The sequence below is a fragment of the Streptomyces sp. NPDC041814 genome, from assembly GCF_055590565.1.
This window is the reverse complement of the sequence record NZ_JBVJAM010000006.1, coordinates 1-57044: the sequence shown is the minus strand read 5'-3', so window position 1 is coordinate 57044 and position 57044 is coordinate 1. Positions and strand designations below refer to the sequence as shown.

Annotated in this window: 52 protein-coding genes (1 of these 52 running past the window's edge); 25 read left to right on the top strand and 27 right to left on the bottom strand. The window is 71.9% G+C overall.

Translation table 11 applies throughout. The features are described from left to right. From ACZ6C6_RS16850 to ACZ6C6_RS16820, 7 genes are all read left to right on the top strand, one after another. Positions 1-175: the final stretch of a GntR family transcriptional regulator gene (locus ACZ6C6_RS16850; RefSeq protein WP_469203448.1), read on the top strand. It extends 596 nt beyond the left edge of the window; only the last 175 of its 771 coding nucleotides appear in the window; the start codon falls outside the window, past its left edge; it ends in the stop codon at positions 173-175. A 42-nt stretch (positions 176-217) separates the two neighbouring features. Continuing rightward, on the top strand, positions 218-445 hold the full coding sequence (locus ACZ6C6_RS16845) for a 4Fe-4S dicluster domain-containing protein (protein ID WP_018101329.1): 228 nt from the start codon (positions 218-220) through the stop codon (positions 443-445). Between the two features lie 15 nt (positions 446-460). Continuing rightward, positions 461-1828: an ABC transporter substrate-binding protein gene (locus ACZ6C6_RS16840; protein ID WP_469203446.1), complete on the top strand. Its 1368-nt coding sequence runs from the start codon at positions 461-463 to the stop codon at positions 1826-1828. Continuing rightward, positions 1825-2685 (top strand): ABC transporter permease, encoded by an 861-nt coding sequence (locus tag ACZ6C6_RS16835; RefSeq protein ID WP_469203444.1) that lies wholly within the window; start codon positions 1825-1827, stop codon positions 2683-2685. Before ACZ6C6_RS16840 ends, ACZ6C6_RS16835 begins: the two co-directional genes overlap by 4 nt. Next, positions 2682-3428 (top strand): ABC transporter ATP-binding protein, encoded by a 747-nt coding sequence (locus ACZ6C6_RS16830; RefSeq protein WP_469203442.1) that lies wholly within the window; start codon positions 2682-2684, stop codon positions 3426-3428. Before ACZ6C6_RS16835 ends, ACZ6C6_RS16830 begins: the two co-directional genes overlap by 4 nt. 11 nt (positions 3429-3439) lie before the next feature. After that, positions 3440-6160: a fumarate reductase/succinate dehydrogenase flavoprotein subunit gene (locus ACZ6C6_RS16825; RefSeq protein WP_469203441.1), complete on the top strand. Its 2721-nt coding sequence runs from the start codon at positions 3440-3442 to the stop codon at positions 6158-6160. An 85-nt stretch (positions 6161-6245) separates the two neighbouring features. Further along, the gene (locus tag ACZ6C6_RS16820; protein ID WP_469203438.1) at positions 6246-6854 is read left to right on the top strand and encodes a Uma2 family endonuclease; all 609 of its coding nucleotides are present in this window, start codon (positions 6246-6248) and stop codon (positions 6852-6854) included. Between the two features lie 21 nt (positions 6855-6875). Here ACZ6C6_RS16820 and recQ read toward each other — a convergent pair whose 3' ends face one another. The 15 genes from recQ to ACZ6C6_RS16745 form a co-directional block, all read right to left on the bottom strand. Beyond that, on the bottom strand, positions 6876-8921 hold the full coding sequence (recQ, locus tag ACZ6C6_RS16815) for a DNA helicase RecQ (RefSeq protein WP_469203436.1): 2046 nt from the start codon (positions 8919-8921) through the stop codon (positions 6876-6878). A gap of 142 nt (positions 8922-9063) precedes the next feature. Next, positions 9064-10728, bottom strand: a complete 1665-nt coding sequence (nuoN, locus tag ACZ6C6_RS16810) for an NADH-quinone oxidoreductase subunit NuoN (RefSeq protein ID WP_469203434.1) — start codon at positions 10726-10728, stop codon at positions 9064-9066. Further along, a complete protein-coding gene (locus ACZ6C6_RS16805; RefSeq protein WP_469203432.1) occupies positions 10725-12296 on the bottom strand; it encodes an NADH-quinone oxidoreductase subunit M in 1572 nt (523 codons plus the stop codon). The genes nuoN and ACZ6C6_RS16805 overlap by 4 nt, the downstream gene beginning before the upstream one ends. Positions 12297-12300: 4 nt before the next feature. Then, positions 12301-14247: an NADH-quinone oxidoreductase subunit L gene (nuoL, locus tag ACZ6C6_RS16800; protein WP_469203430.1), complete on the bottom strand. Its 1947-nt coding sequence runs from the start codon at positions 14245-14247 to the stop codon at positions 12301-12303. Positions 14248-14261: 14 nt separating this feature from the next. Next, positions 14262-14561, bottom strand: a complete 300-nt coding sequence (nuoK, locus tag ACZ6C6_RS16795) for an NADH-quinone oxidoreductase subunit NuoK (protein WP_018101339.1) — start codon at positions 14559-14561, stop codon at positions 14262-14264. After that, on the bottom strand, positions 14558-15385 hold the full coding sequence (locus ACZ6C6_RS16790; protein ID WP_469203428.1) for an NADH-quinone oxidoreductase subunit J: 828 nt from the start codon (positions 15383-15385) through the stop codon (positions 14558-14560). Before ACZ6C6_RS16790 ends, nuoK begins: the two co-directional genes overlap by 4 nt. Next, positions 15382-16080, bottom strand: coding sequence for an NADH-quinone oxidoreductase subunit NuoI (gene nuoI, locus ACZ6C6_RS16785; protein ID WP_469203427.1), 699 nt, complete (start codon positions 16078-16080; stop codon positions 15382-15384). The genes ACZ6C6_RS16790 and nuoI overlap by 4 nt, the downstream gene beginning before the upstream one ends. Continuing rightward, positions 16073-17476: an NADH-quinone oxidoreductase subunit NuoH gene (nuoH, locus tag ACZ6C6_RS16780; RefSeq protein ID WP_469203425.1), complete on the bottom strand. Its 1404-nt coding sequence runs from the start codon at positions 17474-17476 to the stop codon at positions 16073-16075. The genes nuoI and nuoH overlap by 8 nt, the downstream gene beginning before the upstream one ends. Further along, complete coding sequence (locus ACZ6C6_RS16775) at positions 17473-19980, bottom strand: NADH-quinone oxidoreductase subunit G (protein WP_469203423.1); 2508 nt, start codon at positions 19978-19980, stop codon at positions 17473-17475. Before ACZ6C6_RS16775 ends, nuoH begins: the two co-directional genes overlap by 4 nt. Beyond that, complete coding sequence (gene nuoF, locus ACZ6C6_RS16770) at positions 19977-21344, bottom strand: NADH-quinone oxidoreductase subunit NuoF (RefSeq protein ID WP_469203421.1); 1368 nt, start codon at positions 21342-21344, stop codon at positions 19977-19979. Before nuoF ends, ACZ6C6_RS16775 begins: the two co-directional genes overlap by 4 nt. Then, positions 21341-22156 carry an NADH-quinone oxidoreductase subunit NuoE gene (gene nuoE, locus ACZ6C6_RS16765; protein ID WP_469204001.1) on the bottom strand — a complete coding sequence of 272 codons (816 nt, stop codon included), beginning with the start codon at positions 22154-22156 and terminating at the stop codon, positions 21341-21343. The genes nuoF and nuoE overlap by 4 nt, the downstream gene beginning before the upstream one ends. 29 nt (positions 22157-22185) lie before the next feature. Continuing rightward, a complete protein-coding gene (locus ACZ6C6_RS16760) occupies positions 22186-23508 on the bottom strand; it encodes an NADH-quinone oxidoreductase subunit D (RefSeq protein ID WP_469203419.1) in 1323 nt (440 codons plus the stop codon). Next, the gene (locus tag ACZ6C6_RS16755; protein WP_469203417.1) at positions 23508-24218 is read right to left on the bottom strand and encodes an NADH-quinone oxidoreductase subunit C; all 711 of its coding nucleotides are present in this window, start codon (positions 24216-24218) and stop codon (positions 23508-23510) included. The genes ACZ6C6_RS16760 and ACZ6C6_RS16755 overlap by 1 nt, the downstream gene beginning before the upstream one ends. Beyond that, complete coding sequence (locus ACZ6C6_RS16750; protein WP_073964532.1) at positions 24215-24769, bottom strand: NuoB/complex I 20 kDa subunit family protein; 555 nt, start codon at positions 24767-24769, stop codon at positions 24215-24217. Before ACZ6C6_RS16750 ends, ACZ6C6_RS16755 begins: the two co-directional genes overlap by 4 nt. A gap of 18 nt (positions 24770-24787) precedes the next feature. After that, the gene (locus ACZ6C6_RS16745) at positions 24788-25147 is read right to left on the bottom strand and encodes an NADH-quinone oxidoreductase subunit A (protein WP_003992243.1); all 360 of its coding nucleotides are present in this window, start codon (positions 25145-25147) and stop codon (positions 24788-24790) included. Between the two features lie 768 nt (positions 25148-25915). On the opposite strand from ACZ6C6_RS16745, the gene ACZ6C6_RS16740 reads away from it, so the two are divergent. Continuing rightward, positions 25916-26749, top strand: a complete 834-nt coding sequence (locus ACZ6C6_RS16740; RefSeq protein ID WP_469203414.1) for a C40 family peptidase — start codon at positions 25916-25918, stop codon at positions 26747-26749. A 108-nt stretch (positions 26750-26857) separates the two neighbouring features. On the opposite strand, the gene ACZ6C6_RS16735 is transcribed toward ACZ6C6_RS16740, so the two are convergent. Further along, on the bottom strand, positions 26858-28141 hold the full coding sequence (locus tag ACZ6C6_RS16735) for a geranylgeranyl reductase family protein (RefSeq protein ID WP_469203410.1): 1284 nt from the start codon (positions 28139-28141) through the stop codon (positions 26858-26860). A gap of 97 nt (positions 28142-28238) precedes the next feature. Between ACZ6C6_RS16735 and ACZ6C6_RS16730 the strand changes: the two genes are divergently transcribed. After that, positions 28239-28757 (top strand): GNAT family N-acetyltransferase, encoded by a 519-nt coding sequence (locus ACZ6C6_RS16730; RefSeq protein ID WP_469203407.1) that lies wholly within the window; start codon positions 28239-28241, stop codon positions 28755-28757. A gap of 4 nt (positions 28758-28761) precedes the next feature. On the opposite strand, the gene ACZ6C6_RS16725 is transcribed toward ACZ6C6_RS16730, so the two are convergent. Both ACZ6C6_RS16725 and ACZ6C6_RS16720 read right to left on the bottom strand, forming a co-directional pair. After that, positions 28762-31161: a zinc ribbon domain-containing protein gene (locus tag ACZ6C6_RS16725; protein WP_469203405.1), complete on the bottom strand. Its 2400-nt coding sequence runs from the start codon at positions 31159-31161 to the stop codon at positions 28762-28764. Positions 31162-31332: 171 nt separating this feature from the next. Further along, positions 31333-32025: a demethylmenaquinone methyltransferase gene (locus ACZ6C6_RS16720; RefSeq protein WP_469203403.1), complete on the bottom strand. Its 693-nt coding sequence runs from the start codon at positions 32023-32025 to the stop codon at positions 31333-31335. A 145-nt stretch (positions 32026-32170) separates the two neighbouring features. On the opposite strand from ACZ6C6_RS16720, the gene ACZ6C6_RS16715 reads away from it, so the two are divergent. From ACZ6C6_RS16715 to ACZ6C6_RS16700, 4 genes are all read left to right on the top strand, one after another. Next, positions 32171-32680 (top strand): SigE family RNA polymerase sigma factor, encoded by a 510-nt coding sequence (locus tag ACZ6C6_RS16715; protein ID WP_469203401.1) that lies wholly within the window; start codon positions 32171-32173, stop codon positions 32678-32680. Between the two features lie 11 nt (positions 32681-32691). Beyond that, positions 32692-33579 (top strand): hypothetical protein, encoded by an 888-nt coding sequence (locus tag ACZ6C6_RS16710; RefSeq protein WP_469203399.1) that lies wholly within the window; start codon positions 32692-32694, stop codon positions 33577-33579. A 112-nt stretch (positions 33580-33691) separates the two neighbouring features. After that, on the top strand, positions 33692-34426 hold the full coding sequence (locus ACZ6C6_RS16705; protein ID WP_469203999.1) for a DUF3152 domain-containing protein: 735 nt from the start codon (positions 33692-33694) through the stop codon (positions 34424-34426). 166 nt (positions 34427-34592) lie between these two features. Then, positions 34593-35213, top strand: coding sequence for a DUF3152 domain-containing protein (locus ACZ6C6_RS16700; protein WP_469203397.1), 621 nt, complete (start codon positions 34593-34595; stop codon positions 35211-35213). A 2-nt stretch (positions 35214-35215) separates the two neighbouring features. Here the strand turns inward: ACZ6C6_RS16700 and ACZ6C6_RS16695 are convergent, their stop codons facing one another. The 4 genes from ACZ6C6_RS16695 to ACZ6C6_RS16680 all read right to left on the bottom strand — a co-directional run bounded on the left by ACZ6C6_RS16695 (position 35216) and on the right by ACZ6C6_RS16680 (position 40027). Next, entirely contained in the window at positions 35216-35860 is a 645-nt protein-coding gene (locus tag ACZ6C6_RS16695) for an imidazolonepropionase-like domain-containing protein (RefSeq protein ID WP_469203395.1), read from the bottom strand. Positions 35861-35867: 7 nt separating this feature from the next. Then, on the bottom strand, positions 35868-37067 hold the full coding sequence (mqnC, locus tag ACZ6C6_RS16690; protein ID WP_018101360.1) for a cyclic dehypoxanthinyl futalosine synthase: 1200 nt from the start codon (positions 37065-37067) through the stop codon (positions 35868-35870). Between the two features lie 72 nt (positions 37068-37139). Beyond that, positions 37140-38906 carry a serine/threonine-protein kinase gene (locus tag ACZ6C6_RS16685; protein ID WP_469203393.1) on the bottom strand — a complete coding sequence of 589 codons (1767 nt, stop codon included), beginning with the start codon at positions 38904-38906 and terminating at the stop codon, positions 37140-37142. Positions 38907-39148: 242 nt separating this feature from the next. After that, complete coding sequence (locus ACZ6C6_RS16680; RefSeq protein WP_469203392.1) at positions 39149-40027, bottom strand: menaquinone biosynthetic enzyme MqnA/MqnD family protein; 879 nt, start codon at positions 40025-40027, stop codon at positions 39149-39151. Between the two features lie 284 nt (positions 40028-40311). Here ACZ6C6_RS16680 and ACZ6C6_RS16675 point away from each other — a divergent pair, with 284 nt between their 5' ends. The 3 genes from ACZ6C6_RS16675 to ACZ6C6_RS16665 all read left to right on the top strand — a co-directional run bounded on the left by ACZ6C6_RS16675 (position 40312) and on the right by ACZ6C6_RS16665 (position 44138). Further along, positions 40312-40515 carry a cold-shock protein gene (locus ACZ6C6_RS16675; protein WP_003967102.1) on the top strand — a complete coding sequence of 68 codons (204 nt, stop codon included), beginning with the start codon at positions 40312-40314 and terminating at the stop codon, positions 40513-40515. A 275-nt stretch (positions 40516-40790) separates the two neighbouring features. Then, entirely contained in the window at positions 40791-43757 is a 2967-nt protein-coding gene (gene afsR / locus ACZ6C6_RS16670; RefSeq protein ID WP_469203389.1) for an SARP-family global regulator AfsR, read from the top strand. A gap of 207 nt (positions 43758-43964) precedes the next feature. After that, the gene (locus tag ACZ6C6_RS16665) at positions 43965-44138 is read left to right on the top strand and encodes a hypothetical protein (RefSeq protein WP_469203387.1); all 174 of its coding nucleotides are present in this window, start codon (positions 43965-43967) and stop codon (positions 44136-44138) included. Positions 44139-44208: 70 nt separating this feature from the next. Here ACZ6C6_RS16665 and ACZ6C6_RS16660 read toward each other — a convergent pair whose 3' ends face one another. Further along, entirely contained in the window at positions 44209-44763 is a 555-nt protein-coding gene (locus ACZ6C6_RS16660; RefSeq protein ID WP_469203385.1) for a hypothetical protein, read from the bottom strand. 194 nt (positions 44764-44957) lie between these two features. On the opposite strand from ACZ6C6_RS16660, the gene ACZ6C6_RS16655 reads away from it, so the two are divergent. Continuing rightward, positions 44958-45221 carry a hypothetical protein gene (locus ACZ6C6_RS16655; protein WP_469203383.1) on the top strand — a complete coding sequence of 88 codons (264 nt, stop codon included), beginning with the start codon at positions 44958-44960 and terminating at the stop codon, positions 45219-45221. 58 nt (positions 45222-45279) lie between these two features. Here ACZ6C6_RS16655 and ACZ6C6_RS16650 read toward each other — a convergent pair whose 3' ends face one another. Further along, complete coding sequence (locus tag ACZ6C6_RS16650) at positions 45280-47607, bottom strand: outer membrane protein assembly factor BamB family protein (RefSeq protein ID WP_469203381.1); 2328 nt, start codon at positions 47605-47607, stop codon at positions 45280-45282. 174 nt (positions 47608-47781) lie between these two features. After that, positions 47782-48582: a VOC family protein gene (locus ACZ6C6_RS16645; protein ID WP_469203380.1), complete on the bottom strand. Its 801-nt coding sequence runs from the start codon at positions 48580-48582 to the stop codon at positions 47782-47784. A gap of 260 nt (positions 48583-48842) precedes the next feature. On the opposite strand from ACZ6C6_RS16645, the gene ACZ6C6_RS16640 reads away from it, so the two are divergent. Then, positions 48843-49490 carry a TetR family transcriptional regulator gene (locus ACZ6C6_RS16640; protein WP_328901663.1) on the top strand — a complete coding sequence of 216 codons (648 nt, stop codon included), beginning with the start codon at positions 48843-48845 and terminating at the stop codon, positions 49488-49490. Between the two features lie 195 nt (positions 49491-49685). On the opposite strand, the gene ACZ6C6_RS16635 is transcribed toward ACZ6C6_RS16640, so the two are convergent. Then, complete coding sequence (locus ACZ6C6_RS16635) at positions 49686-49889, bottom strand: ferredoxin (RefSeq protein ID WP_469203377.1); 204 nt, start codon at positions 49887-49889, stop codon at positions 49686-49688. Between the two features lie 14 nt (positions 49890-49903). Next, positions 49904-51109 carry a cytochrome P450 gene (locus ACZ6C6_RS16630; protein WP_469203375.1) on the bottom strand — a complete coding sequence of 402 codons (1206 nt, stop codon included), beginning with the start codon at positions 51107-51109 and terminating at the stop codon, positions 49904-49906. Between the two features lie 172 nt (positions 51110-51281). On the opposite strand from ACZ6C6_RS16630, the gene htpX reads away from it, so the two are divergent. From htpX to ACZ6C6_RS16595, 7 genes are all read left to right on the top strand, one after another. Next, a complete protein-coding gene (gene htpX / locus ACZ6C6_RS16625) occupies positions 51282-52193 on the top strand; it encodes a zinc metalloprotease HtpX (RefSeq protein ID WP_469203374.1) in 912 nt (303 codons plus the stop codon). Positions 52194-52234: 41 nt separating this feature from the next. Continuing rightward, complete coding sequence (gene pspAB / locus ACZ6C6_RS16620) at positions 52235-52819, top strand: PspA-associated protein PspAB (RefSeq protein WP_469203372.1); 585 nt, start codon at positions 52235-52237, stop codon at positions 52817-52819. A gap of 108 nt (positions 52820-52927) precedes the next feature. Then, positions 52928-53365 carry a hypothetical protein gene (locus ACZ6C6_RS16615; RefSeq protein ID WP_469203370.1) on the top strand — a complete coding sequence of 146 codons (438 nt, stop codon included), beginning with the start codon at positions 52928-52930 and terminating at the stop codon, positions 53363-53365. Between the two features lie 59 nt (positions 53366-53424). Beyond that, complete coding sequence (locus ACZ6C6_RS16610; protein ID WP_469203368.1) at positions 53425-53778, top strand: hypothetical protein; 354 nt, start codon at positions 53425-53427, stop codon at positions 53776-53778. Continuing rightward, the gene (fxsT, locus tag ACZ6C6_RS16605; RefSeq protein ID WP_469203367.1) at positions 53762-56194 is read left to right on the top strand and encodes an FxSxx-COOH system tetratricopeptide repeat protein; all 2433 of its coding nucleotides are present in this window, start codon (positions 53762-53764) and stop codon (positions 56192-56194) included. Before ACZ6C6_RS16610 ends, fxsT begins: the two co-directional genes overlap by 17 nt. Positions 56195-56204: 10 nt before the next feature. Continuing rightward, on the top strand, positions 56205-56624 hold the full coding sequence (locus ACZ6C6_RS16600; protein WP_469203365.1) for a GNAT family N-acetyltransferase: 420 nt from the start codon (positions 56205-56207) through the stop codon (positions 56622-56624). Between the two features lie 40 nt (positions 56625-56664). Further along, positions 56665-57044, top strand: a 380-nt coding sequence (locus ACZ6C6_RS16595; protein WP_469203363.1) for a helix-turn-helix domain-containing protein, incomplete at its 3' end; no start/stop codon positions are given.

Below are 57044 nucleotides of genomic sequence, written 5' to 3'. Positions count from 1 at the left end.
GGCCGTCAACGCCGACGCGCACTCCGCCGCCGTCCTGGAGGTCCCGCGCGGATCCGCCGTCCTGATGCTGGAGCGGCTGACCCGGCTCGCCGACGGCCGGCCCGTGGACCTGGAGTTCATCCGCTTCCGCGGCGACCGCATCAGCATGAGCGGCTGTCTGCACCGGGCCTGTTGAGCCCTGCCCGCCTCTTTCGAAACCCTTCCCTGGAGCCCCGCCATGCCTCTGGCGCCCCAGCGGGCCGACGTGCCCGTGACCATCGACGAGTCCAAGTGCATCGACGGATGCACCCTGTGCGTCGACATGTGCCCGCTCGACTCCCTGGCCATCCACCAGGACAGCGGCAAGGCGTACATGCACGTGGACGAGTGCTGGTACTGCGGCCCGTGCGCCGCCCGCTGCCCCACCGGGGCGGTCACCGTCAACATGCCCTATCTCCTGCGCTGAAAGGTCCCGACTCCCATGCGACGCACAGCACCCGGCGCCCTGGCCGGTGCCGCGCTGCTCCTCACGCTCACCACGGGCTGCGGCGGCGGGGCGAGCGCGGACGACAGCGGTACGGTCACGGTGACCGTCGGCTACCAGTCCAGGACCATCAACACCGTCACCGCCGGCACCCTGCTGCGATCCCTCGGCTATTTCGAGGACGAGCTGCGCAAGCGCGGCGAGCGGGACGGTGTCACGTACAAGGTGGAGTGGCAGGACTACGCCACCGGCGCCCCGATCACCGCCCAGATGACCGCCGGAAAGATCGACATCGGCTCGATGGGTGACTTCCCGCTGCTGATCAACGCGGCCCGGGGCGTCCAGCTGAAGCGCCCCACCCGGCTCGTCTCGGTCACCGGCTACAACCTGTCGGGCGGCCTCAACACCGTGGTCACCGGGCCGGAGTCGCGGCTCCGCACGCTCACCGACCTGCGTGGCAAGAAGGTCTCCACGAGCGTCGGATCGGCCGCCGACGGCACCCTCGTACGCGCCCTGCAACAGGCCGGGCTCGACCCCGAGAAGGACATCCGCAAGCTCAACCAGCAACCCGCCGTGGGAGCTTCGGCGCTCCAGGCGGGCAGCGCGGACGCGTTGTCGCAGTTCGTGGCCTGGCCGGGGCTGCTCGCCTTCCAGGGCCGGGCCAAGGCGCTGTACGACGGCGCCGAGCTGAACCTGCCGACCTTCCACGGCGTCACCGTCCGCGAGGACTTCGCCGAGAAGCGGTCCGCCGTGGTGGAGGACTTCCTGCGCGCCCAGGGCCGGGCGACGGACTATCTCCACGAGCACCCCGTCGCCGCCTCGGAGTCCGTCGCGAAGGCCACCGGGCTCCCGGCGGAGGTCGTCCACCTCTACAACGGCTCCCAGGGCATCGCCACCTTCGACACCACGCTGAAGCCCGCGCTCGTCGCCGCTCTGAAGAAGGACGTCCCGGTGCTGGCCTCGGCGAAACTCGTCGGTGACGTGGACGTGGACGCCTTCGTGGACGACCGGTACGTCAAGCGGGTGTACGGCTCCGGCTATGCGAAGGCCCTCGCCGCGGAGCCGCCCGCCCGGCGCGGCGGAGAGGTGTGGCTGAAGGGCAAGGACGCCACCACGGCCTTCGCCACCTCCGCCGAGGTGCTGCGGTACGTGGCCGCCCACCGGGACGCGGTCCGGGTGGCGTACGTCCCCGACGCGAAGACCGGCACGCTGTGGTTCGCGGACCGCGCGGTCTGGGTCGCGGACGGCCCGGAGCTGCGGCCCTACGTCACCGAGTCGGCGGCCCGCGCCGCTGTGGCGGCGCACCCCGGCGCCCGGACCGTGCCGTACGCCACCGCGCTGAAACGCGCCGGGTCCGCGTCATGACCGGGCGCTGGTCCGCCGTGCGGCGGGTGCTCTCGCTGGTCGCGGTGGTCGGGCTGTGGCAGGCGCTGACCGCGTACGACATCAATCTGTGGCTGCGCTTCGAGCAGTTCCCGACGGTGACCGAGGTCGGCCGCGCGTTCGCGGACCGGGTCTCCGGTGACGTGTACTGGCAGGACCTGACCGACAGCCTGACCCGGATCGTCACCGGCTTCGCGCTGGCCGCCGTCCTCGGGGTCACCGTCGGCACGGCCGTGGCCCGCTCCCGGATCGCCGCCGATCTGCTGGGCCCGGTCCTCGAAGTGCTGCGCCCCGTCCCGGCCATCGCGCTGGTCCCGGTCGCGATCCTGCTCTTCCCGAGCAACGAGCAGGGCATCGTCTTCATCACGTGCACGGCCGCGTTCTTCCCGGTCCTGGTCTCCACCCGGCACGCGGTGCGGGCGCTGACCCCGGTGTGGGAGGAGGCCGTCCTGACCATGGGCGGCGGACGACGGCGCGTGCTGTGGTCCGTGGTGCTGCCCGGCGCGCTCCCCGGCATCCTCGGCGGCCTGTCCGTCGGGATCGGGGTGTCGTGGATCTGCGTGATCTCCGCCGAGATGATCTCCGGCGAGTACGGGGTGGGCTACCGGACCTGGCAGGACTACACGGTCGTGGACTACCCCGGGGTCTTCGTCGGCATGGCCACCATCGGCCTGCTCGGCTGGCTCACCTCCACCGCGGTGGAGCTGCTGGGGCGCCGGCTGACCCGCTGGCTGCCGCGCGCGGAGAGCCGCCCGGCCTCCCCCGCGCGCCGCCGCCCCGCCACGGCGTCGACCGCCGCCCCCTCGATCCGCACGGCACAGGAACGGGTGCGCTCATGACGGCTGACACGACTCAAGGGTTGCGGCTCGCGTTGCGCGGCGCCACGCTCGGCCGGGCCGGGGCGCCCGTCCTCGACGGCATCGACCTCGATGTCGTGCCCGGCGAGATCCTGGCCGTCGTCGGCCCGTCCGGCTGCGGCAAGTCCACGCTGCTGCGGACCCTGGCCGGGCTGCTCCCCCCGCTCGGCGGCGAGGTCACGGAGGACGGCGCGCCCGTCACCGGGCCCCGCGCCGAACGGGCCCTCGTCTTCCAGGACGACGCGCTGCTGCCCTGGCGCACGGTCCGGGCCAACGTCGAACTGCCCCTGGCCATCCGGGGCGTGGGACGCACCGAACGGCGGGCCCGGGCCGGGGAGTGGCTGGCCCGGGTCGGGCTGGCCGAGCACGCGGGGAAGCTGCCGCACCGCGTCTCCGGCGGGCAGCGCCAGCGCGTGCAGCTGGCCCGGGCGCTCGCGGCGGGGCCCCGGGCGGTCCTGATGGACGAGCCATTCGGGGCGCTGGACGCCCAGACCAGGGCCGGTATGCAGCAGCTCCTGGTCGATGTGCTCCGGGGCAGCGGCGCCACGGTGGTGTTCGTGACGCACGACGTGGACGAGGCACTGTTCCTCGGCGACCGGGTGGCCCTGCTGCCGGGCGGCCGGGTGCTGCCGGTGCCACGCCCGCGCGAACGGGCCGCCCACACCGATCCGGCGACGGTCGCGCTGCGCCGCGAGGTCCTGGAATCCCTCACCCCTCTCTCCTGAAAGGCACCCCCGTGCAGATCCCCGCCCTCGCGGACGCCGAGGAACTCTCCTGCGACGTGCTGGTGGTCGGCGGCGGTACGGCCGGCACGATGGCGGCCCTCACCGCCGCCGAGCACGGCGCCTCCGTCCTCCTCCTGGAGAAGGCGCACGTGCGCCATTCCGGCGCGCTCGCCATGGGCATGGACGGCGTCAACAACGCGGTGATCCCGGGCCGCGCCGAACCCGACGACTACGTCGCGGAGATCACCCGCGCCAACGACGGCATCGTGGACCAGTCGACTGTCCGGCAGACCGCAGTCCGGGGCTTCGGCATGGTCCGGCGCCTGGAGTCGTACGGGGTGAAGTTCGAGAAGGACGAGCACGGCGAGTACGCGGTCCGGCAGGTCCACCGCTCCGGCTCGTACGTCCTGCCGATGCCCGAAGGCAAGGACGTCAAGAAGGTCCTCTACCGGCAGCTGCGGCGGCGCGAGATGCGGGAGCGCATCCGCATCGAGAACCGGGTCATGCCCGTGCGCGTGCTCACCGGCGACGACGGCCGCGCGATCGGCGCGGCCGGATTCAACACCCGCACCGGGCAGTTCGTCACCGTCCGCGCGGGCGCCGTGATCCTCGCGACGGGCGCCTGCGGCCGCCTCGGCCTGCCGGCCTCCGGCTACCTCTACGGTACGTACGAGAATCCGACCAACGCGGGCGACGGCTACGCCATGGCGTACCACGCGGGCGCCGAGCTGACCGGCATCGAGTGCTTCCAGATCAACCCGCTGATCAAGGACTACAACGGCCCGGCCTGCGCGTACGTCGCCAATCCGTTCGGCGGCTACCAGGTCAACCGGCACGGCGAGCGGTTCGTGGACTCCGACTACTGGTCGGGGCAGATGATGGCGGAGTTCGCGGCGGAGGTCGCCTCCGACCGGGGTCCGGTCTACCTCAAGCTCAGCCATCTGCCGGAGGAGTCCGTCAGCGCGCTGGAGACGATCCTGCACTCCACGGAACGCCCCACGCGCGGCACGTTCCACGCGGGGCGCGGTCACGACTACCGCACCCACGACATCGAGATGCACATCTCCGAGATCGGCCTCTGCGGCGGCCACTCGGCGTCCGGCGTCCGCGTCGACGACCACGCCCGCACCACGGTCGACCGGCTCTACGCGGCCGGTGACCTGGCGTGCGTGCCGCACAACTACATGATCGGCGCGTTCGTTTTCGGCGACCTGGCGGGCGAGGACGCGGCCCGTTTCACGGCGTACGAGGGCGAGTTGCCGGCCGACCAGCTGCGGGACGCACACGAGCTGATCTACCGCCCGCTGCGCAATCCGGACGGACCGCCGCAGCCCCAGGTCGAGTACAAGCTGCGCCGCTTCGTGAACGATTACGTGGCTCCGCCGAAGTCCGGGGCCCGGCTGTCGATCGCCCTGGAATCCTTCGAGCGGATGCGGACGGACCTCGCGGAGATGGGCGCGAAGACCCCGCACGAGCTGATGCGGTGCGCGGAGGTGTCGTTCATCCGCGACTGCGCGGAGATGGCCGCGCGCTCCTCGCTCGCCCGCACGGAGTCCCGCTGGGGGCTCTACCACGAGCGCACGGACCACCCGGAGCGGGACGACGCGGACTGGTTCCACCACCTGGACGTGCACAAGTCGGCTTCCGGGGCGATGGAGTTCACGGCGCGCCCGGTGGCGCCGTACCTGGTCCCGGTGGAGGGCTTCGCCCCGGCCGGGGGGCCGAGCCGGCGGATCGGCGCAGTGGAGCCGGTGGGGGTGGGGACGGCGGGGGCACGGGAGGCGGCACCGGTGTCGGTGTCGGTACGGATGGCGGCGCCCGGTGCTTCCGAAGCCGCCGTCTCCACCTCTCCACGCATCCTGGAACTGCTGGCCCTGAGCGAGGGCGAACCGGAGCTGGCGTCGCTCGCCCCGTACCTGGACGACCCGGACCCCGCCGTCCGCCGGGCCGCCGTCGCCGCGCTCACGGAGTCCACCCCGCCGGGCGCGGGCCCCGTGCTGGCCACGGCCCTGGGCGACCCGTCCGCCGCCGTGCGCACGGCCGTCGCGGCGTCCCTGCGCGAACTGGTCGAGGTCCTGCCACCGTCCCCGGCGCTGCGCACCCCGCTGGTCGCCGGGCTCTCCTCGGCCGACGCGGTGGTCCGCGCCGCCGCACTGGACACGTTGCGGGCGCTGAAGCTGGGCGACGCGGAGCTGTACGCGGGCACGCTGGGCGACCCGGACCTCGACGTGCGCGTGGAGACCGTACGGGCACTGGTCTCGGTGGACGCGGTGGACGGGCTGTCCCGCGCGGCGGACGACCCGGCCCGCGAGGTCCGGGTCGCGGTGGCGAAGGGCCTGGCCGCCGTCCGCTCCCCCGCCCCGGCCCCGCTCGCCCCGCTGCTCGACGACCCGGACGCGCTGGTCCGCGCGGCGGCCCTGGGCGCGCTGGCGGAGACGGGCTGCCCGGAGCCGTACGCCGCCCGCGCGGTCGCCGCCCTGACGGACCCGGCCTGGCAGGTCCGCGCGGGCGCGGCGAAGGGGCTGGCCTCGGCGGGCCCGGCCCGTGCGGTGGGCCCCCTGACCGGTGCGCTGGCGGACCCGAACGCGGACGTCCGCAAGGCGGCGGTCCTGGCGCTGCTGCGTCACGGGGACGCGCCGGGGGCACGGGAGGCGCTGGCCGGGGCGGTTTCGGACCCGGACGCGGATGTGCGGGCTTACGCGGGGCGGAGGGTGGCGGTCAAGGGCGCGTGAGTCGTTCACACGTCCAGGGGAACCGCTTCTGGTTCCCGGCGGATACGCTGAAAGCTCCCGCGAGACTCCGTCCATGGGAGCACTGATGAGCATCGAACCCGAGGCCCCCGAGCCGCGGTGGGCGGTCCCGCCCGAGGGCGGCTGGACCGCCGATGACCTGGACACACTCCCGAATCTGCCTCCGCATACGGAGCTGATCGACGGGAGCCTTGTTTTCGTGAGTCCGCAGAGCCTGTTCCATTCTCGGGCGGTTGACTTCTTCAACTGGCAGTTGCAGTCGCTGGCACCGCCCGACCTGGAAGTCGTGCGTGAGTTCACGATCGACATCGACCGCTACAACCGGCCCGAGCCCGACGTGATCGTGGTGGACGGCGATATCGTCCAGGACCCGAGTCAGACCCGTTTCCCCGCCGAATCCGTCCGGCTGGCCATCGAGGTCGTGTCGCCGGAGTCACGGTCGCGGGACCGGGAGACCAAGCCGATGAAGTACGCCCGGGTGAAGATCCCGCACTTCTGGCGGGTGGAGAACCACGACGGCCGTGCCGTGGTCTATGTCTTCGAGCTGGAACCCGCAACCGGCGCCTATACCTCCACCGGCATCTTCCACGACCGGATGAAGGTGTCCGTACCCTTCCCGGTCGATCTGGACCTCACCGCGATCAGCCCGCGGCGCCGGACGGCGGACCCGCAGTAGGTCCGCCGCGCCCGGACGCGCTCACTCGTACTCGGGGGGCTCCTCGTCCCAGCCGAATTCGGCGTCGTCGTGGGCGGCGGGGGCCGGGGTGGGCTTGGCGGCTGTGACCGGGGCCGGGGCCGGGGTCGGGGTCGGGGCGGCCGGGGGTTCCGCAACCGCCGGGGCGGCCGTTTCGAGGCCGGCCAGGACCTCCAGGACGCCCTCCCCGTACGTCGCGAGCTTCTTCTCGCCCAAGCCGCTGATGCCGCCCAGCTCCCCCAGCGTCGTCGGGCGGAGCGTGGCGATCTCGCGGAGGGTGGCGTCGTGGAAGATCACGTAGGCCGGGAGGCCCAGCTCCTTGGCCTGGGCGGCCCGCCAGGCGCGCAGGGCCTCGAAGACGGGGACGGCCGTCTCGGGGAGGTCGGCGGGGGCCGCCTTCGGCTTGCGCTCGCCCCGGGCCGAGGACGCCCGGGAGGCCGTCGGCTTCTTCGGCTCCTTGCGGAGCTGGACCTCCCGCTCGCGGCCCAGGACCTCGCCGCTCGTCTCCGTGAGGACCAGCGTGCCGTACTCGCCCTCGACGGCCAGCAGGCCCTGGGCCAGGAGCTGGCGGACCACTCCGCGCCACTCCGCCTCGCTCAGGTCCTCGCCGATGCCGAAGACCGACAGCTGGTCGTGGTCGAACTGGATGACCTTGGCCGTGCGGCGGCCGAGCAGGATGTCGATGATCTGGCCCGCGCCGAACTTCTGGCCGCGCTCCCGCTTCAGCCGCACCACCGCGGACAGCAGCTTCTGGGCGGACACCGTGCCGTCCCAGGTCTCCGGCGGGGTGAGGCAGGTGTCGCAGTTGCCGCAGGCCGTGGCCGTGGGCTCCTGGCCGAAGTACGTGAGGAGCTGGGCGCGGCGGCACTGGGCCGTCTCGCACAGGGCGAGCATCGAGTCCAGGTGCGAGGCGGCCCGGCGGCGGAAGGCCTCGTCGCCCTCGCCGCCCTGGATCAGCTTGCGCTGCTGGACGACGTCCTGGAGGCCGTACGCCATCCACGCCGTGGACGGGGCGCCGTCGCGGCCGGCCCGGCCGGTCTCCTGGTAGTAGCCCTCGACGGACTTCGGGAGGTCCAGGTGGGCGACGAAGCGGACGTCCGGCTTGTCGATGCCCATGCCGAAGGCGATCGTCGCGACGACGACCAGGCCCTCCTCGCGCAGGAAGCGGGACTGGTGGGCCGCGCGCGTCCCGGCGTCGAGCCCCGCGTGGTAGGGGACGGCCTCGATGCCGTTGCGGCAGAGGAATTCGGCGGTCTTCTCCGTGGACGCGCGGGACAGGCAGTAGACGATGCCCGCGTCCCCGGCGTGCTCCTCCTTGAGGAAGGCGAGCAGCTGCTTCTTCGGGTCCGCCTTGCCGACGATCCGGTACTGGATGTTGGGCCGGTCGAAACTGGCCACGAAGTGCTTGGCGTCGGGCATGCCGAGCCGCTGGGTGATCTCGCGGTGCGTGGCGTCCGTCGCCGTGGCCGTCAGGGCGATGCGCGGCACGTCCGGCCAGCGCTCGCCGAGCACGGACAGGGCGAGGTAGTCGGGGCGGAAGTCGTGGCCCCACTGGGCGACGCAGTGCGCCTCGTCGATCGCGAAGACGGAGACCTCGCCCCGGGCCAGCAGGGCCAGCGTGGAGTCCAGCCGCAGCCGCTCCGGGGCCAGATACAGGAGGTCCAGCTCGCCCGCGACGAACTGGGCCTCCATCGAGCGGCGCTCGTCGAAGTCCTGCGTGGAGTTGATGAAGCCGGCCCGCACGCCGAGCGCCCGCAACGCGTCGACCTGGTCCTGCATGAGGGCGATCAGCGGGGAGATCACGACGCCGGTGCCCCGCCGGACCAGGGCCGGGATCTGGTAGCAGAGGGACTTGCCGCCACCGGTGGGCATGAGCACGACGGCGTCCCCGCCGGCCACCACGTGGTCGACGATCGCCTCCTGCTCGCCGCGGAACGTCTCGTAACCGAAGACGCGGTGCAGGGTGCGCCGCGCCTCGCTCTCGTCCGTGGCGGCGGTCCCGCCCGTGCTCACATCCGTGGTCATGCCCGTCACGCCCGTCCCGTTCATCGCTCTGTCCCCCGATACCGGTCCCGCTGCGTCCCAGCGCTCTCCCCTGCCACGATAGGCGCCGCCTGTGACAACGCCGGACGGGCTTGACTTCCCGAGGGAAGGCCAAGCCCGTCCGGCGTTGCCGTACAACCGCTTCCGGCTACCTCACGAACGTCCCCGCCTGGCCGGCCAGGTCCAGGAAGTACTGCGGGGCCACACCCAGGACCACGGTCACGGCCACGCCGATCGCGATGGTGGTCATCGTCAGCGGGGACGGGACGGCGACCGTGGGGCCGTCCGCCTTCGGCTCGCTGAAGAACATCAGCACGATGACCCGGATGTAGAAGAACGCGGCGATCGCCGAGGAGATCACACCGACCACGACCAGGCCGCCCGCGCCGCCGTCCGCCGCCGCCTTGAACACCGCGAACTTCCCGGAGAAGCCCGAGGTCAGCGGGATACCGGCGAAGGCCAGCAGGAACACCGCGAAGACCGCGGCGACCAGGGGAGAGCGACGGCCGAGCCCGGCCCACTTCGACAGGTGCGTCGCCTCGCCGCCCGCGTCCCGCACGAGCGTGACGACGGCGAACGCGCCGACCGTCACGAAGGAGTACGTGCCGAGGTAGAAGAGGACGGACGAGATGCCGTCGGGGGTGGCCGCGATCACACCGGCCAGGATGAACCCGGCGTGCGCGATCGAGGAGTACGCCAGCAGCCGCTTGATGTCGGTCTGCGTGATCGCGACGACCGCGCCGCCCACCATCGTGACGATCGCGACGCCCCACATGACCGGCCGCAGGTCCCAGGTGAGCCCGGGCAGCACCACGTACAGCAGGCGCAGCAGCGCGCCGAACGCGGCGACCTTCGTGGCGGCGGCCATGAAGCCGGTGACCGGGGTCGGGGCGCCCTGGTAGACGTCCGGGGTCCACATGTGGAACGGGACGGCGCCGACCTTGAAGAGCAGACCGGTCAGGATCATCGCGCCGCCGATGAGCAGCAGCGCGTCGTTGCCCATGGTGTCGGCGAGCGCCGGGTCGATCTTCTGGATCGTGCCGTCGACCACGGTCGCGATCTGCGCGTACGAGACGGAGCCCGCGTATCCGTAGAGCAGGGCGATCCCGAACAGCAGGAACGCCGAGGAGAACGCGCCGAGCAGGAAGTACTTCACGGCCGACTCCTGCGACATCAGCCGCTTGCGGCGGGCGACGGCGCACAGGAGGTAGAGCGGGAGGGAGAAGACCTCCAGGGCCACGAACAGCGTCAGCAGGTCGTTGGCCGCCGGGAAGACCAGCATGCCGGCCACCGAGAAGAGGACGAGCGGGAAGACCTCGGTGGTGGTGAACCCGGCCTTGACCGCGGCCTTCTCGCTGTCGCTGCCGGGCACGGACGCGGCCTGCGCGGCGAAGGAGTCGACCCTGTTCCCGTGGGACTCGGGGTCGAGCCTCCGCTCGGCGAACGTGAAGACCGCGACCAGGGACGTCAGCAGGATGACGCCCTGGAGGAACAGGGACGGTCCGTCGACCGCGATGGCCCCCATCGCGGCGATGTGCGCCTTGGTCGTCCCGTAACCGCCCGCCGCGAGGCCGACCACCGCGGCGAACGCGGCGACCAGCGCGACGACGGTCAGGAAGACCTGCGTGTGGTACCGGGCCCGGCGCGGCACGAATGCCTCGACCAGGACACCGACGACGGCGACGCCGATCACGATCAGGACCGGGGTCAGCTGGGTGTACTCGATGACCGGGGCCGTGAACTTCTCGTCCGGTGCGGCGGTTGTCACCCCGCCCGCCGTCGTCCACAGGCTGTGGACAGCTGTTGCGCTCACTTGGCGGCCTCCACCTCGGGCTGGGGGTCCTTCTTCTGTACGTCCGACATGGTGTGCCGCACCGCCGGGTTGACGATGTCCGTCAGCGGCTTCGGGTAGACACCCAGGAAGAGCAGCAGCGCGATCAGCGGGACGACCACCACGAGCTCACGGACCTTGAGGTCCGCCATGCCCTGCACCTCGGCCTTGACCGGACCGGTCATGGTGCGCTGGTAGAGGACGAGGACGTAGATCGCGGCGAGCACGATGCCGGTGGTGGCGATGATGCCGACCGCCGGATACGCGGCGAAGGCGCCGACCAGGACCAGGAACTCGCTGACGAACGGGGCGAGCCCCGGCAGCGACAGCGTGGCCAGGCCGCCGATCAGGAAGGTGCCGGCCAGGACCGGGGCCACCTTCTGCACCCCGCCGTAGTCGGCGATGAGGCGCGAGCCGCGCCGGCTGATCAGGAAGCCCGCCACCAGCATCAGCGCGGCCGTCGAGATGCCGTGGTTGACCATGTACAGCGTCGCGCCCGACTGGCCCTGGCTGGTCATCGCGAAGATGCCCAGGATGATGAAGCCGAAGTGCGAGATGGACGCGTAGGCGATCAGCCGCTTGATGTCGCGCTGGCCGACCGCGAGCAGCGCTCCGTACACGATGCTGATCAGCGCCAGGACCAGGATCACCGGCGTCGCCCACTTGCTGGCCTCCGGGAAGAGCTGGAGGCAGAAGCGGAGCATCGCGAACGTGCCGACCTTGTCGACCACGGCGGTGATCAGCACGGCGACCGGCGCGGTCGCCTCGCCCATGGCGTTGGGCAGCCAGGTGTGCAGCGGCCACAGCGGGGCCTTCACCGCGAAGGCGAAGAAGAACCCGAGGAACAGCCACCGCTCCGTGCCGGTCGCCATGGAGAACGTGCCGTTGGCCCGGGCCTCGGCGATCTCGGAGAGCGAGAACGAGCCCGCGACCACGTACAGGCCGATCACCGCGGCCAGCATGATGAGGCCGCCGACCAGGTTGTAGAGGAGGAACTTCACGGCGGCGTACGAGCGCTGCGCCGCCGCGTTCTCGTCGCTGCCGGTGTGCGCCCGGTCCCCGAAACCGCCGATGAGGAAGTACATCGGGATGAGCATGGCTTCGAACAGGATGTAGAAGAGGAAGACGTCGGTGGCCTCGAAGGAGAGGATCACCATCGCTTCGACCATCAGGATCAGGGCGAAGAAGCCCTGGGTGGGACGCCACCGGGAGGAGCTGGTCTCCAGCGGGTCGGCGTCGTGCCAGCCGGCCAGGATGACGAACGGGATCAGCAGGGCGGTGAGCGCCATGAGCGCCACGCCGATGCCGTCGACGCCCAGTTCGTAGCGGACGCCGAAGTCCTTGATCCAGGCGTGCGATTCGGTGAGCTGGAAGCGGTCGCCGCCGGGCTCGAAGCGGGCGAGCGCGATGCCCGCCAGGACGAGCGTGGCCAGCGAGACGACCAGCGCCAGCCATTTGGCGGCGGTGCGCCGGGCGGCCGGGACGGCGGCCGTGGCCACCGCGCCGATCGCCGGGAGCGCCGCCGTCGCTGTCAGGAGGGGAAAGGACATGTGATCAGACCGCCCTCATCAGCAGGGTCGCGGCGATGAGAACCGCCGTACCGCCGAACATCGAGACCGCGTAGGAGCGGGCGTAGCCGTTCTGCAGCTTGCGCAGCCGGCCGGAGAGCCCGCCCATGGAAGCGGCCGTGCCGTTGACGACGCCGTCGACCAGGGTGTGGTCGACGTAGACCAGGGAGCGGGTCAGGTGCTCGCCGCCGCGGACCAGGACCACGTGGTTGAAGTCGTCCTGGAGGAGATCGCGGCGCGCGGCCCGGGTGACCAGCGAGCCGCGCGGGGCGGCCACCGGCACCGGCTTGCGGCCGTACATCGCCCAGGCGATGGCGACCCCGATGACGAGCGCCACCATGGTGGCCGCGGTGACGGTGGACGCGCCGATCGGGGCGTCTCCGTGGTCGTGGCCGGTGACGGGCTCCAGCCAGTGCAGGAAGCGGTCGCCGATCGAGAAGAAGCCACCGGCGAAGACCGAGCCGAAGGCCAGCACGATCATCGGGATCGTCATGGATTTCGGGGACTCGTGCGGGTGGGGCTCCGCGTGCTCGCCGCGCGTCTCGGCGGCGGGCTCGACGTCCGGCGCGTCCGGCGACGGCGTCGCCGTGCGGCGCCAGCGCTCCTCGCCGAAGAAGGTCATCAGCATCACGCGCGTCATGTAGAACGCGGTGATCGCGGCGCCGAGCAGGGCCACCGAGCCGAGGATCCAGCCCTCGGTGCCGCCCTTGGCGAACGCCGCCTCGATGATCTTGTCCTTGGAGAAGAAGCCGGAGAGGCCGGGGAAGCCGATGATGGCGAGATAGCCGAGGCCGAAGGTGATGAAGGTGACCGGCATGTACTTCCGCAGGCCGCCGAACTTCCGCATGTCCACCTCGTCGTTCATGCCGTGCATGACCGACCCGGCGCCGAGGAAGAGCCCGGCCTTGAAGAAGCCGTGCGTCACCAGGTGCATGATCGCGAAGACGTAGCCGATGGGGCCGAGCCCGGCGGCCAGGATCATGTAGCCGATCTGCGACATCGTGGAGCCGGCGAGGGCCTTCTTGATGTCGTCCTTCGCGCAACCGACGATCGCACCGAACAGCAGCGTGACCGCGCCGACCACCACGACGACCATCTGGGCGTCCGGCGCGGCGTTGAAGATCGCACCGGAGCGGACGATCAGGTAGACACCGGCGGTGACCATGGTCGCGGCGTGGATGAGGGCGGATACCGGGGTCGGGCCCTCCATCGCGTCGCCGAGCCAGGACTGCAACGGCACCTGGGCGGACTTGCCGCAGGCGGCGAGCAGCAGCATCAGGCCGATCGCCGTCAGCTTGCCCTCGCTCGTCTCGCCGGTCGCCTCCAGGACGGGGCCGTACGCGAACGTGCCGAAGGTGGTGAACATCAGCATGATCGCGATCGACAGGCCCATGTCGCCGACGCGGTTGACCAGGAACGCCTTCTTCGCGGCGGTCGCCGCGCTGGGCTTGTGCTGCCAGAAGCCGATGAGCAGGTACGAGGCGAGGCCGACGCCCTCCCAGCCGACGTACAGCAGCAGGTAGTTGTCGGCGATGACCAGGATCAGCATCGCCGCCAGGAACAGGTTCAGGTAGCCGAAGAAGCGGCGCCGGCGCTCGTCGTGCTCCATGTAGCCGATCGAGTAGATGTGGATCAGCGTGCCCACACCGGTGATCAGCAGGACGAAGGTCATCGACAGCTGGTCGAGCTGGAAGGCCACATCGGCCTGGAAGCCCTCGACCGGGATCCAGCTGAACAGCTTCTGGTGCAGCGCCCGGTCCTCGGCGCCCTTCCCCAGCATGTCGGTGAAGAGCACCACGGCCACGACGAACGAGGCGGCGGCGAGCAGGGTGCCGAGCCAGTGCCCGGCGTGGTCGAGGCGGCGGCCGCCGCACAGCAGCACCGCCGCTCCGAGCAGGGGCGCCGCGACGAGCAGCGCAATCAGGTTCTCCACAGTGCAAACGCCCCTTACAGCTTCATCAGGCTGGCGTCATCGACCGAGGCCGAGTGGCGGGAACGGAACAGCGACACGATGATCGCGAGCCCGACCACGACCTCCGCGGCGGCGACGACCATCGTGAAGAAGGCGATGATCTGGCCGTCGAGATTGCCGTGCATCCGGGAGAAGGTCACGAACGCGAGGTTGCAGGCGTTGAGCATCAGCTCGACGCACATGAACACCACGATCGCGTTCCGCCGGATCAGGACCCCGGCCGCGCCGATGGTGAACAGCAGGGCGGCGAGATAGAGGTAGTTGACCGGATTCACTTGGCGACCTCCTCTTCTTCGGTGTCCCGGCCCAGCCGCTCACCGGAGCGCTGCTCCAGTGCCTTGAGGCCGGCCAGTGATTCCTGGGACACGTCACGCATCTGGCCGCGCTTGCGCAGCGTGCTCATGACGGTCAGCTCGGACGGGGTGCCGTCGGGGAGCAGGCCCGCGATGTCCACCGCGTTGTGCCGGGCGTAGACGCCGGGGGCGGGCAGCGGCGGGAGGTGGTTGCTCCGCACGCGGTCCTCGGACATCTCCCGCTGGGTCTTCGCCCGTTCGGTGCGCTCGCGGTGCGTGAGCACCATCGCGCCGACCGTCGCGGTGATCAGCAGGGCGCCGGTGATCTCGAAGGCGAAGACGTACTTGGTGAAGATGAGGCTGGCGAGCCCCTCCACGTTTCCGCCGTGCGCGGTGTTGGCGGTGCCCAGGCCGTTGAAGCTCTTGAGCGAGGCGTTGCCGATACCGGCGATCAGCAGGACGCCGAAGCCGATGCCGCATCCGGCGGCCAGCCAGCGCTGGCCCTTGATGGTCTCCTTCAGCGAGTCCGCCGCCGTGACGCCGACGAGCATGACCACGAAGAGGAACAGCATCATGATCGCGCCGGTGTAGACGACGATCTGGACGATGCCGAGGAAGTACGCGCCGTTGGCGAGGTAGAACACCGCGAGGATGATCATCGTCCCGGCGAGGCTCAGCGCGCTGTGCACGGCCTTCTTCATGAGCACGGTGGACAGGGCGCCGATCACGGCGACCGTGCCGAGCACCCAGAACTGGAACGCCTCGCCGGTCGAGGTCTGCGAGGCCGCTGCGGCCAGGCCGGTCATGCGTCCACCTCCTGAGCCGCGCCGTTGCTCCGGTCCTCGTCGGACGGCTTCTCGCCCTTGGAGACGGCGAGCTGGCGCTCCGTACCGGGGGCGGCCTCGGTCACCAGACCCCGGTAGTAGTCCTGTTCGTCCATGCCGGGGAAGATCGCGTGCGGGCTGTCGACCATGCCTTCCTCCAGGCCCGCGAGCAGCTCGTCCTTGGTGTAGATGAGGCTTTCGCGGGTGGTGTTGGCGAGCTCGAACTCGTTGGTCATCGTGAGCGCCCGGGTCGGGCACGCCTCGATGCACAGTCCGCAGAGGATGCAGCGCGCGTAGTTGATCTGGTATACGCGGCCGTAGCGCTCGCCCGGGGAGTAGCGCTCCTCGGGGGTGTTGTCCGCGCCCTCCACGTAGATCGCGTCGGCGGGACAGGCCCAGGCGCACAGCTCGCAGCCGACGCACTTCTCCAGCCCGTCCGGATGGCGGTTGAGCTGGTGGCGGCCGTGGAAGCGGGGCGCCGTCACCTTCGGCGTCTCCGGATACTGCTCGGTGAGCCGCTTCTTGAACATGGCCTTGAAGGTCACGCCGAAGCCGGCCACCGGGTTGAGGAACTTGTCCTCCGAGTTCGGGGAGGGCTGCGAGGACGCCGTCGACCCCGTCGGCCCGGTGGACTTCGCCGGCCTCTTGGACCCCGGCAGATCTGGCAGTTCAGGCACCGTCGGCCTCCTTTCCGTCACTCGGATTTCCGTCACTCTGAGTATCCACGCCGCCACTGACAACGAGCTCCCGCTCGCGGCGCGGCCTGCGCCTCGGCACGGGCGGCAGGGTCTGCCCGGGCAGCGGTGGCACCGGGAATCCGCCCGCCATCGGGTCGAACGCCGGCTCGGGGCCGGCCTGTTCGGCGGCGGCCTTCTCCTTCTTGTCGCGGAAGATGTCGGCGACGAAGGAGATCAGCAGCACCGCGATCACGGCACCGGCCACGTAGAGCAGGATCCTGGAGAAGTCGTAGCCCTCGTTGCGCAGCGCCCGTACGGTCGCGACCAGCATCAGCCAGACGACGGAGACCGGGATCAGGACCTTCCAGCCGAGCTTCATCAGCTGGTCGTAGCGGACGCGGGGCAGCGTGCCGCGCAGCCAGATGAAGAAGAACAGCAGCAGCTGGACCTTGAGGACGAACCAGAGCATCGGCCACCAGCCGTGGTTCGCACCCTCCCAGAAGGTGCTGATCGGCCACGGGGCCCGCCAGCCGCCCAGGAACAGGGTCGTGGAGACGGCGGAGACGGTGACCATGTTGACGTACTCGGCCAGCATGAACATCGCGAACTTGATGGACGAGTACTCGGTGTTGAAACCGCCGACGAGGTCGCCCTCGGACTCCGGCATGTCGAACGGGGCCCGGTTGGTCTCGCCGACCATCGTGACGATGTAGATGATGAAGGAGACCGGCAGCAGGATGATGAACCAGCGGTCCTGCTGCGCCTCCACGATCTTCGATGTCGACATCGACCCGGAGTAGAGGAACACCGAGGCGAACGCGGCGCCCATCGCGATCTCGTACGAGATCATCTGCGCGCAGGACCGGAGCCCGCCGAGCAGCGGGTACGTCGACCCGGACGACCAGCCGGCCAGCACGATGCCGTAGATGCCGACCGAGGCGACCGCGAGGATGTACAGCATCGCGATCGGCAGGTCGGTGAGCTGCATCGCCGTACGGTGCCCGAAGATCGAGACCTCGTTGTCCGAGGGCCCGAACGGGATCACCGCGATGGCCATGAACGCGGGGATCGCGGCGACGATCGGGGCGAGGACGTAGACGACCTTGTCCGCGCGCTTGACGATGACGTCTTCCTTCAGCATCAGCTTGATGCCGTCGGCGAGCGACTGGAGCATGCCCCAGGGGCCGTGCCGGTTGGGGCCGATGCGCAGCTGCATCCAGGCGACGACCTTGCGCTCCCACACGATGGAGAAGAGCACGGTCACCATCAGGAACGCGAAGCAGAAGACGGCCTTGATGACGACGAGCCACCAGGGGTCGTTGCCGAACATCGACAGGTCCTCGGCGGCGAGCACCGCACCGTGCGGTGCCGCGGCCAGTTGAGCGAAGGCGGTCACGCCCGCACCTCCGGTGTGACGTCGGGAGTACCGGCAGCGGCGGGGCCGATCCGGACCAGGCCGCCGGGGCGGGCCCCGGTCGTGGCCGGCACGCCCCGCCCGGCCGAGTTCAGCGGCACCCAGACCACGCGGTCCGGCATGTCGGTGACCCGGAGCGGGAGTTCGACGCTGCCGGCCGGGCCGGACACCGCCAGCAGGTCGCCGTCCTTGACCCCGCTCTCCGCGGCCGTGGCGGCCGACAGCCGGGCCACCGCCTCGTGCCGGGTCCCGGCGAGCGCGGTGTCGCCCTCCTGGAGGCGGCCCAGGTCGAGCAGCATGCGGTGGCCGGCGAGGATCGCCTCGCCGTCGCCGGGCCGGGGCAGCGGCTGGGCGGAGACGCGGGGGTCGTCCGCGTACCCGCCCTGCCAGCCGCCGAGGCGGTCCAGCTCGCGGCGGGCGGCCTTCAGGTCCGGCAGCGCGAAGTGCACGTCCATGGCGTCGGCCAGCATGTGCAGGACGCGGGCGTCGCCCGGGGCGAGGTTCCGCGTCATCTGGTCGGGCTTCAGCGCGGCCTCGAACATCCGCGCCCGGCCCTCCCAGTTGAGGAAGGTCCCGGACTTCTCGGCGACCGCGGCCACCGGGAACACCACGTCGGCGCGGTCGGTGACCTCGCTCGGGCGGAGCTCGAAGGAGACCAGGAAGCCGACCCGGTCCAGGGCCTCCAGGGCCCGCGCCGGGTCCGGCAGGTCCTCGGTGCCCACCCCGGCGACGACCAGCGCGCCCAGCTCACCGGAGGCCGCGGCCTCGATGATCTGGCCGGTGTCGCGGCCGAAGCGGGACGGGAGTTCGGCGACGCCCCACACGGCGGCGACCTCGTCCCGGGCGCGCGGGTCGGTGGCCGGGCGGCCGCCGGGCAGCAGCGACGGGAGCGCGCCCGCCTCCACCGCGCCGCGTTCGCCCGCCCGGCGCGGGATCCACACCAGCCGGGCCCCGGTCGCGGTCGCGGCCCGGACCGCGGCGGTCAGCCCGCCGGGCACCCCGGCCAGCCGCTCGCCGACCACGATCAGCGCGCCCTCACCGCGCAGCGCCTCGGCCGCGGCGGCGCCTTCGCCCTCCAGGCCGACACCGCCCGCGATGGCGTCCAGCCACTCGGTCTCGGTGCCGGGCGCGGCGGGAAGCAGTACGCCGCCCGCCTTCGCCAGGCCCCGGGTGGCGTGCGAGGCGACGGAGAAGGTGCGCTGGCCGCTCTTGCGGTGGGCCTTGCGCAGCCGCAGGAAGACCCCGGGGGCCTCCTCCTCCGACTCGAACCCGACCAGCAGCACGGTCGGCGCCTTCTCCAGCGCGGTGTACGTGACCCCGCTGCCGTCCAGGTCCTTGCCGCGCCCGGCGACGCGCGAGGCCAGGAAGTCGGCCTCCTCGTCGCTGTGGACCCGGGCCCGGAAGTCGATGTCGTTGGTGTCCAGGGCGATCCGCGCGAACTTGCTGTACGCGTACGCGTCCTCGACGGTCAGCCGGCCGCCGGTGAGGACGCCGGTCCGGCCGCGCGCGGCGGACAGCCCCTCGGCCGCCGCCGCCAGGGCCTCGGGCCAGCTCGCCGGTTCCAGCTCACCGGACTCGCCCCGGACGAGCGGGGTGGTGAGCCGGTCGCGCTGCTGGGCGTAGCGGAAGCCGAAGCGGCCCTTGTCGCACAGCCATTCCTCGTTGACCTCGGGGTCGTTGGCCGCGAGGCGGCGCATGACCTTGCCGCGCCGGTGGTCGGTGCGGGTGGCGCAGCCGCCGGCGCAGTGCTCGCACACGGAGGGCGTCGACACCAGGTCGAAGGGGCGGGAGCGGAATCGGTACGCCGCCGAGGTCAGCGCCCCGACCGGGCAGATCTGGATGGTGTTCCCGGAGAAGTACGACTGGAACGGGTCGCCCTCGCCGATGCCGACCTGCTGGAGCGCGCCGCGCTCGATCAGCTCGATCATCGGGTCGCCCGCGACCTGGTTGGAGAAGCGGGTGCAGCGCGCGCAGAGCACGCAGCGCTCACGGTCCAGCAGCACCTGGGTGGAGATCGGGACGGGCTTCTCGTACGTCCGCTTCCTGCCGTCGAACCGGGAGTCCGGGTCGCCGTGCGACATCGCCTGGTTCTGGAGCGGGCACTCGCCGCCCTTGTCGCAGACCGGGCAGTCCAGCGGGTGGTTGATGAGCAGCAGCTCCATCACACCGCGCTGCGCCTTGTCGGCGACGGGCGAGGTGATCTGCGACTTGACGACCATGCCGTCGGTACAGGTGATGGTGCAGGACGCCATCGGCTTGCGCTGGCCCTCGACCTCGACGATGCACTGGCGGCAGGCGCCGGCCGGGTCGAGGAGGGGGTGGTCGCAGAACCGGGGGATCTCGATGCCGAGGAGTTCGGCGGCGCGGATGACCAGGGTGCCCTTGGGCACGCTGATCTCGATGCCGTCGATGGTCAGCGTGACCAGGTCCTCGGGCGGGATCGCCGCTTCGCCGCCCCCGGAGGGCGCACTCGTGGTGACTGTCATGCGTTCACCCCCTGGTGAGCGTTCTTGTCGTCGGCCCAGAGGGTCGACTTGGCGGGATCGAAGGGGCAGCCCTTGCCGGTGATGTGCTGCTCGTACTCCTCGCGGAAGTACTTCAGCGAGGAGAAGATCGGCGAGGCGGCGCCGTCGCCGAGGGCGCAGAACGACTTGCCGTTGATGTTGTCGGCGATGTCGTTGAGCTTGTCGAGGTCGGACATCCGGCCCTTGCCGGCCTCGATGTCCCGGAGCAGCTGGACGAGCCAGTAGGTGCCCTCGCGGCAGGGGGTGCACTTGCCGCAGGACTCGTGCGCGTAGAACTCGGTCCAGCGGGTGACGGCCCGCACCACGCAGGTCGTCTCGTCGAAGCACTGGAGCGCCTTGGTGCCGAGCATGGACCCGGCCGCGCCGACGCCCTCGTAGTCGAGGGGCACGTCGAGGTGTTCGTCGGTGAACATCGGCGTGGAGGAGCCGCCGGGGGTCCAGAACTTGAGGCGGTGGCCGGGGCGCATGCCGCCGCTCATGTCGAGGAGCTGGCGCAGCGTGATGCCGAGCGGCGCCTCGTACTGGCCGGGGCCCGCGACATGGCCGCTGAGCGAGTAGAGCGTGAAGCCCGGGGACTTCTCGCTGCCCATCGACTTGAACCAGTCCTTGCCCTTGTTCAGGATCGCGGGAACCGAGGCGATGGACTCGACGTTGTTCACCACAGTGGGGCAGGCGTACAGACCGGCGACCGCGGGGAAGGGGGGTCGCAGCCGGGGCTGGCCGCGCCGTCCTTCGAGAGAGTCGAGCAGCGCGGTTTCCTCACCACAGATGTACGCACCGGCGCCCGCGTGCACCGTGAGTTCCAGATCGAGCCCCGAGCCCAGGATGTTCGTCCCCAGGTAGCCCGCCTCGTACGCCTCCCGGACGGCCTCGTGCAACCGTCGCAGCACGGGGACGACCTCACCGCGCAAGTAGATGAACGCGTGCGACGACCGGATCGCGTAACAGGCGATCACGATGCCCTCGATGAGGCTGTGCGGGTTGGCGAAGAGGAGCGGGATGTCCTTGCAGGTCCCCGGCTCCGACTCGTCGGCGTTGACGACGAGATAGTGAGGCTTGCCGTCGCCCTGCGGGATGAACTGCCACTTCATCCCGGTGGGGAAGCCGGCGCCGCCGCGTCCGCGCAGACCGGAGTCCTTGACGTACGCGATGAGGTCGTCCGGGGACATGGTGAGGGCCTTGCGCAGTCCCTCGTAGCCCTCGTGGCGGCGGTAGGTGTCCAGGGTCCAGGACTCCGGCTGGTCCCAGAACGCGGACAGGACGGGCGCGAGCAGCTTCTCGGGGCTGGTCCCGTTCTGATCGATCTCGGTGGCCAACGTCATCACTCCCCCTCCTCGGCCGCGGGTCCTGCCGGGTGGTCCGGGTCGGATGCCGAGGTCTGCTGCGGCGCGTCATGCGAGCTGAGGTGCTCGGCGCCCTTCTGCGGCTGGTCGCTGGGCGCCTCGCCGCGCGGGCTGATGACGCGGGCCTGCGGTGCGGCCTCGCCCTTGGCCAGCTTGAGGCCGATGAGCGAGGCGTGGCCGGCGCCGCCGGTGGCCGCGACGGCGCCGGGGCGCTCGTCGGGGAAGCCGGCGAGGATGCGCGCGGTCTCCTTGTACGTGCACAGGGGCGCGCCGCGGGTGGGCTCGACGGTGCGGCCGGCGATGAGGTCGTCCACCAGCTGGGTGGCGCTCTCCGGCGTCTGGTTGTCGAAGAACTCCCAGTTGACCATCACGACGGGCGCGAAGTCGCAGGCGGCGTTGCACTCGATGTGTTCGAGGGTGACCTTGCCGTCCTCGGTCGTCTCGTCGTTGCCGACGCCGAGATGCTCCTTGAGCCGGTCGAAGATCGCGTCGCCGCCCATCACCGCGCAGAGCGTGTTGGTGCAGACGCCGACCTGGTAGTCGCCGCTGGGCCTGCGCCGGTACATCGTGTAGAAGGTGGCGACCGCGGTGACCTCGGCGGTGGTGAGGTCGAGCATCTCGGCGCAGAAGGCCATGCCCGTACGCGAGACGTACCCCTCCTCGGACTGCACGAGGTGCAGCAGCGGCAGCAGCGCGGAGCGGCTGCCGGGGTAGCGGGCGATCACCTCCTTCGCATCCGCTTCGAGCCTGGCGCGCACCTCGGCCGGGTAGGCGGGGGCGGGGAGCTGCGGCATCCCCAGACTGACTTCCTGACGTGCTTCGGTCACCGGTCGACGCCTCCCATCACGGGGTCGATGGATGCGACGGCGACGATGACGTCGGCGACCTGGCCGCCCTCGCACATCGCCGCCATGGCCTGGAGGTTGGTGAAGGACGGGTCCCGGAAGTGGACCCGGTAGGGGCGGGTCCCGCCGTCCGAGACGACGTGCACGCCGAGCTCGCCCTTGGGCGACTCGACGGCGGTGTACGCCTGTCCGACGGGGACCCGGAAGCCCTCGGTCACCAGCTTGAAGTGGTGGATCAGGGCCTCCATGGAGGTGCCCATGATCTTCTTGATGTGGTCCAGCGAGTTGCCCAGGCCGTCCGGGCCGAGCGCGAGCTGCGCGGGCCAGGCGATCTTCTTGTCGGCGACCATGACCGGTCCGGGTTCGAGCCGGTCGATGCACTGCTCGATGATCCGCAGCGACTGGCGCATCTCCTCCAGGCGGATGAGGAAGCGGCCGTAGGCGTCGCAGCTGTCGGCGGTGGGGACCTCGAAGTCGTAGGTCTCGTAGCCGCAGTACGGGTCGGTCTTGCGCAGGTCGTGCGGGAGGCCCGCCGAGCGCAGGATCGGGCCGGTGGCTCCGAGGGCCATGCAGCCGGTGAGGTCGAGGTAGCCGACGTCCCGCATGCGGGCCTTGAAGATGGGGTTGCCGGTGGCGAGCGCGTCGTACTCCGGCAGGTTCTTCTTCATGGTCTTCACGAACTCGCGCAGCTGGTCGACCGCGCCCGGGGGCAGGTCCTGGGCGAGGCCGCCGGGGCGGATGAACGCGTGGTTCATGCGGAGCCCGGTGATCAGCTCGAAGAGGTCGAGCACCAGCTCCCGGTCGCGGAAGCCGTAGATCATGATCGTGGTGGCGCCGAGCTCCATGCCGCCGGTGGCGATGCACACCAGGTGCGAGGAGAGCCGGTTGAGCTCCATCAGGAGCACGCGCAGGACGGTGGCCCGGTCGGGGATCTGGTCCTCGATGCCGAGCAGCTTCTCGACGCCGAGGCAGTAGGCCGTCTCGTTGAAGAACGGCGTCAGGTAGTCCATGCGCGTGACGAAGGTGGTGCCCTGCGTCCAGCTGCGGAATTCGAGGTTCTTCTCGATTCCGGTGTGGAGGTAGCCGATGCCGCAGCGGGCCTCGGTGACGGTCTCGCCGTCGATCTCCAGGATGAGCCGGAGCACGCCGTGCGTGGACGGGTGCTGCGGGCCCATGTTGACGATGATGCGCTCGTCGTCGGAGGCGGCGGCGTTCTCGACGATCTCGTCCCAGTCGCCGCCGGTGACCGTATATACGGTCCCCTCGGTGGTGGCGCGGGGCGTCGCGTGGGGAGTGGTCATCAGGAGTACGACCTCCGCTGGTCCGGAGCCGGGATCTGGGCGCCCTTGTACTCGACGGCGATGCCGCCGAGCGGGTAGTCCTTGCGCTGCGGGAAGCCCTGCCAGTCGTCCGGCATCATGATCCGGGTGAGGGCGGGGTGCCCGTCGAAGACGAGCCCGAAGAAGTCGTACGCCTCGCGCTCGTGCCAGTCGTTGGTCGGGTAGACCGGGACCAGCGAGGGCAGGTGCCGGTCGTCGTCCGGCGTGGAGACCTCAAGGCGGATCAGCCGGCCGTGCGTGATCGAGCGCAGGTGGTAGACCGCGTGCAGCTCGCGGCCCTTGTCGCCGGGGAAGTGGACGCCGCTGACGCCGGTGCACAGCTCGAAGCGGAGCGCCGGGTCGTCGCGCAGGGTCCTGGCGACGGTGACCAGGTGCTCGCGGGCGATGTGGAAGGTGAGCTCGTTCCGGTCGACCACCGTCTTCTCGATGGCGTTCTCCGGGAGGAGGTCCTGCTCCTCCAGGGCGCCTTCGAGCTCGTCGGCGACTTCGTCGAACCAGCCGCCGTAGGGGCGGGAGGAGGCGCCGGGGAGGGCGACCGTACGGACGAGGCCGCCGTAGCCGGAGGTGTCGCCGCCGTTGTTGGCGCCGAACATGCCCTTCCGTACGCCGATGACCTCGCCGTGCTCGTCGCGCGGGGCCGGGACGGCGGAGCCGTTGTGCTCGTCGCTCATCGCAGGAGCCCCTTCATCTCGATGAGGGGCAGGGCGTTGAGCGCCGCTTCCTCCGCCTCGCGCGCGGCTTCCTCGGCGTTGACCCCGAGCTTGGAGCCCTGGATCTTCTGGTGCAGCTTGAGGATCGCGTCCATCAGCATCTCGGGCCGCGGCGGGCAGCCCGGCAAATAAATATCAACCGGGACAATGTGATCGACACCCTGAACAATGGCGTAATTGTTGAACATTCCGCCCGACGATGCGCAAACCCCCATGGAGATGACCCACTTGGGGTTCGGCATCTGGTCGTAGACCTGCCGCAGGACGGGCGCCATCTTCTGGCTCACCCGCCCGGCCACGATCATCAGGTCCGCCTGCCGCGGCGAACCGCGGAAGACCTCCATGCCGAAACGGGCCAGGTCGTAACGGCCCGCCCCGGTGGTCATCATCTCGATGGCGCAACAGGCGAGGCCGAAGGTCGCCGGGAAGACGGAGGACTTCCGCACCCAGCCGGCCGCCTGCTCGACGGTGGTCAGAACGAAGCCGCTCGGCAGCTTCTCTTCGAGTCCCATGGTGTGCCCCTCAGCCCCTCAGTCCCATTCCAGACCGCCGCGCCGCCACACATACGCGTAGGCGACGAAGACGGTGAGCACGAAGAGCAGCATCTCCACGAGCCCGAAGATCCCCAGGGCGTCGAAGGTGACCGCCCAGGGATAGAGGAAGACGATCTCGATGTCGAAGACGATGAAGAGCATCGCCGTCAGGTAGTACTTGATGGGAAAGCGGCCGCCTCCGGCCGGCGTGGGTGTCGGTTCGATACCGCACTCGTACGCTTCGAGCTTTGCCCGGTTGTACCGCTTGGGGCCGATAAGCGTGGCCATGACCACGGAGAAGATCGCAAACCCTGCCCCGAGGGCGCCGAGCACGAGGATGGGCGCGTAGGCATTCACGCTCCTCGCTCCTTCCAGTCGTCCTTGACCGTTGGACCGCATCGGGCGAACCGGCTCCCCGCCTCACCAAGATCGTGCACATGTGAGGCAGTTCACAAGCCCGACTGCCCCGCATCCTATGCCCGCCGTCCTGTGATCTGCGACACGGGGGTCACCAACGTCTTTGTGATCTCCGCCACCTGACGAACGATCATGAAGTCGGATGAGCGGTGATCTTCGTACACGAAGCGGCCGAGTGATCACGAGAGGTGACATCTACTGCCGTTCTCGCTGGTCAAAGGGGTGCCGCACTATCAAGCCCCGGCGCTGCGCGCAAAATTGGCGATGGACGCGATGGGGTGATAAAGGGATCTGCCCCACTCTGGGGGCCGCGAGGGCCGGATGACCGAATGGGGTGACCGGAAGCGGGTCCGGGCCGGGGTCACTCGCGCGAGGGTTCACACGGAACGAAGTGGACGCGGAAACCGTCGCTTTCCGCGCCGGACCCTCGTATGCCCGTCACAGCAAGACCATACTGTGAGCTGCGTCACTCCACATCAGCCGTTACAGAAGCGGGCTTGGCCAACAGTGTGAACGAGTGGTAAGCGAGGGGCAATTCGGGCGTATTACAGAAAACCCATGATCACAGCCATGATCGCGACTGCCCGATTTGCCCGTTACGGCGTCAATAAGGGCCGCCAGAAAGCGGATTCACAGATTCCGGACGTAACTGTGTCGCAACACACGTTTCTTGATGGGACCCCGGGCGCCCTGATAGCGCTAGTACCCATGTCCCACACCGCTCTCATACCCAGCCACCGGAAGCCCCGCCGGAACGCCTCGACGACGGCGCTGCGTGCCGGAGTTGCCGGTGGCGTCCTCAGCACCATCGCGGTCGCGGGTGCCGCGGGCCCGGCCCAGGCCGAACCGGTGACCCAGACGATCGAGATGCCCACCATCACGGCGGGACTCTCCACCACCGTCGCCGCCTCCGCCGAGGCGACGCAGCAGGTCGCCCTGGACCTGGAGACGCAGGCGCAGGAGGACGCGGCGGCCAGCAGCGCCGCCAAGGACGCCAAGAAGGCCAAGGCCGAGGCCGTCCGCAAGGCCGAGGCCAAGAAGAAGGCCGAGGCGGCCGCCAAGGCCAAGGCGGAGGCCGCCGAGCGCGCCTCCCGCGACGCCGCGCGCACCACGCTCCAGAAGACCACCGGCTCCTCGTCGTCCGGCTCCACCAGCGCCGCCACGACCTCGTACTCCTCCAACGCCACCGGCTCCGCGGCCTCCGTCGTCGCGTTCGCCCAGGCGCAGGTCGGCGACGCGTACGTGTCCGGCGGCACCGGCCCCAACTCGTGGGACTGCTCGGGCCTGGTCCAGGCCGCGTTCCGCACCGTGGGCGTCGACCTGCCGCGCGTCTCGCAGAGCCAGTCCACCGCCGGCACCCAGGTCTCGCTGAGCAACCTCCAGCCCGGCGACATCCTGTACTGGGGCAGCGCGGGCAGCGCGTACCACGTCGGGATCTACGTGGGCGGCGGCCAGTTCGTCGGTGCGCAGAACTCCTCCACCGGTGTGGTGCAGCGCCCGCTGGACTACGACATGCCGACCGGCGCGGTCCGCGTCCTCTAGGACCCCATCGCGTTCACGGATTCACAAGCGTGATCCGCACGTCAAGCACACGACGGAGCCGTCACTCCCCCGCTCGGGAGTGACGGCTCCGTCGTTTGTGAACGGGCGCTACGAGCGCGGCGCCACCTTCGCCAGGCCGTTGATGATGCGGTCCATCGCGTCGCCGCCCGCCGGGTCGGTGAGGTTGGCGAGCATCTTCAGCGTGAACTTCATCAGCAGCGGGTGCGTCAGGCCGCGCTGGGTCGCGACCTTCATGACCTTCGGGTTGCCGATCAGCTTCACGAAGGCGCGGCCCATCGTGTAGTAGCCGCCGTAGGTCTCCTTGAGCACCTTCGGGTAGTTGTTCAGCGCCAGTTCCCGCTGCGCGGGGGTCGCTCGGGCGTGCGCCTGCACGATGACGTCGGCCGCGATCTGGCCCGACTCCATGGCGTACGCGATGCCCTCGCCGTTGAACGGGTTGACCATGCCGCCCGCGTCACCGACGAGCAGCAGGCCCTTGGTGTAGTGCGGCTGGCGGTTGAAGGCCATCGGCAGGGCGGCGCCCCGGATGGGCATCGTCATGTTCTCCGGGGTGTAGCCCCAGTCCTCCGGCATGGAGGCGCACCACGCCTTCAGGACCTCGCGCCAGTCCAGCTCCTTGAAGGCGGACGAGGAGTTGAGGATGCCGAGGCCGACGTTGGAGGTGCCGTCGCCCATGCCGAAGATCCAGCCGTAGCCGGGCAGCAGCTTCTCCTGGGGCCCGCGCCGGTCCCACAGCTCCAGCCAGGACTCCAGGTAGTCGTCGTCGTGCCGGGGCGAGGTGAAGTAGGTCCGCACGGCGACGCCCATCGGGCGGTCCTCGCGGCGGTGCAGGCCCATCGCGAGGGAGAGCCGGGTCGAGTTGCCGTCGGCGGCGACGACGAGCGGGGCGTGGAAGGTGACCGGGGTCTTCTCCTCGCCGAGCTTCGCGTGCACCCCGGTGATCCGGCCGGTGCGCTCATCGGTGATCGGGGCGCCGACGTTGCACCGCTCGTACAGCCGGGCGCCGGCCTTCTGCGCGTTCCGGGCCAGCTGCTCGTCGAAGTCGTCGCGCTTCCGGACGAGTCCGTAGTCCGGGTAGGAGGCCAGATCCGGCCAGTCCAGCTGGAGCCGGACGCCGCCGCCGATGATGCGGAGGCCCTTGTTCCGCAGCCAGCCCGCCTCTTCGGAGATGTCGATGCCCATGGCCACGAGCTGCTTGGTGGCGCGCGGGGTGAGGCCGTCGCCGCAGACCTTCTCGCGCGGGAACGCGGTCTTCTCCAGGAGGAGGACGTCGAGTCCGGCCTTGGCCAGGTAGTACGCGGTCGTGGAGCCGGCAGGGCCCGCACCGACGACGATGACGTCCGCGCTGTGTTCGGACAGGGGTTCGGCCACGGTCGGTTCTCCCGAAGACTCGAATTCGCGTGCCGCGCGGCACAGGTCCAAGGCAGTCTATGGGTGCCTGCCGACCAACCCTCCGAAGGGCTGCCTCATGTCAATCGCGCCTGCCGCTCCGCCCGTCGTACAGCTGCGTGTCCCGACCGACGAGGACGCCGTCGCCTGGCACCGGGCCTTCGACGACCCGGAGGTGATGCGGTTCTTCGGCGGGCGGTCCGAGGAGCTGTCCATGTACGAGGAGTGGACCGCGCGTCAGCGCAGACACGACGCCGAACTCGGCTACTGCCTGTGGACCGTGCTCGACGGGGAGGGGCGGGTCATCGGCTTCACGGGCGCGCAGCCGTGGGGGCCGACCGCCTACGGACCGGTGGGCGAGACCGAGATCGGCTGGCGGCTGGCCCGGCCGGCCTGGGGGCTGGGTTACGCGACGGCCGCCGCGCGCCTCACACTGGACCGGCTGCGCGCGGCGGGGGTGGAGCGGGTGGTGGCGGCGGTCGACGTGCTCAACGAGCGGTCCGCGGCGGTGGCCCTGCGCCTCGGCATGGCACCGGCCGAGACCTTCACGACGCCGCGGCCGGGCCAGGAGGTGCGGGTCTTCCGGCTGGAGCTGTGAGCCGTCAGTCGACGTCGTTGAGCATCCAGGTGGACAGGGCGGTGTCGAAGACCTCGCGGGCACCGGCCCAGTCCACGTCCCGCTCGGTGACGTAGATGGCGTATTCGGTGCCGTCCTCGGCGATGTAGCTCTGGTCGATCGCGTGGACCGGCCGACCGCTCTTGTCCTCGTAGGTGTACTCCCACCGGGCGCCCGGACGGCCCTGGAAGGTGTTGGCCGACAGCTGGACCTGCTGGTAGTTCCGCTGGTTGGCGGTGGCGGTCTTCTCCAGGGCCTTGAAGTTCTCGTACGAGGTGTAGGGGGCGTCCGCGATGACCCCGACCTTCAGCAGGCGGGTGTCGCCCGGGGACGCGGCGTAGGTGACCTGGTGGTTCTCCTCGCCCTGGCGCTCCCAGTCGTCCGGCAGGGCGAGCGCGAAGCCCGCGGTGTCGGCGACGACGCTGTAGCCGTCCGGGAGGACGGGCTCCGCCGGGTCGGTGGAGGCGGTCGCCTCCACGGCGGGGGTCTCGGAGGGCGCCTCGCTCGTCCGGTCCTGGGCGGGCGTCGCCCGGTCGCTCTTCCCGCGCTTGCCGTTCTCCGAGGTGCCCGGGTCCTCGTGGCGGTCCATCAGGGCGAGGGCGCCCGCGGTGACCCCGCCGCCGAGGACGAGCGCGGCGGTGAGCGTGGCCCCCCAGACGAGGACGGCCCGCCGGCGCCGGGGCGGGGGCGGCTGCGCGGCGGCCGGGGCGGGGACGTACGGGGCGTGCAGGGTGCTGGTGGGCGGCTCGGCGTCGGGCGCGCCGGTCCCGGCGGCCGCGGACTGCGCGGGCGGGGTGTGCGGGCCCTGGCCCGGCTTCGGGGTGTACGGGCCGGGCGCCGGGCCCTGGCCGGGTACGGGCGTGTAGGGGCCCGGGGCCGGGGTGTAGGGGCCCGGGATGTGCGGGCCCTGGTTCGGCGGGCCGTACGGGCTCGGCGGGGCGGGGTACGCCGGGGAGCCGCCGCCCGGGCCACCGCCGCCCGTCATCCGCGCGAGGTACGGCGCGACGAGCACCGCGCCGCCGACCCACAGCAGCCCGAACAGCAGCGCGTCGGCGACGCTGGGCGAGACGTCCAGGGTGCCCGAGCCGCCGATGTCGGCGACGTTGCCGGAGAACTCGGCGGACAGGCCGCTCATCGCGGTCAGCGCGAGGAAGCCGAGCAGGAACAGGCCGCCGGAGGTGACCTGTTCGCGCCGGTCGGCGGAGCGGCGCCCGGCGAGCAGCCCGACGATGAGCGCGCAGACGAGTCCGGCGGCGAGCGCACCGACGAGCGCCCAGTCGTTGGCCGCGTCGCTCAGCTCACCGAGGCCGAACGAGCCGTGGTCCATACCGGAGCCGATGATGTCCGCCTGCCCCCGCGCGTCGTACTCGACGGAGCCGCCCCAGCTCACCGAGAGCACCATCAGCGCGATGTTGGGCAGCAGCGGCAGGGCCATCAGCAGGGCGGTGCCGTTGACGTCGTCCAGGGTGGCGTACGTGATGTAGCCGATCAGGCCGCAGAGCAGGAGGACGGCACCGAGCGCGCGGACGGCGGTCCCGGCGGCGCGTACGAAGCTCTGCGCGCCCGGCCGCTGGGCCAGCCACGCGGCCGCGACGTCGCGTTGCAGGACGGCGCAGGTGGTGACGAGCGCGATGCCGAGGGCGCCGAGGGCCGCCAGGACCGGTGAGGAGTGGAGCGAGTAGCCCTCGATCTCGGGCTGGGCGTAGAGCCCGAGGACCAGGACCGCGGCTGCGGCCACGACGCTGATCCGGACCGCCGCGTCGAGGCCGCCGCCCTGCCTGCGGACGGCCCGGGCGCCGAGGACGAGGGCGCCGATCCACAGCACGGTGACGGTGAGCGGGATCAGCGAGAGCGTCGTCTGGCTCTGCCCGCCCGGATCGAAGTCGCTGTACGTGTCCCCGTACGGCGAAGCGCCCCCGTATCCGCCGCCGCCCGGCAGGACGGCCTGGACCTCGAAGCCGCCGCCGAATGCCTGGAGCAGCATCGCGAGCGCGATCCGGAGCCGGTCGCTCCACCCGACGACGACGTCGTCCCCCTGTCCGTAGTCGGGGATGGCGAGCGCCACGGCGAGCCCGATGATCAGCCCGGTCGGCCAGACGGCCGCCTTCAGCGAGCCCGCCCAGTCCCCGCGCATCACCCGCCCGAAGAAGATCCCGGCGGGCGAGGGCCCGGTCGGCACCGGCGCGTATCCGGGCGGCGGCGCGGCGGGCCGCGTCATGTAGGCGGGCACCGCGGGCGGTTCGACGCCCGGCGCCCCGGTGGGCGGCGGCGGGGCGGCGGGCTGCGGAGGCGCGGCGGGCGCGGCGGGGCGCTCCCGCCCGCACTTCATGCAGAAACGCGCCTCGTCGGGCGCCTGGGTTCCACAGAAGGGGCAGTACGAGGGCATGAGAGCTCCGCAGCGGTCCGGGGACGGGCGAGACGGTGACACACGGAAACGGGGAAGACGCGTGCCGTATCAACGGACACATCTTCCCCGTCCACCGGTTCCCGTCAACTCGGAATGCCCGCAACCGCTTTCGCGCGGTCCGCGCGTCCCGCCCGGGGCCCGCCGGAGACGTCAGTCGCGCACGCCCCGGTGCAGGGCCACCACGCCGCCCGTGAGGTTGCGCCAGGCGACCCGGGACCAGCCCGCCTGCTGGAGCTTCTTCGCCAGGCCGGGCTGGTCGGGCCAGGCGCGGATGGATTCGGCGAGGTAGACGTAGGCGTCGGGGTTGGAGGAGACCGCGCGGGCGACCGGGGGCAGGGCGCGCATCAGGTATTCCATGTAGACCGTGCGGAACGGGGTCCGGACGGGCTGGGAGAACTCGCAGATGACGACCCGGCCGCCCGGCTTGGTGACGCGGTACAGCTCGCGCAGGGCCGCGTCCGTGTCCTGGACGTTGCGCAGGCCGAAGGAGATGGTCACCGCGTCGAAGGTCTCGTCGCGGAAGGGGAGTTTCGTGGCGTCCCCGGCGGTGAAGGGCAGCCAGGCGTGGCGCTTCTTGCCCTCGCGGAGCATGCCGATGGAGAAGTCACACGGCACGACGTACGCCCCGGTCGCGGCGAACGGCAGCGAGGACGTCGCCGTACCGGCTGCCAGGTCGAGGACCTTCTCGGCGGGCCGCGCGTTCACCGCCTTGGCGACGGCCTTGCGCCACACCCGGTCCTGGCCGAGCGAGAGCACGTCGTTGGTCAGGTCGTAGTTCGCCGCCACGCCGTCGAACATAGAGGCGACTTCGTGCGGCTGCTTGTCCAGGGATGCTCGGGTCACGCACCCCATTCAAGCAGCCCGCCCCGCGCCGGTTCGCGGCGGACGCCCCCGGCGAAAACCCGGCTTCAACCTTTTCCGCCCGACAGCACTCAGTAGTCACGGAGAGACCTCCGCAGAGAACCGGGAAGAACAGGAAAGGGGGCAGATGTTCACGGGAGCCAGCCGGGGTGCCGACGGCTTCGAGGAATTCGCCCGCGCCGGTCAGCACCGGCTCTACCGCACCGCGTATCTGCTCTGCGGGGACGCCGACGCCGCGCGTGACCTGACCCAGACGACGCTGGCCAAGCTGTTCCAGCACTGGCACCGGGTGCGCGCCGCCGACCACCCGGACGCCTACGCCCGGACCGTGCTCACCCGCACCTACATCGCCGAGCGCCGCCGCCGTCTGCGCGACCTCCTCGCCCACACGCCGATCGCCGCGCCCGCCCCGGCGGTGGGCCCCGAGCTCACGGTGACGCTGCTCGCGGTCCTCGCCGAACTGCCGCCCCGCGCCCGGGCGATGGTCGTCCTGCGCTACTGGGAGGACCTGAGCGTGGAGACCGTCGCCGAACTGCTGCGGTGCAGCCCGTCCACCGTCAAGAGCCAGTGCTCGCGCTCGCTGGCCACGCTGCGCGCCCGCCTGGGCGACGCGCACCTCTACACCGCCCGAGGCTGAGGAGTCACGCCGTGTACGTGTTCATGGACCCCGCTCCGGGCGACGAGCCCGGCCGCGACGACGACGAGCTGCTGGTCCGGACCGCCATGGAGCGGGTCACCGACGGGGCGCCGCCGCTGCCCGATCTGGTCCCCGGCGCCCTGGTCCGGGGCCGCCGCCGCCGGGCCCGGGCCCGCGCCGCGATCGGGGCGACGGCGACCGCGATCGTCGGCCTGGGCGTCCTGGGCGCCGCGCTGCCGGTGTGGGGCGGGGACGGGGAGCCGGTACGCCAGTGGTCGGCGGCCTCGCGGACCTCGCCGGTCCCCGGGCCCACGGCCGTGCCGGTCCGGCCCCCCGTGCACATCGAGCCGAGCCCCGGCGAGTCCTCCATGGCGGACCTGCCGGAGGACGAGTTCTCGCGGCAGCGGGTCTTCCAGAACGAGGCGGCGGGGGTGCTGGAAACGCTGCTGCCCAAGGCCCTCGCCCCGATCCGTCCGGTCGACATCGCCGTCAACCGGTACCAGGGCGACACGGACGGCCCGGTCTTCCCCATCACGTTCTCCGTACGCCCGCTGGCCACGGGCAAGGCGGCCCGGGCCGATCGGGCCTGCCTCGATATCGCGGCGAAGGGCCTCCGGTGCGACGAGGTGTCACTGCCAGGGGGCATCATGGCCCAGGCGATCACGGCGGCCGGGAACGCCGAGGGGGGCAAGACGATCACCGGGGTCACTGTGCGCTTCGTGTACGGGCACAGCCGCGTCACGCTCACCGTGGGGGGCGACGCCGACGCGATGGTGTCGGCGCCGGTCACGGCTGACGACCTGCTGGCCGTCGCCCGGGACGCGCAGTTCATCGAAATGGTCGCTTACGCGGACGCACGTCCGATGGAAGCCAGGGAGGGGTCTGTACGTGGGGGCTGAAAGCAGGCGGGGGCGGCACGGCGGCGGCGGGCGCAGACGCGCGCGACGGGCGCGGCGCAGCCGCGTACGGATACTCGCCGCCGTCGCCGTACCGGCGGCGCTGATCGGCGTCGTGGTGGTCCTCGCGCCCCGCTGGGCGGGCGGTGACGAGGCTCCGGCGGCGGCCGCACCCAAGCCCTCGCCCGTCGCCGCGTCCCCCACGCCCTCCCGCACGCCCTCCGCGAAACCCAGCCGGAGCCCGAAGCCGTCCCGGTCGCCCTCCGTGAAGCCCAGCCCCACCCAGGTACGCATCCCGGCCTCCGGCCCCGGCACCTTCACGACCGCCCGCGCCGACGCGTCGTCCTCCGGGCAGTACGCGTACCGCGTCGAGGTCGAGGACGGCACCGGCGTCGATCCGGAGGAGGCGGCGGGCCGGATCGCGGACATCCTCGCCGCGCCGCGCGGCTGGGGGCAGGGCGGGAAGCGCACGTTCCACCGGGTGTCCTCCGGCCCGGCCGGGCTGGTCGTCCGCATCGCGACGGCGGGCACCACGGACCGGATCTGCGGACAGGGCGGGATGAACACGCACGGCGAGGTCAACTGCCGGATCGGCGAGAAGGTGATGGTCAACCTGAAGCGCTGGCAGACGGGTTCGCCCGAGTTCGACGGCCCGCTGAACGACTACCGGGCCCTGATCATCAACCACGAGGTCGGCCACTGGCTCGGCCACGGCCACGAGACCTGCCCCGGCGCGGGCCGCCCCGCCCCCGCGATGATGCAGCAGATCTACGGGCTCAAGGGCTGCGTCGCCAACGCCTGGCCGTACGCCGAAAACGGGGCATACCTGGGCGGCCCCTCGGTGCCGTAACGATTCTCCAAGCGCCCTCTCCGCGAGCTCATATGGATGTGGACTGAACCAATTGCCCCGATCACCGGTCCTACAGCGGGGGACGAACGTCGAACGCTGGGGAGGGTTTCGGATGCCCGGAGGGAAAGGGCGCCGGGGGGAGAGCGGCCGGAGCAGGCTGCTCACGTTGGCTGTCGTCCCCGTCGTACTCGCGGCCGCCGCCGTCGCCGGCCTCCGCTGGAACGACGCACGCGGGCCCGCGCCCGCCGCGTTCACCGTGGCCCGCGCCGCCGCGACCGACAGCGGTACGGGGAGCGCCTACCGGGTGGAGGTGGAGGACGGCTCCGGGCTCGACGCGGACCAGGCCGCCGCCGTCGTCGCGCGCATCCTGGCCGCGCCCCGGGGCTGGTCGCACCACGGCGAGCACCGGTTCCGCCAGGTGGCGAAGGGCCCGGCGGGGCTGGTCATACGGATCGCGACCCCGGAGACCACCGACCGCGTCTGCGGCGCGAGCGGGCTCGACACGCACGGCGAGGTGAACTGCCGCGTCGGTACGGTCGTGATGGTCAACCTGAAGCGCTGGCAGACGGGTTCGCCCGAGTTCGACGGGCCGCTGGGCGAGTACCGGGCCCTGATCGTCAACCACGAGGTCGGGCACTGGCTGGGCCACGGCCACGAGACCTGCCCCGGCAAGGGGCGCCCGGCGCCCGCGATGATGCAGCAGATCGACGGCCTGAAGGGCTGCGTGGCCAACGCCTGGCCGTACGACTCCGAGGGCCACTACCTGGGCGGCCCGCCGGTGCCGTAGGCCTACCGCCCCCGGTACACCAGCCGCCCGCCCGCGATCGTCGCCACGCAGCTCGCCGCACCCGCCGCGAGGAGCGCCGCCTCGTCCGGCGCGTCGAAGGCCGCGAGGTCCGCGCGGCCCCCGGCGGCGAGCGGTGCCGCCGTCGCGTCGGACACCGCGCCCGCCCCGGCCAGCGGGTCGAGCCGGGGCACGCCGTCGGTGGCGGCGGCCGGACCGGCGACCGTCAGCCCGGACCGCCGGATCGCCGTGAGCAGCGCGGCCGGTGTCCCCGGCGGGGCCGTCACGGCGGTCGTGCCGTGCCGGAGCATCCGGTGCAGCCCGCGCCGCACGCTGCCGGCGCGCCAGGTCTCCTCGGGGCCGAGCGCCCCGAGCGCCGCGCCGGTCAGGGGCTCGGTGCCCAGTGCGTCCGCCTCGCGCGGATCGGGGAAGTACCACTCCGCCAGGAGCCGGACCGCGTCCCGCTGCACCAGCCCCGGGGTGAGGACGCCCGGCCAGTGCCGGACCCGGGCGCCGGGGTGGGCGGCGGCCAGCTCCTCGTACGGCCCGAACGCCGCGACCGAGGCGTCCCGCACGGCCACCGCACCGCCGGGCACGGGTGCGCGGCCGCCGCCCGGCAGGAGCAGGGCGGCGGCGTGAAGGGTCAGCATGGAGGGGTCAGTTGGCGCTGAGGAGCTTGAGCTCGGGGTGCGCGGTGCCGCCCTCGATGGCGACGGACGAGATGTGCGAGACGACGCGCTCGTCGACCGGGTCGTTCGCCGGGTCGTCGTGCACGACGAGGTGCTCGTACGTCGTGGCGCGCTGGGCCGGGACCCGGTCCGCCTTGCGGATGAGGTCGATGATCTCCAGCCGGTTGGAGCGGTGCTTGGCACCGGCCGAGGAGACGACGTTCTCCTCCAGCATGATCGAGCCGAGGTCGTCGGCGCCGTAGTGCAGCGACAGCTGGCCGACCTCCTTGCCGGTGGTGAGCCAGGAGCCCTGGATGTGGGCGACGTTGTCCAGGAACAGCCGGGCGATGGCGATCATCCGCAGGTACTCGAAGAGCGTGGCCTGCGTCTGCCCCTTCAGCTTGTTGTTCTCCGGCTGGTACGTGTACGGGATGAAGGCCCGGAAGCCGCCGGTGCGGTCCTGCACGTCACGGATCATGCGCAGGTGCTCGATGCGCTCGGCGTTCGTCTCGCCCGTGCCCATCAGCATGGTCGAGGTGGACTCGACGCCCAGGCCGTGCGCGATCTCCATGATCTCCAGCCAGCGCTCGCCGGACTCCTTCAGCGGGGCGATGGCGGTGCGCGGCCGGGCCGGAAGCAGCTCGGCGCCCGCGCCCGCGAAGGAGTCGAGACCGGCCGCGTGGATCCGGCTGATGGCCTCCTCGGCGGAGACCTTCGAGATCCGGGCCATGTGCTCGATCTCGGAGGCGCCGAGCGAGTGGATCACCAGCTGCGGGAACGCCTTCTTGATGGCCGAGAAGTGCTCCTCGTAGTACTCCACGCCGTAGTCCGGGTGGTGCCCGCCCTGGAACATGATCTGCGTGCCGCCCAGTTCGACGGTCTCCGCGCAGCGGCGCAGGATGTCGTCCAGGTCCCGGGACCAGCCCTTGGCGGTGTCCTTGGGCGCGGCGTAGAACGCGCAGAACTTGCAGGCCGTGACGCACACGTTGGTGTAGTTGATGTTGCGCTCGATGATGTACGTCGCGATGTGCTCCGTACCGGCGTAACGGCGGCGGCGCACGGCGTCGGCCGCGGCGCCGAGGGCGTGCAGCGGCGCCGACCGGTAGAGGTCGAGCGCCTCCTCCGGGGTGATCCGGCCGCCTTCGGCGGCTCGGTCGAGGATGGGCTGGAGGTCGGCCTTCTCGGTCACCGGGCTGTCACCTTTCGGCGGTTTTTCAACGGATCTACGGACCGGTTCAGCGTACGCCAGGGGGGTCGGCGGTCAGCCGTCGGTCCGGGTGAGCGTGCCGTACGGCTGTCCCGCGCCCTTCTCGTCGGAGCGGAAGCGGAGGGTGCCGTCGGAGGCACGGGTGAAGTGGAGGTCGGCCGGTGTGGTGGTGCAGAGCCCGGCGGTACTGGGACGGTCCGGGTCGGCGCGCTCGCGCAGCCTCAGCTCGTCGTCGGTGGCGCTGGTGAGGGTGGCGACGCTGTAGCAGTTGATGTTGATGCCGATGGAGAGGGACGTGGTCAGGCGGACCACGTCCGTGCCCTTGCGGCCCTTGGTGAAGACCGCGGTGAGCGTGCCGTGCGGCTCGCCCGTGGTCTTCTCGGTGAGCGGGCCCCGCCAGGTGCCGACGAAGGCGTCGGGCAGTTCGGCGGCCCCGCCCGGGCTCGCGGTCGGGCTCGTCGTCGGGCTCGGGCTCCTCGTCGCCGAGCCGGTGGCCGAGTCCTTCGGCGGCGAGGGCTCGCCGGAGGTGGCGGGCGGCGCCTGCCCGACGCTGCCGGTGTCACCGCCCGTGCCCGGCATCAGGTCCAGCAGGAAGGCGCTGCCCACCGTCACCGCGGCCAGCGCCCCGGCCACCGCGAGCGCCAGGGTGCAGCTGACCTGCCGGCGTCCCGCCCGGTCGCCGCCCGCCGTCGCCCCCAGGGTCAGGCTCCGGCCCCCGGTCCGCTGCCCCGGCAGCCCGTCGGCCCCCGCGGTCGGAGGGTGCGTCGGGCCGACCGGCGGGCCGAAGACTCCGAGCGCGGCGCCGGGCGGGCCGTACGGGCCCCCGGCGGGTTCGCCCGCGCCCGTCCCCTGCCCGGCCGACGGACCCCCCGCCCCCAGCGACGGATTGCTGAACGGCACCGGCCCCGACTGCACCGGGGCCTCCTGCGGCTCCAGGTCCAGCAGCGCCACCGCCGCCCGGCTGACCTCGCGGACCAGCGGCCCGGGCAGCCAGCCCGCCGCGACGGCCGCCGCCGCGCCGCCGGGCAGCAGCCTGCGGGCCAGCTCGTCCGGGGTCGGCCGCCGTTCCGGGTTCTTGGCCAGGCAGGCGGCGATGGTCTCGCGGAGGCCGCCCTCCAGATCGCCCAGCTCCGGTTCCTCGTGGACGACCTTGTAGAGCAGGACGGCCGAGGAGTCGCCGAGGAACGGCGCGGATCCGGTCGCCGCGTAGGCCAGGACGGCGCCCAGCGAGAAGACATCGGCCGCGCCGGAGATCTCCGTGCCCTGGATCTGCTCCGGCGCCATGTAGCCCGGCGAGCCGACAGAGACCCCGGTGGAGGTGAGGGAGGTGGTGGCGTCGATGGCCCGGGCGATGCCGAAGTCGATCAGCCGGGGGCCCTCCAGGGCGAGCAGGACGTTGGACGGCTTCACGTCCCGGTGGATCAGGCCCCGCTCGTGCACCGCGGCCAGCGCCTCGCCGAGCCCGGCGCCCAGCACCCGGACCGCGTGCTCGGGCAGCGGGCCGTGCTCGATGACGGCCGCGGAGAGCGGCGGACCCGCCACGTAGCCGGTGGCGATCCAGGGGACGGGCGCGTCCGGGTCGGCGTCCAGGACGGGCGCGGTCCACTGGGCGCCGATCCGCCGGGCCGCCTCCACCTCGCGCCGGAAGCGGGCGCGGAACTGCTCGTCGAGCGCGAAGTGCGGGTGGACGACCTTGACCGCGACGGTGCGGCCTCCGGCGCTGCGCCCGAGGTACACCCGGCCCATACCGCCTGCGCCGAGTCTGCCCAGCAGCCGGTAGGAGCCGATGCTGAGCGGTTCCCCGGCTTCCAGCGGCTGCATATTAAGGACTCCCCCTGTGAACCGGCCGGACCTCCGACCGAAGCCTAGTTCGTGTCCGCGAAGTCTCGTCCGGTCACGGGAGAAACCATCCGCCGATTTCGCCCCCAAGGGGGCGAACGACGTCATTCACCGCGATAAAAGGCGTGAATGCGCCGGTCGCCGCCGAGGGCCGATTGCGCAATCCACCATTCATCCCGTGTTCAACGAAATCGAAAATGCCATTCCCCGGCGGCGGGATGTTCTCATCCGCCGAGGAGCTCCACCTTCACGTCCGCCGGGAAGCCCGCCGCCTCGCCGGTGCGGCGGGCGAATTCCTCGACGCCCGCCAGCTGGGCCGGGCCGAAGCGGAAGTCGAGCGTCGTGAAGTAGCGCTCCAGGACCTCCGCGTCGAACGCCTCCCAGCGCGCGGCCTGCTCGGCGACCTTGGTGACCTCCTCCAGGGACAGGTCGCGGGAGGCGAGGAACGCCTCGTGGACCTGCTTGACCGCGGTGGGCTCGGCCGCCAGGTAGTCCTTGCGCGCGGCCCAGACGGCGAAGACGAACGGCAGGCCCGTCCACTCCTTCCACATGGCGCCCAGGTCGTGGACCTGGAGCCCGAGGCGGGGCGCGTCGTGCAGATTGGCGCGGAGGGCCGCGTCACCGATGAGGACGGCGGCGTCCGCCTCCTGCATCATCAGGCCCAGGTCCGGCGGGCAGGTGTAGTAGTCGGGGGTGACCCCGTACCGCTCGGCGAGCAGCAGCCGCGCCAGCCGTACGGAGGTGCGGGAGGTCGAGCCGAGGGCGACGCGGGCCCGGTCCAGGTCCTCCAGGGGCCGCTGCGAGACGATCACGCACGACATGACGGGGCCGTCGCAGCCGACCGCGATGTCGGGGAAGGCGACCAGGTCGTCCGCGTTGCGCAGGAACTCGACCAGGGTGACCGGAGCGATGTCCAGCTCGCCCCTGACCAGTTGCTCGCTGAGCTTCTCCGGGGTGTCCTTCGACAGCTCCAGGTCGAGCAGGGTTCCGGTGCGTGCCAGCCCCCAGTAGAGGGGAAGGCAGTTGAGGAACTGGATGTGGCCGACGCGCGGCCGGGGGCGACGGTCGTCGCCCGCGACGTTTGAAACGGTTGAATTGTCCACATCGCGAGGCTAGACCCGCACCTTCCCGGCCGCCCCACCGGGGGCGGCGGCACACGGGAAGGCCCTCTCGGATGGCTCATCCGGACGGCTATCAAACATCCGGGTGAAGTGATCTTTCCCTCTACCCCTACGGACACGCTGCGTGCTAGGCTCGACGGCAAGTTGCAGTTTGGTTTCCCTTGCAGTACAGAGCCTGCGGAGCATGTAACCCCGCAGGCTTTTGTAGTTTTCAGACTTCATTGCAGGTTCTGGAGCAGGGCAACCCTTTGGCCCAAGGAGGGCTTATGGCTACCGGAACCGTCAAGTGGTTCAACGCTGAAAAGGGCTTCGGCTTCATCGCCCAGGACGGCGGCGGCCCGGATGTCTTCGTCCACTACTCCGCGATCAACGCGTCCGGGTTCCGCTCCCTCGAGGAGAACCAGGTCGTGAACTTCGACGTCACTCAGGGCCCCAAGGGTCCGCAGGCTGAGAACGTCACCCCGGCCTAGTTGCCCGGGTCGGCCGATCGCGGCCGGTAAGAGCAGTACCCAAGGAGCCCCGCTCCTCCGCATCGGTGGAGGAGCGGGGCTCCTGCCCGTGTGCGCCCTGCCCCGAATCGTTGTCGAGGGCTTGTGCAGAGAGTCATCCGTTACTGACGGGCCGACCCTTCACAAGGCAGACTGTTGACGGCGATATCAACGGTATGGAGCAATCCGGACGGTCTATGACCGATCCGGACACAGTGACCGTGCCGGGCCGTGCGCAGGCAGGACAGGAGGCAGCAATGGGCCGTGACGTCGGGCCACGGGTACGCGTTCCGCAGCAGCGGACCCCCGAGCGGGGCCCGGAGGACGAGGCCGCGCTGCACTTCTCCGTACTCGGCCCGGTCCGGGCCCACCGGGGCGGCGAGACGCTGCCGTCCGGATCACCCCAGCAGCGCGCGCTGCTGACCGCGCTGCTGCTGCGCGGCGGGCACACGGCGACGGCCGCCGAGCTCATCGACGCCATCTGGGGCGACGAGCCGCCCTCGCAGGCGCTGGCCGCCGTACGCACCTACGCCTCCCGGCTGCGCAAGATCCTCGGCACCGGAACGCTGGCCAGCGACTCCGGCGGCTACGCGATACGCACCGGCGCCGACGCACTGGACCTGACCGTGGCTCAGGAGCTGGCGGCCGGGGCCGAGAAGGCGCGGGCGGGCGGCGACCGGGACGCGGCGCGGTCCCTGCTGAACAAGGCGCTCGGCCTCTGGGACGGCGAGGCGCTGGCCTCCGTGCCCGGCCCCTACGCGGAGTACCAGCGCACCCGTCTGGAGGAGTGGCGGCTCCAGCTCACCGAGACCCGGCTCGATCTGGACCTGGAGGCCGGCTGCCACGCGGAGGCGGTCTCCGAACTGACCGCGCTCACCGCCGCGCACCCCTTGCGGGAGCGGTTGCGCGAGCTGCTGATGGTGGCCCTGTACCGCAGCGGCCGGCAGGCGGAGGCGCTGGCCGTCTACGCGGACACCCGGCGGCTGCTCGCCGAGGAGCTGGGGGTCGATCCGCGCGCGGAGCTGGGCCGGCTCCAGCAGCGCATCCTGCGCGCCGACGAGGAGCTGGCCCGCCCGGCGGATGCCCCGGCCCCGGCCGCGGCACCGGTCCGCCCGGCCCAGCTGCCCGCGACCGTCCCGGACTTCACGGGGCGGGACGCGTTCGTACGCGAGCTGGGCGACCGGCTCGGCACGGCGGAGGGGTCCGTGATGGCCGTCTCCGCGCTGGCCGGCATCGGGGGCGTCGGCAAGACGACGCTCGCCGTCCACGTCGCCCACCAGGCCCGCAGACACTTCCCGGACGGGCAGCTGTACGTCGACCTCCAGGGCGCCGGGGCCCGGGCGGCCGAGCCGGAGACCGTGCTCGGCGCGTTCCTGCGGGCGCTCGGCACCGCGGACTCGGCCATTCCGGAAACGCTGGACGAGCGGGCCGCGCTGTACCGCTCCACGCTCGACGGCCGCCGGGTCCTGGTCCTCCTGGACAACGCCCACGACGCCGCCCAGATCCGCCCGTTGCTCCCCGGCACGGAGGGGTGCGCGGCGCTCGTGACGAGCCGGGTGCGGATGGTCGACCTGGCGGGGGCGCACCTGGTCGACCTGGACGTGATGTCCCCGGAGGAGGCGCTTCAGCTCTTCACCCGGATCGTCGGCCCGGAGCGGATCAGCTCGGAGCGGGAGGCAGCGCTCGACGTGGTCGCCGCGTGCGGCTTCCTCCCGCTGGCGATCCGGATCGCCGCCTCCCGGCTGGCCTCCCGCCGCACCTGGACGGTCTCGGTGCTGGCCGCCAAGCTGGCCGACGAGCGCCGCCGCCTGGACGAGCTCCAGGCGGGCGACCTCGCGGTGAAGGCCACCTTCGAACTCGGCTACGGCCAGCTGGAACCGGCCCAGGCCCGCGCCTTCCGGCTGCTCGGCCTCGCAGACGGCCCGGACATCTCCCTGGCCGCCGCGGCCGCCCTCCTTGACCTGCACCCGCACGTGGCGGAGGACCTCCTGGAGGCCCTGGTCGACACGTCCCTGGTCGAGTCGGCGGCCCCGGGCCGCTACCGCTACCACGACCTGGTCCGTCTGTACGCGCGCTCCTGCGCGGAGCGGGACGAGCAGGAGCCCGGGGAGCGGGAGGCGGCGCTGTCGCGGCTGCTGGACTTCTACCTGGCGACGGCCGCGGGGGTCTACGCTCTGGAGCGGCCGGGTGAGCGGGTCCTCGACCACTTCGAGCCCACCAGCTGCCCCGGCCTGGCGTTCAGCGCGCCGACGGAAGCTCTGGACTGGCTTTTCAGTGAGTCCAGCGGGGTCCTCGCGTGTGCCCGGCAGTCCGCGACGAAGGACACGGTCGGCAAGGCCGCCGACCTTCTGATGGCCGCCGTCGACCTGGGCGAATCAGGTGCGAACTCGCGCCAGTTCACCCAGGCCGCGACCGCGGTGTCCGAGGCGGCCCGGGCGGCCGGTGCCGTCAGGGCGGAGGCACGGGCGCGCACGATGCTGACGCATGTGCACAGCATTTCCGGCCGCTTCGCCGACGCCCGGAGCGACGCTCTGCGGGCCCTGGAACTGGGTCTGGCCGCCGGAGACCCCGTCTCGTCGAGCCAGGCACCCAACCAGCTCGGCATCATCGCCCTGTACGAGAACCGGCACACCGACGCGGAGGCGCACTTCACCCAGGCCCTGGACGCCTTCCGGGCGGACGGCAACAAGTCGGGCGAGGCGTCCGCCCTGTGCAACATGTCCAGGGTGCACCTGGCCACGGACCGCAAGACGAGCGCGGTGAGCCTGGCCCAGCAGGGCATCGCCCTCTACGAGGCGGACGGCAGGGAGCAGGCCCTCCGGCTGGCCAACGGGAAGTACGCGCTCGGCCTGGCGTTCACCGGCGCGGGTCAGACGTCCGAGGCGCGCCACGTACTCACCGAGGCGCTGGCCGTGTTCCGCGAGAGCCGGCAGCGCTTCTGGCACGGCATGACCCTGTTCCGGCTGTCGGAGGTGGACCTGGCCGACGGCCGGCACGCCCAGGCCGCCGCGCTGGCCGAACAGGCGCTCGCCGTGCTGCACGGCATCGGCGGGGAGTGGCGGCGCGCCAACGTCCTCACGGTGCTGGGCCTCAGCCTCATGCCGCTGGGGCAGACCGACCGCGCGCAGGCGTGCTGGCGTGAGGCGCTGACCGTCTTCGAGGAACTCGGTTCGGCCGAGGCCGCGGACGTGCGTGTCCTGCTGGAGTCGCCGTCGGTGTTCTGATCCCTCCCGGCTCGTTCATCATTCGTTTATCGCGCCGGGCCACTCTCTCCTCATCGATCCGTCGCGTCGGGGGGCAGACGGATCGGCGGGTGGCCTCACCACTAAGGTGAACGGCCCCGGTGTGCCCGTCCGGCGATCCACGGGGGAACCTCCGGACGGGCGCACCATCCACTGCATCCACGCTTCAGCTTTCAGGAGTTGACCTTCATGGCCGACAAGAACGGCATCCTCAAGCCGACCGACGCCCACGCTTCCGGCGAGGAGCTGACGACGCAGGACGCGCACGCCTCCAGCGAGCCCCTCAAGCCGACCGACGCCCACGCCTCGGGCGAGGAGATCACCACGCTCGACGCCCACGCCTCGGCGCCGAAGCCCAACTAGTCCAACCTGCACGGGGGAACGGCCGCGGCGGCGCGGAGGGGAAGCCGCCGCGGCCGTCGCGTTCGCGCGCTCAGTAGCTCAGCTCGGCCGTGACCGTGCACTTCTTCACGCGGGACACCTTGCGCGGGCTGTCCATCCGGACGGACACGGTCTTCGTGTCGCCGTAGTCCGCCTCCACGGTCGCCTCGCCCGTGTCGACCACGCTTCCCATCGCGTCCAGGAACGTCACGTCCACCTCGTAGGTGTGCGTGCCGGAGGCGACCGGGGTCAGGCGGACGGTGGACGCGGTGACCGCCTTGCGCTTGCCCTTCGCGGACTGGGCGCAGCGGAAGACGTACACCTGCGGCGCGTCCGAGGCGGTGGCCGTGGGGGTCGGGTCGGTGTACGTGGAGCCCGAGGTACCGCTCGACGAGCCGTAGTCGTCGTCGTAGTCGTTGTCCGAGTCCGTGTCGTGGTACGTGCCGTTGCTCTTCTTCGAGTTGGAGCACCCGCCACCGCCACCGCTGCTGTGGCTGCCGGACCGGCTCTTTCCGCTCTTCCCGCCGTGGCTGCCGCTCGAAAAGCCGGTGAGCGCGAGTACCACCGCCACCAGGACCACCGTCAGCTTGACGTGCTGCCGTCTCATCGAATCCGCCCCCGATTGTGTGCTGTTGTACGCCGCCGGCCCGGGTGGCCGGGCGACACGGAACCGTAGCGCACAGCATGGCGCGGACGACCCGGCGGTCCCGTCATGGCCCTGTCACGGTCTCGTCCCCGTCCGGTGGCCGCTGTCACACGGGCGGCGTAGCGTCGGAGCGAGAGCGCTCTGGAGGTACGGAGATGACCCGCAGCGTCCTCGGTGCGGTCCTCGCTCTCGCCGGAGCGGCGGCCGCCGTGCCGAGCCCCTTCCGTGACTGGTGCGACGGCCGCCTCGGGCGGCGTCGCCGTCGTGCCCGGGAGTCCGGTGCGCCGGACTCCGCCGCCCCCGACACGTGGCCCCCGACGTGGGAGCCGGGGCCTTCGGCCCAGACGAGCCCCTACCCGGAGCCGGAGGGGGACGACACGTACGTGGGGCCTGACGAACCAAGGCCGTCCGGCGACTGAGGACGGAACCGTCGCCCTGGTGGGCGGTGCGCGGACGGGGGCTCCGGGGCCGGACGCCCTACGCCCGGGCGCGGGCGCCCGTTCCGGTGCCCTTCAGCGCGTCCAGCGCGTACACGCAGCGGTCCTTGCTGCACGCGTACACCACGCCGCCCCGGACCACGGGCGAGCCCGTGATCTCGCCGCCGGTGGCGAGCTTCCAGCGGAGCTGGCCGCCCGCCGCGTCGAGGGTGTACAGGACGTGGTCCGCGGAGCCGAAGTGGACGCGGCCGTCCGCGACGACCGGGGCGCCCACCACCTCGCCGCCCGCCGCGAACCGCCACTTCGGGGTGCCGGTGACCGCGTCGAGGGTGTAGAGCGCGCTGCCGCTGCCCACGTGGACGTTGCCCGCGACGACGAGCACCGGCTCCGCCGACTGCCGGGCCTCCGTGGCGATGCGCCAGCGGTCCTTGCCCGTCGCGGCGTCCAGGGCGTACACCGTGCCGAGGTAGTCCGCGAGGTAGACCCCGCCGCCGGTGACGGCCGGGCCGGGGGCGAAGGCGGGTGCGGACAGGAAGACCGCCGGGCACTCGAAGTGCCAGCGGACGTGTCCGGCCGCGATGTCCACCGCGAGCACCCGCGTCCCGGCGGCGACATACACGTAACCGTCCGGCGCGGGCGTCACCCGGACCGGCACACCGCCGCAGGAGGCCGCGTCGCCGATGGGGTACGACCAGCGCTCGGCGCCGGTCCGGGCGTCGAGGGCCTTGAGGCGGGCGTCCTGCCAGACGTACACCGTGCCGTCGTGGATGACCGGCCCGCCCTCCGGCGTCTCGAAGTCCGTCTGCGCGCCGCTCAGGTCCCACAGCTTCTCGCCGGTCGCCGCCTCCCACGCCTGGATGCCGCCGCCCCGGGTGGCCGTGACGACCGTGCCCCGGTCGGCCTTGAGCGCGTACACCCAGGCGTCGGCGCCCACCCGCCACCGCTCGGCGCCGCTGGTGGCGTCCAGGGCGTAGAGGGAGGGGCCGTCCGACGCGTGGATGCGGCCGCCGTCGACGGCCATCGCCCAGGCGACGTCCCGGGTCTTGAACTGGCGCCGCCCGTTGCCGGTGTCCAGCGCGTGGACCTCGAAGGACGTGACGTACAGCAGGTCGCCGACGACGACCGGCGTGCCCCACACGTCGTTGGACATGCGGAACCGCCAGGGCCGCCACCGGGCGGGCCCGGACTGCGCGGTTTCGGGCGCCTGCGCCGGAGGGGGTACGGGGACGGGCGGGGGCGTGCCGTTGACCCCGGCGGGCGGGCGGACCCAGCCGGTCGCGGGGCCCGCGTCGGCGCCGGAGGCCGAGGCGCGGACGTCCTGGACCCGGGGCCCGGGCCCGATCGGCACCTGGACCCCGGTCAGCCGCACCGGCCCCCCGGCGTCGGGCACCGACGGGGTGACGGGCGGGGCGGGCGGGGCGGGCGGCGCGGGCGGGACGGCCGGGGCGGCCGGGGCGGCCGGCGTACGGCCACCGCCCCGCCGCCGCTCGATCAGCGCGGTCGCGGCGGCCGGCAGCCACGCGGAAGCCGTACCGCCGTCGTCGTCACCGCCGCCGGAGGCGAAGAGGTGCGGGGCGAGCTGGGCCTGAAGGTCGGCCGGGGTGGGCCGCAGAGCCGGGTCGGTCTGCATGCACGAGTCGATCAGCGGCCGCAGATCGTCCGGCAGGCCCGACAGGTCGGGGCTCTCGCGCAGCAGCATGAACACCGTCTCGACCGGGTTGGCCCCCCGGTACGGCGCGTGCCCGGTCGCGGCGAAGACCAGCGTCGAGCCGAGCGAGAAGATGTCGCTGGCCCCCGTCACGCTCCGCGAGTCCCGGGCCTGCTCCGGTGACATGTACGCGGGAGTGCCGACGGCCACGTTGGTCATGGTGAGCCGGGTGTTGGAGACCCCGGACGCGATGCCGAAGTCGATGACCCGGGGGCCGTCCTCCACGACGAGCACGTTCGACGGCTTCATGTCGCGGTGGACGAGCTGTGCCCCGTGGATGGACTGCAGGGCTTCCGCGATGCCCGCCGCCAGCCAGCGCACGGCCTGGGTCGGCATGGGCCCGCACTCGTTCACGATCTCTTCGAGCGAGGGGGCGGGCACGTACGCGGTGGCGAGCCAGGGCACGGCGGCACGCGGGTCGGCGTCCACGACGGCGGCCGTGTAGAAGCCGCTGACGGCGCGCGCGGCCTCCACCTCGCGCGTGAAGCGCACCCGGAACAGCTGGTCCTCGGCCAGTTCCGTACGGACGGTCTTGATCGCCACCCGGCGGCCCGACGCGGACCGGGCCAGATAGACCAGCCCCATGCCGCCGGCCCCGAGTCGTCCCAGCACCTCGAAGGGGCCGATCCGCCTCGGGTCGTGCTGCGTCAGCTGCTCCACTACTTGCCACCTCCCCGTACGGGCCTCTGTTCCCTGAGGCCCGCGAAAATCCCGCCGTGTGCAGCGTCTCATCCGTGGACGCGGCCCGGCGGTGCGCACCCCGATTGTTGCTGGCCGGGCTCCCGGTTGCGAACCCGGGGGCGGATCGGGGTGTCCTGTGCCACTCCGCCCGTATCAGGACACAGGCTCCTGAAGTACGGCGAACTCGGCGCCCTGGTCGTCCTGGAGGACCGCCATCCGCCCGTACGGGATGTCCAGCGGGGGTTCGGTGACCCGGCCGCCGAGCCGTTGCACGGTACGGGCGGTGTCGTCGCAGTCCGCGACGTTGAAGTAGTTCAGGAAGTGGCTGGGCAGCTCGACGGGGAACGCGGCCGTGATGACGCTCCGCCCGCCGACCGCCGTATCGGGCCCCGGTTCGGTGCCGGGCGGGGACCACGTGCGGAAGTCCACGCGGTGCTCGTCGGTGTCGGGGACGTCCAGGGGCGAGTCGTCCACGTCCGCGCAGCGGAAGCCGAAGACCTCCTCGTAGAAGGGGTCGACGCGGTCCTTGGCCCGGGTGTGGACCTCGGTCCAGCAGAAGGATCCGGGTTCATTCTGCTTCTGGAAGCCCTCGCGGTCGCCGGCCTGCCAGAGGCCGAAGACCGCGCCGCCCGGGTCGGCGGCCTGGGCGAGGACGCCGTGGCGCCCGGCCGGGACGGGCTCGGTGATCACCTGGCCGCCGGCCGCGCGGACGCGGGTGACCGACGCCTCGATGTCGTCGGTGGCGAAGTAGACGCCCCAGGCGGTCGGCATGCGGCCGTCCTTCTTCGCGGCCAGCGCGGCGACGAGCTTCCCGTCGCTGAGGGCGTCGGCGCGAGGGCCTTCGGCCGGGCGGAAGGTCCAGCCGAACAGCTCGCCGTAGAAGCGCTTGCCCGCCTCCAGGTCGGGGAGCTGCACATCCACCCAGCACGGTGCGGACTGCGCGAACGCGGCCATGGGCCCGGATACTTCCGTCGTCGGGGTGACGCCCGTCACAGTCACGGTAGCTTTACGGTGCGTGCGGCGCGCCCCGGAACCCCTGCGGCGAACACGAGTTCGAAAGTTATCCACCGAAGTTATCCACAGGCTGTTAATAACATCGTTCGGGCTGTGGGCGACGAGGACCGGGCCGGGCCGGAAAAGGGGGCCGCACGGGGGCCGTTCCCCATTTGCTTCGGCCGAATCGCGCTCCGATCACCCGTCGGTAAGCTGACGGCATGACAGGACAAGTACGCACCGTCGACGGCCGCGTGGCCGGTCGACGCGGCCAGGCGACGCGGCAGAAGCTGCTCGACTGCCTCAGCGAGATGCTCAGCTCCTCGCCGTACCGGGACGTCAAAGTCATCGACGTCGCCCGGAAGGCGGGGACTTCACCAGCGACCTTCTACCAGTACTTCCCCGACGTCGAGGGCGCCGTCCTCGAACTCGCCGAGGACGTCGCCAGGGAGGGGGCCGGGCTGACCGAACTGGTCGCCGGACGCTCCTGGGTCGGCAAGGCGGGCTGGCAGACCTCCGAACAACTCGTGGAGGGCTTCCTCGACTTCTGGCGGCGCAACGACGCGATCCTGCGGGTGATCGACCTCGGCGCGGCGGAGGGCGACAAGCGGTTCAACAAGATCCGCATGAAGGTCCTGAACTCCGTGACGGGCTCCCTGACGGAATCCGTGAAGGAGCTCCAGGCGAAGGGCAAGGTCGACAAGGACATCAGCGCCGCCGCGATGGCGGGCTCCCTGGTCGTCATGCTGGCCGGTGTCGCCTCGCACCAGAAGGGCTTCACCGCCTGGGGCGTCAAGCAGGCCGAACTCAAGCCGAATCTGGCGCAGTTGGTGCACCTCGGCATCACGGGCAAGAAGCCGGCGAAGTAACGATCCCCGCTGGGTCGACGCGCGGCGATCCCGCGACCCCAGGTCCTGTCTCACCGACGGCGGACCACACCTGTGGTCCGCCGTCGGCGTATCCGGACGGAGTCACACGGGGACAACCGTCAGCACCCCGTCGAGCCCCTTGGAATCGTCGCCCGCCCTGCGGCAACCCTGGCCATCGCCACGCCCTGCCGCAGCTCAGCCATGGTCAGGCGTCTTGCGCCCCACCGCCCTGATCGCCCCCACCGGGCAGGCGCGTACCGCCTCCGCGACCATCGGGCCCGGCTCCGCCTCCGGCAGGAGTTCGCTGAGGCCGTCCTCGTCCTGGGTGAAGACCTTCGGGGCCGCCAGGGCGCACTGGCCCGCGCCGATGCACACGTCCTTGTCGATGTCGATCCGCACGGGGCTCTCCTCCGTCACCACGTCACCGGCAGTTCCAGCAGGCCCTGCACCGTGTCGCCCGGTTTGAACGGGACCTCCTCCGGGGGCACCGCGAGCCGGAGACCCGGCAGGCGGCGGAAGAGCGCGGGCAGGGCGATCTCCAGTTCGGCGCGGGCCAGGTTCTGGCCCAGGCACTGGTGGATGCCGAAGCCGAAGGCGACGTGGCCCCGCGCCCCGCGCCCGAGGTCCAGCTCGTCCGGCGTCTCGAAGACCGACGCGTCCCGGTTGATCACCGCGGTGGACAGGAGCACACCGTCCCCCGCCCGCAGCGTCTCCCCGCCGATCTCGATGTCCTCCACCGCCACCCGGGACAGCCCGTCCGCGATGGACAGGAACCTCAGCAGCTCCTCCACGGCGGCCGGCACCGCCTCCGCCCCGCCCCCGGTCAGCCGGGCCAGCTGGTCCGGGTGCCGGAGCAGCGTGAACGTGCCGAGCGAGATCATGTTCGCGGTCGTCTCGTGTCCGGCCACGAGCAGGATCTCCGCCAGCCGCACCAGGGCGTCCCGCTCCACCGCCCCGGTCTCCAGCTGCTTGGCGATCAGCTCGTCCAGCAGCCCGTCGCCCGGCTCGCGCCGCTTCCGGGCGATCAGCTCGCCGAAGTACGCGTCCAGGTCCGCCCGGGCCGCGACGACGTCCTCCGGCCCGGGCCCCCGCAGCAGCTTGCGCGAGCGGTCCTCGAAGAACTCGTGGTCGTCGTACGGCACCCCGAGCAGTGCGCAGATCACCATGGACGGCACGGGCAGCGCGAAGGCACCCACCAGCTCGGCCGGGGGCCCCTGCGCCACCATGGCGTCGAGCAACCGGTCCACGGTCTCCTGGATGCGCGGCCGCAGCGCCGCCGCCCGCCGGACCGTGAAGCTCGGGATCAGCATCCGGCGCTGCGCGTTGTGCTCCGGGTCGTCCACCCCGATCAGTTCGACGCGCCGCTGCTGGACCGCGGCGAGCCTCGGCGCGAAGAGCGGGAAGTCCGGGCGCGAGCGGTCGGACGACAGCCGGGGGTCGGTCAGGAGCGCCCGCGCCTCCGCGTGCCCGGTCACCAGCCAGACCGTACGGCCGTCGAAGAGGCGGACCCGGGACACCGAGCGCTGGCCGCGGCTCTCGCTCGGGTAGCCGGTGGGCGGGTGGTAGGGACAGGAGCGGTCCTGCGGAAAGGCGACGGGCTCGGACTGGGTCTCTGTCATGCGGACCTCGCAGCGAGGGGGGTGGGTCCTGCTTACCGATCACCCTCACTAGATGCCTCAGGCATCTACTTGGCCTAGGTGATGTTCGGCCATCCCCGCCGAACGGAGCAACGGCATCCACTTTCGGCCGTCGAGGAGCACCATGGAGACAGGCGAGGAGTGGAGGTCGACCATGGCCGGAACCCGTAGCCGGTACGCCACCGATCGTGGCCTGACGACGCGCATGGTCACGACCATGTTCCTGATCGGGCTGCTCTACGTGGTGCTGGTCGGCGTACTCCTGGCGGTGCTGCGCGGGGCCTGGCCGGTCATCCTGGTGATCACCGGGGGCATGTTCGTCGCCCAGTTCTGGTTCAGCGACCGGATCGCGGCGTTCAGCATGGGCGCCCGGGAAGTCTCCCCCGCTGAGGCGCCGGAGCTGCACGGGGCGATCGACCGGATATGCGCCCTTGCCGATATGCCGAAACCGCGTGTGGCGATCGCGGAGAGCGATGTGCCGAACGCGTTCGCGACCGGACGCAGCCAGAAGTCGTCGCTGGTCTGCGCGACGACGGGGCTGCTCCGCAGACTGGAGCCGGAGGAGCTGGAGGGCGTCCTCGCGCACGAGATGTCGCACGTCGCGCACCGGGACGTGGCCGTGATGACGATCGCCTCGTTCCTCGGCGTCCTGGCCGGGATCATCACCCGGGTCGCGCTGTGGGGCGGCTTCGCCCGCAACAGCCGGAACAACGACCCGATCGGCATCCTCGTCCTGCTCATCCCGCTGGTCAGCGCGGTCGTCTACGCGCTGAGCTTCCTGCTCACCCGGCTGCTGTCGCGGTACCGGGAACTCACCGCCGACCGCACGGCCGCCCTGCTCACCGGCCGCCCCTCGGCCCTCGCCTCCGCCCTCACCAAGGTGAGCGGCCAGATGGCCCGGATTCCGACGGAGGACCTGCGGAAGGCGGAGCCGTACAACGCCTTCTACTTCGTCCCCGCCTTCGCCTCGAAGGAGAGCATCGGGCGGCTGCTCTCCACGCACCCGACGCTGGAACAGCGCCTCGACCAGCTGGCCCGCATCTCGGCCGACCTGTCCCGTCCGTGAGGGCCCGTCCGCGACGGCCCGTCCGCCCGTAAGGAGTCCCCGTGGGCCTGCTCGACACGATCCTGGGCCGCAGCAAGCCGGTCCGCCCCGATCTCGACCAGCTCTTCGCCGTCCCGTCGGCCGCGCTGACGCTCCAGGCCGCGACGGGCTTCACGCCGACGGGCCTGGGCTCGGTGTGCTTCGCCGGCGTGGAGGGCTCCGCCTTCGCCCGGGTCCGGCAGGACGTGCGCGAACTGCTCGACGCGGATACGGGGCGCGGCGGCATCCCGGTGGAGTTCAGCCGCGACGCGTACGGCTACACCTGGCTGCTCGCCCGTCAGCCGCCGGAGGACGCCGCAGCGCTGGTCAACGACCTGCACGCGGTGAACACCCTGCTCCAGGACGGCGGCTTCGGCCCCCAGCTGCTGTGCTCGCTGGTCGCGTTCCGGAACGCGGAGGGCCGCTCGCTGGCGCTGGTGTACCTGTACAAACGCGGCACGTTCTATCCGTTCGCACCGGTCCCGGGCGGCGCGGAGAAGCGCGACAACCAGCTGGAACTACAGGTCCGCGCGGCCCTGGGCGACGACCTGCGCGTGGAGCAGGACCTGTCCCGGTGGTTTCCGGTGTGGGGGGCGCCGGGGTTGTGAACTCGGGCCCCATAAAGATGGGTTGTGCACCGAACCCCCCTAAATGCGCCATGTCGGCGCTATGCTCGGCGGACTTTCGCGGCGCCGCGGAAGGTCTGGGGGTCACCTGTGTACAGCCTCACCATCGGCGCTCACGCCTACGGCACGCGCATCGAATCCCTATACCGGATGGTCGACGCCACCGGACTCGTCATCACCGTGCAGGGCCCCGGGGACCCCGGCGGTACGGCGGGGGCGGTCTTCGCGGCGGCTCCGCGCCTCGCGGACGATCACGCGGTCCAGGAGAACGGCATGATCGTGAGCACTCTGGCGCAATTCCGCGTGCTCTGGGGGGTCGTCGGACATCCCGGCGGCAGCCTGGCGATCCTCTCGCCCTTCTCGCTGTACGAGGCTCAGGACAGGCGCGACTGGATCCGCCATTTCGTGAGTGACGTGGTCGATCCCGTCAACGGGCTCGCCGGCCGGGGCTTCCGCGTGGGCGGGGGCGGCGACGGAACGGTGAGCGATTCCGCTTTCGCCGACGCATTCGCGCACGCGTACGTGTGAACAGCCCGTCCGGGCCGCAAGAAGGAATGACGGAATTACGGGACTTCTGAGGGGCGGACATGTCACGGACCTGGAAGATCACAGTCATCGTCCTGGCGGTGGCCGGAATCGTCTCGACGCCGTTGATCTGGCTGCTCGACAGCCCCGGCTCCGGGCAGCTCGCCGGAGCCTCGGTGCAGGGCGCCGCCGGGATCGCGGCGCTCGTCTGGGCGCTGTTCCAGAGCCCCGCCGGGCCGGCCGACGACGTCGCCGTACAGACCGGTGAGGCCGAGGCGGAGGACGGTGGCACCGCCCTGACCGGCGTCAAGCGCCCCCAGGGCCGGGGCAGCGGCTCGGCGGAGGCGCGGCGCACCGGCAGGGCGAAGGCCACCGGCGACGGCAGCCGGGCGGTCAGCGGTGTCGACTACGAGTGAACCGGGCCCGGCGGCCGGTCCGCAGCCCGAGGTCACCGCGGCCGGCACCGGTGCGGCGACCGCCGGGGGCGGCGGAGCGGCGGTGACCGGCTACTCGGGGCCGGTGCGGACGCCCGAGGGGCCGGCGGCCGGCGCCGTGAGCGTGTCCGGGACCGGGGACGCGACGGCCCTCGCCGGGGGCGTGGCCAACACCGGCTACATCCACGAGCTGAACGTCAACACGCTCACGATGGTCGTGAAACAGGGGCCCCGCGACCCGGCCCCCTGGCCGCACCAGGTCGGCCTGGTCCCCCCGCGCGCGCTCTCCTTCCAGCCCCGGCCCGAGCTGGACCGGCTGAAGGAGGCGGTCGCGGGCGGGGGCACCGCCGTGCTGTCCGGCATGGGCGGTGTGGGCAAGACCCAGCTCGCCGCCGACCACGCCCACACCGCCTGGCTGAACGGCCGCCTCGACGTGCTGGTGTGGATCTCGGCGGCCAGCCGTTCCGCCGTGGTGGCGGGATACGCACAGGCGGGCGTCGAGCTGTGCCGGGCGGACGCCGCCGATCCGGAGCAGGCGGCGCGGGCGTTCCTGGCATGGCTCCACCCCAAGGCGGGCGCCGCCCCGTGCCGGTGGCTCGTCGTCCTGGACGACGTGTCCGACCCGGCGGATCTCCGTGGCCTGTGGCCGCACGCGAGCCCGTACGGGCAGACCGTCGCCACCACCCGGCGCCGCGAGGCGGCCCTCGTGGGGCACGGCCGCCGCCGGATCGAGGTCGGCCTGTTCACGGAGGCGGACGCGGTCGCCCACCTCACCGCGTCCCTGGCGGCCCACGACCGCCACGAGCCCGCCGACGGGCTCGCCGCGCTGGCGTCCGACCTGGGGCACCTGCCCCTCGCGCTCTCCCAGGCGACCGCGTATCTGGTCGACGCGGACCTCGACTGCGCCGCCTACCGCCGCCTGCTCGCGGACCGGGCGCGGACGCTGACCCAGGTGATGCCCGGGGCGGGCGCGCTGCCCGACGACCAGGAGGTCGCCCTGTCCGCCGCCTGGTCGCTGTCCGTCGAACGCGCGGACCTGCTCGACCCCGTCGGGCTCGCCCGCCCCATGCTGCGGCTCGTCTCCCTGCTCGACCCCAACGGTGTGCCGGGCGACGTCCTCACCGGCCCGCACACGCTCGCCCACCTCGCGGGGGACCGCCCCGGAACCGTCGGCCCCGACGACGCGGTCCTCGCGCTCCGCGTCCTGCACCGGCTCAGCCTGCTCAACCACACCCCCGACACCGAGCGGCAGGCGGTGCGCGTCCACCAGCTGGTCCAGCGGGCCACCCGTGAGGCCGTCCCGCCGCACGAGTACGAGGAGTTGGCCCGTACCGCCGGTGACGCCCTGCTCGACGCCTGGCCCGAGGTGGAGCGCGACAGCGCCCGCGCCCAGATCCTCCGGGCCAACGCCGACGCCCTGTTCTCCCACGCCCCCGGCCCGCTCCGGTCGCCCGGGGTGCATCCGGTGCTCTTCCGGGCGGGCAGAAGCCTGGGCGAGTCCGGACAGCTCGACGCCGCGGAGGCGTACGGGCGCGGACTCCACGCCACCGCCGAACGCTTCCTGGGCCCTGACGACCCGGACACCCTCAGAGCCCGGCACTACCTGGCCTTCTGGCGGGGCGAGGCGGGGGACGCGGCCGGGGCCGCCGCCGCTTTCGCCGCGCTGCTGGAAGATGGGCTGCGCGCCCTCGGCCCCGACCACCCCGACACCCTCAACGCCCGGGCGAACCTGGCCTATCAGCGCGGTGAGGCGGGGGACGCGGCGGGCGCGGCGGATGCCTTCGCCGAACTGCTGGAGGACCGGCGGCGGGTCCTCGGCCCCGACCACCCGGACACCCTCGTCACGCGGGGGGACGCCGCCGGGTGGCGCGGGATGACGGGCGACGTCGAGGGGGCCGTCACCGGTTACGCGGAGCAGCTGGCGGACCGGCTGCGCGTCCTGGGCCCGGACCACTTCCACACCCTCAACACCCGGGGGAACCTGGCCTACTGGCGGGGCGAGGCGGGGGACGCCGCCGGGGCGCTGAGCGCGTACGAGGAACTGCTGGCGGACCGGCTGCGCGTCCTCGGGCCGGACCACCCGCACACCCTCACGAGCCGGCACAACGTCGCGCGGTGGCGCGGGGAGACGGGGGATCCCGCGCGGGCCGCCGCGGAGTTCGCCGCGCTGATGGAGGACCGGTTGCGGATTCTGGGCCCCGACCACCCCGGCACCTTCCTCACCCGGGCGAACCTGGCCCGCTGGCAGGGCGAGGCCGGAGACGCGGAGGGCGCCGTCCACGCGCTCACCGTCCTGCTCGCCGACGTACTGCGCGTCCTGGGGCCGGACCACCCGAGGACGCTCAAGGTCCGCTCCCTGCTCACGGAGTGGCAGAACCGTCCGGGCGCCGCCCGCTAGCCTGCGGCCCATGGTGATCACGTACGAGTGGCGCGGCGACTTCGAGAACGACGCCGTCGCCGCGCTCCACGCGGAGGCGTTCGGACACGCTCAGGGCGACGCCGACTGGCGGACGCGGCTGCACCGGCACAGCCTGGGCTGGGTCTGCGCCCGGCGGGCCGACCGGCTCGTGGGCTTCGTCAACGTCGCCTGGGACGGCGGCGTGCACGCGTTCGTCCTCGACACGGTGGTGACCCCCGGTCTGCGCAACACCGGCACCGGCACCGAACTCGTGGCGACCGCGGCACGCGGTGCCCGCGCGGCCGGCTGCGACTGGCTCCACGTCGACTTCGAGGAGCACCTGCGCCCCTTCTACTTCGACGCGTGCGGCTTCCGCCCGACGGATGCGGGGCTCATCGCCCTGGGGCCCGGGGCGCGGGCGTCCCGCTAAAGGGTGTTGCAGAAGGCTCGGTTCCGGGCATTTCCCTTGTATGGGTGGGGTGTTGCGGGCTGAGCCGGTGTGGGTCGAGACGTTCACAGGCTTGCGGATCGACCGGTTCGCGAAGCTCGTGAAAGTGGTGAAGGAGCGGGGCGGGAACGGTCCCGGTGGTGGCCGGCCGTGGTGCCTGCCTCTGGCAGACCGGGTCCTGCTGGTGGCCGTCTACTACCGCACCAACCTCACCATGCGGCAGCTCGCCCCGCTCTTCGGGATCTCCGCTGCCACCGTCTGCCGGGTCATCCACCGCCTGCGGCCGCTGCTGGCCCTGGAGCCGGCCCCGCGGCCGGTTGCTGACGTGGACCGGCTGTGGATCGTGGACGGAACCTTGATCCCGGTCCGCGACCGCAAGGTGGGCGCCTCGTCCCGCAACTA

Coding starts and splice junctions, on each gene's coding strand:
- ACZ6C6_RS16655 (WP_469203383.1), top strand. CDS start 44,958: ATGACCCGCAGCGTCCTCGGTGCGGTCCTCGCTCTCGCCGGAGCGGCG.
- ACZ6C6_RS16755 (WP_469203417.1), bottom strand. CDS start 24,218: ATGAGCGACGAGCACAACGGCTCCGCCGTCCCGGCCCCGCGCGACGAG.
- ACZ6C6_RS16665 (WP_469203387.1), top strand. CDS start 43,965: ATGGCCGACAAGAACGGCATCCTCAAGCCGACCGACGCCCACGCTTCC.
- ACZ6C6_RS16845 (WP_018101329.1), top strand. CDS start 218: ATGCCTCTGGCGCCCCAGCGGGCCGACGTGCCCGTGACCATCGACGAG.
- ACZ6C6_RS16645 (WP_469203380.1), bottom strand. CDS start 48,582: ATGGCCGCGTTCGCGCAGTCCGCACCGTGCTGGGTGGATGTGCAGCTC.
- ACZ6C6_RS16675 (WP_003967102.1), top strand. CDS start 40,312: ATGGCTACCGGAACCGTCAAGTGGTTCAACGCTGAAAAGGGCTTCGGC.
- ACZ6C6_RS16750 (WP_073964532.1), bottom strand. CDS start 24,769: ATGGGACTCGAAGAGAAGCTGCCGAGCGGCTTCGTTCTGACCACCGTC.
- ACZ6C6_RS16820 (WP_469203438.1), top strand. CDS start 6,246: ATGAGCATCGAACCCGAGGCCCCCGAGCCGCGGTGGGCGGTCCCGCCC.
- recQ (WP_469203436.1), bottom strand. CDS start 8,921: ATGAACGGGACGGGCGTGACGGGCATGACCACGGATGTGAGCACGGGC.
- ACZ6C6_RS16760 (WP_469203419.1), bottom strand. CDS start 23,508: ATGACCACTCCCCACGCGACGCCCCGCGCCACCACCGAGGGGACCGTA.
- ACZ6C6_RS16660 (WP_469203385.1), bottom strand. CDS start 44,763: ATGAGACGGCAGCACGTCAAGCTGACGGTGGTCCTGGTGGCGGTGGTA.
- ACZ6C6_RS16630 (WP_469203375.1), bottom strand. CDS start 51,109: ATGACAGAGACCCAGTCCGAGCCCGTCGCCTTTCCGCAGGACCGCTCC.
- ACZ6C6_RS16790 (WP_469203428.1), bottom strand. CDS start 15,385: ATGACCGGCCTGGCCGCAGCGGCCTCGCAGACCTCGACCGGCGAGGCG.
- htpX (WP_469203374.1), top strand. CDS start 51,282: ATGGCCGGAACCCGTAGCCGGTACGCCACCGATCGTGGCCTGACGACG.
- ACZ6C6_RS16610 (WP_469203368.1), top strand. CDS start 53,425: ATGTCACGGACCTGGAAGATCACAGTCATCGTCCTGGCGGTGGCCGGA.
- ACZ6C6_RS16685 (WP_469203393.1), bottom strand. CDS start 38,906: ATGCAGCCGCTGGAAGCCGGGGAACCGCTCAGCATCGGCTCCTACCGG.
- nuoE (WP_469204001.1), bottom strand. CDS start 22,156: ATGCCGCAGCTCCCCGCCCCCGCCTACCCGGCCGAGGTGCGCGCCAGG.
- ACZ6C6_RS16775 (WP_469203423.1), bottom strand. CDS start 19,980: ATGACAGTCACCACGAGTGCGCCCTCCGGGGGCGGCGAAGCGGCGATC.
- ACZ6C6_RS16640 (WP_328901663.1), top strand. CDS start 48,843: ATGACAGGACAAGTACGCACCGTCGACGGCCGCGTGGCCGGTCGACGC.
- ACZ6C6_RS16835 (WP_469203444.1), top strand. CDS start 1,825: ATGACCGGGCGCTGGTCCGCCGTGCGGCGGGTGCTCTCGCTGGTCGCG.
- ACZ6C6_RS16715 (WP_469203401.1), top strand. CDS start 32,171: ATGTTCACGGGAGCCAGCCGGGGTGCCGACGGCTTCGAGGAATTCGCC.
- ACZ6C6_RS16600 (WP_469203365.1), top strand. CDS start 56,205: ATGGTGATCACGTACGAGTGGCGCGGCGACTTCGAGAACGACGCCGTC.
- ACZ6C6_RS16725 (WP_469203405.1), bottom strand. CDS start 31,161: ATGCCCTCGTACTGCCCCTTCTGTGGAACCCAGGCGCCCGACGAGGCG.
- ACZ6C6_RS16805 (WP_469203432.1), bottom strand. CDS start 12,296: ATGTCCTTTCCCCTCCTGACAGCGACGGCGGCGCTCCCGGCGATCGGC.
- ACZ6C6_RS16695 (WP_469203395.1), bottom strand. CDS start 35,860: ATGCTGACCCTTCACGCCGCCGCCCTGCTCCTGCCGGGCGGCGGCCGC.
- afsR (WP_469203389.1), top strand. CDS start 40,791: ATGGGCCGTGACGTCGGGCCACGGGTACGCGTTCCGCAGCAGCGGACC.
- ACZ6C6_RS16740 (WP_469203414.1), top strand. CDS start 25,916: ATGTCCCACACCGCTCTCATACCCAGCCACCGGAAGCCCCGCCGGAAC.
- ACZ6C6_RS16730 (WP_469203407.1), top strand. CDS start 28,239: ATGTCAATCGCGCCTGCCGCTCCGCCCGTCGTACAGCTGCGTGTCCCG.
- ACZ6C6_RS16830 (WP_469203442.1), top strand. CDS start 2,682: ATGACGGCTGACACGACTCAAGGGTTGCGGCTCGCGTTGCGCGGCGCC.
- ACZ6C6_RS16840 (WP_469203446.1), top strand. CDS start 461: ATGCGACGCACAGCACCCGGCGCCCTGGCCGGTGCCGCGCTGCTCCTC.